Annotated in this window: 54 protein-coding genes and 1 other RNA gene (1 of these 55 only partly in view); 37 read left to right on the plus strand and 18 right to left on the minus strand. The window is 66.3% G+C overall.

Going from position 1 to position 56307, the window contains the following annotated elements; translation table 11 throughout:
- Together ACPUER_RS02255 and ACPUER_RS02260 are read left to right on the plus strand one after the other, a co-directional pair.
- Window positions 1-970, plus strand: a 970-nt coding sequence (locus ACPUER_RS02255) for a gamma-glutamyl-gamma-aminobutyrate hydrolase family protein (protein ID WP_425130263.1), incomplete at its 5' end; no start/stop codon positions are given.
- Between the two features lie 115 nt (window positions 971-1085).
- Window positions 1086-1775 carry a DUF2968 domain-containing protein gene (locus tag ACPUER_RS02260; protein ID WP_425130264.1) on the plus strand — a complete coding sequence of 230 codons (690 nt, stop codon included), beginning with the start codon at window positions 1086-1088 and terminating at the stop codon, window positions 1773-1775.
- A gap of 75 nt (window positions 1776-1850) precedes the next feature.
- Here ACPUER_RS02260 and ACPUER_RS02265 read toward each other — a convergent pair whose 3' ends face one another.
- Window positions 1851-1976 (minus strand): hypothetical protein, encoded by a 126-nt coding sequence (locus tag ACPUER_RS02265; protein ID WP_425130265.1) that lies wholly within the window; start codon window positions 1974-1976, stop codon window positions 1851-1853.
- 1183 nt (window positions 1977-3159) lie between these two features.
- Between ACPUER_RS02265 and ACPUER_RS02270 the strand changes: the two genes are divergently transcribed.
- Window positions 3160-4455 (plus strand): MFS transporter, encoded by a 1296-nt coding sequence (locus tag ACPUER_RS02270; protein ID WP_310137090.1) that lies wholly within the window; start codon window positions 3160-3162, stop codon window positions 4453-4455.
- 92 nt (window positions 4456-4547) lie between these two features.
- On the opposite strand, the gene ACPUER_RS02275 is transcribed toward ACPUER_RS02270, so the two are convergent.
- A complete protein-coding gene (locus ACPUER_RS02275) occupies window positions 4548-6386 on the minus strand; it encodes a tetratricopeptide repeat protein (RefSeq protein ID WP_425130266.1) in 1839 nt (612 codons plus the stop codon).
- 130 nt (window positions 6387-6516) lie between these two features.
- Here ACPUER_RS02275 and ACPUER_RS02280 point away from each other — a divergent pair, with 130 nt between their 5' ends.
- Window positions 6517-8163: an FAD-dependent monooxygenase gene (locus tag ACPUER_RS02280; protein WP_310137088.1), complete on the plus strand. Its 1647-nt coding sequence runs from the start codon at window positions 6517-6519 to the stop codon at window positions 8161-8163.
- A gap of 8 nt (window positions 8164-8171) precedes the next feature.
- On the opposite strand, the gene ACPUER_RS02285 is transcribed toward ACPUER_RS02280, so the two are convergent.
- From ACPUER_RS02285 to ACPUER_RS02300, 4 genes are read right to left on the minus strand one after another with little or no spacing between them, the layout of a single operon-like run.
- Window positions 8172-8423 (minus strand): formate dehydrogenase subunit delta, encoded by a 252-nt coding sequence (locus tag ACPUER_RS02285; protein WP_034183014.1) that lies wholly within the window; start codon window positions 8421-8423, stop codon window positions 8172-8174.
- Between the two features lie 7 nt (window positions 8424-8430).
- On the minus strand, window positions 8431-11382 hold the full coding sequence (gene fdhF, locus ACPUER_RS02290) for a formate dehydrogenase subunit alpha (protein ID WP_310137085.1): 2952 nt from the start codon (window positions 11380-11382) through the stop codon (window positions 8431-8433).
- A gap of 17 nt (window positions 11383-11399) precedes the next feature.
- Complete coding sequence (locus tag ACPUER_RS02295; RefSeq protein ID WP_425130267.1) at window positions 11400-12977, minus strand: formate dehydrogenase beta subunit; 1578 nt, start codon at window positions 12975-12977, stop codon at window positions 11400-11402.
- Window positions 12974-13474, minus strand: a complete 501-nt coding sequence (locus ACPUER_RS02300) for an NAD(P)H-dependent oxidoreductase subunit E (RefSeq protein ID WP_425130268.1) — start codon at window positions 13472-13474, stop codon at window positions 12974-12976. Before ACPUER_RS02300 ends, ACPUER_RS02295 begins: the two co-directional genes overlap by 4 nt.
- Window positions 13475-13605: 131 nt before the next feature.
- Between ACPUER_RS02300 and ACPUER_RS02305 the strand changes: the two genes are divergently transcribed.
- From ACPUER_RS02305 to ACPUER_RS02315, 3 genes are all read left to right on the plus strand, one after another.
- A complete protein-coding gene (locus ACPUER_RS02305; RefSeq protein WP_425130269.1) occupies window positions 13606-14712 on the plus strand; it encodes a substrate-binding domain-containing protein in 1107 nt (368 codons plus the stop codon).
- A 101-nt stretch (window positions 14713-14813) separates the two neighbouring features.
- The gene (locus ACPUER_RS02310; protein WP_072436064.1) at window positions 14814-15083 is read left to right on the plus strand and encodes a hypothetical protein; all 270 of its coding nucleotides are present in this window, start codon (window positions 14814-14816) and stop codon (window positions 15081-15083) included.
- Between the two features lie 375 nt (window positions 15084-15458).
- Window positions 15459-15812: a DUF4148 domain-containing protein gene (locus ACPUER_RS02315; protein ID WP_096472740.1), complete on the plus strand. Its 354-nt coding sequence runs from the start codon at window positions 15459-15461 to the stop codon at window positions 15810-15812.
- A gap of 255 nt (window positions 15813-16067) precedes the next feature.
- Here ACPUER_RS02315 and ssrA read toward each other — a convergent pair.
- The 4 genes from ssrA to ompA all read right to left on the minus strand — a co-directional run bounded on the left by ssrA (window position 16068) and on the right by ompA (window position 18700).
- Window positions 16068-16437, minus strand: a transfer-messenger RNA (tmRNA) gene (gene ssrA, locus ACPUER_RS02320).
- A gap of 17 nt (window positions 16438-16454) precedes the next feature.
- Window positions 16455-17171, minus strand: coding sequence for a phosphoglycolate phosphatase (gene gph, locus ACPUER_RS02325; RefSeq protein WP_425130270.1), 717 nt, complete (start codon window positions 17169-17171; stop codon window positions 16455-16457).
- A gap of 13 nt (window positions 17172-17184) precedes the next feature.
- Window positions 17185-17883 carry a bifunctional 2-polyprenyl-6-hydroxyphenol methylase/3-demethylubiquinol 3-O-methyltransferase UbiG gene (gene ubiG, locus ACPUER_RS02330; RefSeq protein ID WP_425130271.1) on the minus strand — a complete coding sequence of 233 codons (699 nt, stop codon included), beginning with the start codon at window positions 17881-17883 and terminating at the stop codon, window positions 17185-17187.
- 148 nt (window positions 17884-18031) lie between these two features.
- Entirely contained in the window at window positions 18032-18700 is a 669-nt protein-coding gene (ompA, locus tag ACPUER_RS02335) for an outer membrane protein OmpA (RefSeq protein WP_006400736.1), read from the minus strand.
- Window positions 18701-19248: 548 nt separating this feature from the next.
- Between ompA and gyrA the strand changes: the two genes are divergently transcribed.
- The 16 genes from gyrA (at window position 19249) to cysM (ending at window position 37025) form a co-directional block, all read left to right on the plus strand.
- A complete protein-coding gene (gyrA, locus tag ACPUER_RS02340) occupies window positions 19249-21852 on the plus strand; it encodes a DNA gyrase subunit A (RefSeq protein ID WP_310137068.1) in 2604 nt (867 codons plus the stop codon).
- A gap of 83 nt (window positions 21853-21935) precedes the next feature.
- The gene (locus ACPUER_RS02345) at window positions 21936-22535 is read left to right on the plus strand and encodes a DUF2059 domain-containing protein (protein ID WP_021157463.1); all 600 of its coding nucleotides are present in this window, start codon (window positions 21936-21938) and stop codon (window positions 22533-22535) included.
- A 173-nt stretch (window positions 22536-22708) separates the two neighbouring features.
- The gene (gene serC / locus ACPUER_RS02350; protein WP_425130272.1) at window positions 22709-23791 is read left to right on the plus strand and encodes a 3-phosphoserine/phosphohydroxythreonine transaminase; all 1083 of its coding nucleotides are present in this window, start codon (window positions 22709-22711) and stop codon (window positions 23789-23791) included.
- Window positions 23792-23824: 33 nt separating this feature from the next.
- The gene (gene pheA, locus ACPUER_RS02355) at window positions 23825-24907 is read left to right on the plus strand and encodes a prephenate dehydratase (protein WP_425130273.1); all 1083 of its coding nucleotides are present in this window, start codon (window positions 23825-23827) and stop codon (window positions 24905-24907) included.
- Window positions 24908-25092: 185 nt separating this feature from the next.
- The gene (locus ACPUER_RS02360) at window positions 25093-26019 is read left to right on the plus strand and encodes a prephenate dehydrogenase (RefSeq protein ID WP_072436059.1); all 927 of its coding nucleotides are present in this window, start codon (window positions 25093-25095) and stop codon (window positions 26017-26019) included.
- Window positions 26020-26032: 13 nt separating this feature from the next.
- The gene (gene aroA, locus ACPUER_RS02365; RefSeq protein WP_034183036.1) at window positions 26033-27337 is read left to right on the plus strand and encodes a 3-phosphoshikimate 1-carboxyvinyltransferase; all 1305 of its coding nucleotides are present in this window, start codon (window positions 26033-26035) and stop codon (window positions 27335-27337) included.
- Window positions 27338-27350: 13 nt separating this feature from the next.
- Complete coding sequence (gene cmk / locus ACPUER_RS02370) at window positions 27351-28037, plus strand: (d)CMP kinase (RefSeq protein ID WP_069745888.1); 687 nt, start codon at window positions 27351-27353, stop codon at window positions 28035-28037.
- Window positions 28038-28179: 142 nt separating this feature from the next.
- Window positions 28180-29892, plus strand: a complete 1713-nt coding sequence (gene rpsA, locus ACPUER_RS02375; protein ID WP_034183438.1) for a 30S ribosomal protein S1 — start codon at window positions 28180-28182, stop codon at window positions 29890-29892.
- Between the two features lie 22 nt (window positions 29893-29914).
- A complete protein-coding gene (locus ACPUER_RS02380; RefSeq protein ID WP_072436057.1) occupies window positions 29915-30238 on the plus strand; it encodes an integration host factor subunit beta in 324 nt (107 codons plus the stop codon).
- Window positions 30239-30447: 209 nt separating this feature from the next.
- Window positions 30448-30741, plus strand: a complete 294-nt coding sequence (locus ACPUER_RS02385; protein ID WP_034183038.1) for a lipopolysaccharide assembly protein LapA domain-containing protein — start codon at window positions 30448-30450, stop codon at window positions 30739-30741.
- 53 nt (window positions 30742-30794) lie between these two features.
- A complete protein-coding gene (gene lapB, locus ACPUER_RS02390; RefSeq protein ID WP_034183039.1) occupies window positions 30795-31967 on the plus strand; it encodes a lipopolysaccharide assembly protein LapB in 1173 nt (390 codons plus the stop codon).
- 90 nt (window positions 31968-32057) lie between these two features.
- Window positions 32058-33458: a UDP-glucose dehydrogenase family protein gene (locus ACPUER_RS02395; RefSeq protein WP_072436056.1), complete on the plus strand. Its 1401-nt coding sequence runs from the start codon at window positions 32058-32060 to the stop codon at window positions 33456-33458.
- Window positions 33459-33465: 7 nt separating this feature from the next.
- Window positions 33466-34416, plus strand: coding sequence for a D-glycero-beta-D-manno-heptose-7-phosphate kinase (rfaE1, locus tag ACPUER_RS02400; protein WP_072436055.1), 951 nt, complete (start codon window positions 33466-33468; stop codon window positions 34414-34416).
- Between the two features lie 63 nt (window positions 34417-34479).
- The gene (gene rfaD / locus ACPUER_RS02405) at window positions 34480-35472 is read left to right on the plus strand and encodes an ADP-glyceromanno-heptose 6-epimerase (protein ID WP_034183439.1); all 993 of its coding nucleotides are present in this window, start codon (window positions 34480-34482) and stop codon (window positions 35470-35472) included.
- Window positions 35473-35545: 73 nt separating this feature from the next.
- Window positions 35546-35908, plus strand: coding sequence for a ComEA family DNA-binding protein (locus tag ACPUER_RS02410; protein ID WP_072436053.1), 363 nt, complete (start codon window positions 35546-35548; stop codon window positions 35906-35908).
- A gap of 214 nt (window positions 35909-36122) precedes the next feature.
- Complete coding sequence (cysM, locus tag ACPUER_RS02415) at window positions 36123-37025, plus strand: cysteine synthase CysM (RefSeq protein ID WP_310137054.1); 903 nt, start codon at window positions 36123-36125, stop codon at window positions 37023-37025.
- A 66-nt stretch (window positions 37026-37091) separates the two neighbouring features.
- Here the strand turns inward: cysM and mltB are convergent, their stop codons facing one another.
- A complete protein-coding gene (mltB, locus tag ACPUER_RS02420) occupies window positions 37092-38438 on the minus strand; it encodes a lytic murein transglycosylase B (RefSeq protein WP_425130274.1) in 1347 nt (448 codons plus the stop codon).
- 43 nt (window positions 38439-38481) lie between these two features.
- On the opposite strand from mltB, the gene ACPUER_RS02425 reads away from it, so the two are divergent.
- On the plus strand, window positions 38482-39405 hold the full coding sequence (locus tag ACPUER_RS02425) for a histone deacetylase family protein (protein ID WP_425130275.1): 924 nt from the start codon (window positions 38482-38484) through the stop codon (window positions 39403-39405).
- A 31-nt stretch (window positions 39406-39436) separates the two neighbouring features.
- Here the strand turns inward: ACPUER_RS02425 and ACPUER_RS02430 are convergent, their stop codons facing one another.
- Window positions 39437-40354: a lysophospholipase gene (locus tag ACPUER_RS02430; protein WP_425130276.1), complete on the minus strand. Its 918-nt coding sequence runs from the start codon at window positions 40352-40354 to the stop codon at window positions 39437-39439.
- Between the two features lie 218 nt (window positions 40355-40572).
- Between ACPUER_RS02430 and ACPUER_RS02435 the strand changes: the two genes are divergently transcribed.
- From ACPUER_RS02435 to ACPUER_RS02455, 5 genes are all read left to right on the plus strand, one after another.
- Window positions 40573-41607 (plus strand): methionine ABC transporter ATP-binding protein, encoded by a 1035-nt coding sequence (locus ACPUER_RS02435; protein ID WP_034183046.1) that lies wholly within the window; start codon window positions 40573-40575, stop codon window positions 41605-41607.
- Window positions 41597-42250 carry a methionine ABC transporter permease gene (locus ACPUER_RS02440; protein ID WP_006486982.1) on the plus strand — a complete coding sequence of 218 codons (654 nt, stop codon included), beginning with the start codon at window positions 41597-41599 and terminating at the stop codon, window positions 42248-42250. The genes ACPUER_RS02435 and ACPUER_RS02440 overlap by 11 nt, the downstream gene beginning before the upstream one ends.
- A 32-nt stretch (window positions 42251-42282) precedes the next feature.
- On the plus strand, window positions 42283-43077 hold the full coding sequence (locus tag ACPUER_RS02445) for a MetQ/NlpA family ABC transporter substrate-binding protein (RefSeq protein WP_175963715.1): 795 nt from the start codon (window positions 42283-42285) through the stop codon (window positions 43075-43077).
- Between the two features lie 228 nt (window positions 43078-43305).
- A complete protein-coding gene (locus ACPUER_RS02450) occupies window positions 43306-44055 on the plus strand; it encodes an electron transfer flavoprotein subunit beta/FixA family protein (protein ID WP_425130277.1) in 750 nt (249 codons plus the stop codon).
- 16 nt (window positions 44056-44071) lie between these two features.
- Window positions 44072-45019 (plus strand): electron transfer flavoprotein subunit alpha/FixB family protein, encoded by a 948-nt coding sequence (locus tag ACPUER_RS02455; protein WP_425130278.1) that lies wholly within the window; start codon window positions 44072-44074, stop codon window positions 45017-45019.
- Window positions 45020-45287: 268 nt separating this feature from the next.
- On the opposite strand, the gene ACPUER_RS02460 is transcribed toward ACPUER_RS02455, so the two are convergent.
- Window positions 45288-46574, minus strand: coding sequence for a D-amino acid dehydrogenase (locus ACPUER_RS02460; RefSeq protein WP_065500480.1), 1287 nt, complete (start codon window positions 46572-46574; stop codon window positions 45288-45290).
- Window positions 46575-46719: 145 nt separating this feature from the next.
- Between ACPUER_RS02460 and ACPUER_RS02465 the strand changes: the two genes are divergently transcribed.
- Both ACPUER_RS02465 and ACPUER_RS02470 read left to right on the plus strand, forming a co-directional pair.
- Complete coding sequence (locus tag ACPUER_RS02465) at window positions 46720-47208, plus strand: Lrp/AsnC ligand binding domain-containing protein (protein ID WP_012492860.1); 489 nt, start codon at window positions 46720-46722, stop codon at window positions 47206-47208.
- A gap of 90 nt (window positions 47209-47298) precedes the next feature.
- A complete protein-coding gene (locus tag ACPUER_RS02470; RefSeq protein WP_310137041.1) occupies window positions 47299-48477 on the plus strand; it encodes a PA0069 family radical SAM protein in 1179 nt (392 codons plus the stop codon).
- Between the two features lie 52 nt (window positions 48478-48529).
- Here ACPUER_RS02470 and ACPUER_RS02475 read toward each other — a convergent pair whose 3' ends face one another.
- Window positions 48530-48997: an NINE protein gene (locus tag ACPUER_RS02475; RefSeq protein WP_034183440.1), complete on the minus strand. Its 468-nt coding sequence runs from the start codon at window positions 48995-48997 to the stop codon at window positions 48530-48532.
- Between the two features lie 109 nt (window positions 48998-49106).
- A complete protein-coding gene (locus ACPUER_RS02480; RefSeq protein ID WP_425130279.1) occupies window positions 49107-50246 on the minus strand; it encodes a PQQ-dependent sugar dehydrogenase in 1140 nt (379 codons plus the stop codon).
- 152 nt (window positions 50247-50398) lie between these two features.
- On the opposite strand from ACPUER_RS02480, the gene rpsP reads away from it, so the two are divergent.
- From rpsP to ACPUER_RS02510, 6 genes are all read left to right on the plus strand, one after another.
- Complete coding sequence (rpsP, locus tag ACPUER_RS02485; RefSeq protein WP_006476550.1) at window positions 50399-50653, plus strand: 30S ribosomal protein S16; 255 nt, start codon at window positions 50399-50401, stop codon at window positions 50651-50653.
- Window positions 50654-50695: 42 nt separating this feature from the next.
- A complete protein-coding gene (rimM, locus tag ACPUER_RS02490) occupies window positions 50696-51373 on the plus strand; it encodes a ribosome maturation factor RimM (protein ID WP_175963721.1) in 678 nt (225 codons plus the stop codon).
- Window position 51374: 1 nt separating this feature from the next.
- On the plus strand, window positions 51375-52169 hold the full coding sequence (gene trmD, locus ACPUER_RS02495; protein ID WP_034183054.1) for a tRNA (guanosine(37)-N1)-methyltransferase TrmD: 795 nt from the start codon (window positions 51375-51377) through the stop codon (window positions 52167-52169).
- Between the two features lie 132 nt (window positions 52170-52301).
- Window positions 52302-52694, plus strand: coding sequence for a 50S ribosomal protein L19 (rplS, locus tag ACPUER_RS02500; protein WP_011883860.1), 393 nt, complete (start codon window positions 52302-52304; stop codon window positions 52692-52694).
- Between the two features lie 87 nt (window positions 52695-52781).
- A complete protein-coding gene (locus tag ACPUER_RS02505) occupies window positions 52782-53468 on the plus strand; it encodes a CoA pyrophosphatase (RefSeq protein WP_034183055.1) in 687 nt (228 codons plus the stop codon).
- 120 nt (window positions 53469-53588) lie between these two features.
- Window positions 53589-54527: a CobD/CbiB family protein gene (locus ACPUER_RS02510; protein ID WP_034183056.1), complete on the plus strand. Its 939-nt coding sequence runs from the start codon at window positions 53589-53591 to the stop codon at window positions 54525-54527.
- A 63-nt stretch (window positions 54528-54590) separates the two neighbouring features.
- On the opposite strand, the gene ACPUER_RS02515 is transcribed toward ACPUER_RS02510, so the two are convergent.
- From ACPUER_RS02515 to ACPUER_RS02525, 3 genes are all read right to left on the minus strand, one after another.
- Complete coding sequence (locus ACPUER_RS02515) at window positions 54591-54908, minus strand: putative signal transducing protein (protein WP_011351362.1); 318 nt, start codon at window positions 54906-54908, stop codon at window positions 54591-54593.
- A 62-nt stretch (window positions 54909-54970) separates the two neighbouring features.
- On the minus strand, window positions 54971-55912 hold the full coding sequence (gene rsgA, locus ACPUER_RS02520) for a ribosome small subunit-dependent GTPase A (RefSeq protein ID WP_175963722.1): 942 nt from the start codon (window positions 55910-55912) through the stop codon (window positions 54971-54973).
- A protein-coding gene (locus ACPUER_RS02525) for a M48 family metallopeptidase (protein WP_425130280.1) crosses the window boundary here: on the minus strand, window positions 55909-56307 show its end. 861 nt of this gene lie beyond the right edge of the window; the window shows 399 of its 1260 coding nt (coding positions 862-1260); the start codon falls outside the window, past its right edge; it ends in the stop codon at window positions 55909-55911. The genes rsgA and ACPUER_RS02525 overlap by 4 nt, the downstream gene beginning before the upstream one ends.

Below are 56307 nucleotides of genomic sequence, written 5' to 3' on the forward strand. Positions count from 1 at the left end.
GCCGAAGCCCGGCTCGCCGCCGCCCGGGTTCGGCGCGCCGCCCGATTTCGATACGCCGCGGCCGCCGCCCGCGAGCGCGCAGCATGCGCCGCCGGCCTACCTGAAGCAGAGCGACACGCCGTGGTCGGTGTTCGGCCGGATCATCGCGGCGCGCGCGCGCCGGCTGTTCGACCGCGCGGGCCAGCGCATCACGCAGCGCACGCTGCGCATCGGCGTGTCGGCGCGGATCTTCCATCCGGAACCGGGCGCGAAGGGGCTGCGTGGCAAGACGCTGCAGTATCTCGAGGAATCGATCGCACACTGGGTGATGTCGCGCGACGTGCTCGTGTTCATGATTCCGACCGTCGGCCACCAGGGCATGATTCATCCGAGCAATATCCGCCTGCGCGACTACGCGAAGCATCTCGACGGCCTGCTGCTGCAAGGCGGCGCCGACGTGTCGCCGCAAACCTACGCGGCGTCGGACGCCCGCCCCGAATGGCCGGGCGACCGCGTGCGCGACATGTACGAACTCGAGCTGCTGCACGAGTTCGTCGAATCCGGCAAACCCGTGCTCGGTGTCTGTCGCGGCTGCCAGTTGATCAACGTCGCGTTTGGCGGCTCGCTGTACCAGGACATCGCCACCGATGTGCCGACCGCGAATGCGCACGTGAGCGAGCATTACGACCAGCATCGCCACGCCATCCGCTTCCCCGACTCGTCGACGCTCGCGAGCATGTTCCCCGGGCGCAGCGAAGCGATCGTCAACTCGATCCACCACCAGGCGATCCGCGATCTCGGCCGCGATCTGAACATCGAGGCGGTGTCGGCCGGCGACGGAATCATCGAGGGCATCCGCCATCGGCGTTCGCCGTTCGTCGTCGGCGTGCAATGGCACCCCGAGTTCCATCGCGCGGGCGGCTCGGAGCTGCTCGACTGCACGCCGCTGCTCGATGCGTTCCTGCGCGCGGCGCGCGAAACCCGTCTGTAGCAAGCCGCATTCTTCGTGTCGCACGCAGGCCGGCCGCATCCCGATAAATTCGAGATGCGGCCGTTTTGTTTTGAACGATAATCGCGAGTCCCGATTCGTTCGCCGGAGTCTGACGTTGGCTTTCCGAAATTTTTCCCCAGCACGATGCGCAACGTGGATCGTTGCACTGGCTGCCTGCACGCAAGCGGGCGCGGCCTGGTCCGCCGACGCGACCGCGCCGGTCGCCGGTACGCGTCCGGCGGTCACGAGCCTGAGCGGCGATGCGGCGCCGGCGACATCCGCGTCGGACGCGAGCACGCAAGGTAACGTCGCCGAATTGACGCAGATGCTGCACGACGGCCGGATCGTCGAGATGCGCACGACGTACAACGGCAGCTACGGCGCGAGCCTGATGTTCGATCCGCGCGAGATGACGTACTACGTCGCGCTGTTCCAGGACAAGCATCTGTGGCGCGTGATCCGGTCGCAGGAGAAGAACCGCGCGGAGATGGTGTATGCGAACTTCGTTCAGCAGACCGTGCAGCTCGCGGATATCGAGATTCGCCGTACCGAGCTGCAGGCGCAGAAGGCGTTCCTCGAACGCGTGATCGCGCTGCAGGCGAATCGTGCGCAGCAGTTGCAGGCCGATCTGAGCGTCGCGCGCAGCCAGCAGGCCGAAGTCGTACAGCGGCAAAAGTCGGCCCAGGAGCAGACGCTGGCGCTGCAGGTCGAGAAGCGGGCCGCGCAGATGCAGTTGCGCGATCTGCAGGAGCAGGTGCGGCAACTCGAGAGGCAGACCGAGACGGGGCTGCCCTCGCACAAGTAACGAGTCGTCAAACGGACGGAGAGACGAGCAAAACCCGGCGAAGCGATCTTCGCCGGGTTTTTTATTGAGCGGCCGTCAGTGCGCGAACGCGTCCGGTGTGTCGGTGACGCGACGATGGGACAGTTGCGACGTCCAGTCGAAGCCGGCGGCCGGCGCATGCGCCGCACGGGCAGGCTGCGCGGCGCGCAGCGTATTTGCCATCGCGATCAGCGTGAGCGGATCGTAGAGTGTGTCGCGTGCATCGCGTGTGTCCGTCGAGCGCGGCGGCGGGGCGAGTCGATCGCGGGCGCGAGTGCTGGCTGCATTGCTCAGGACTGGCGGACGTGCAGCCAGTTGCGGCACGGTCGGTATCCGGGCCGGTGCTGCCGTCGTGCGCGTGCCGTTTGTTCGACGCGGCGATGCAGTGGCGGCGCGCTGCATGTCGGACGTTGCCTTTGTGCGAAGCGACGCAGGACGAGGCGCGGCATGGTGCGTGGCCGGTGGCGATTCTGCAGTCTTCGTGACGGGTGTCGCCACCGTGCGCCGTGGTGACGTGTTTGTCGACGTACCGGACTGAACTGCGGCAACTCGCACGGTACCGGTCGATGACGTGGTGTGGTCCGGCGCAATGCCGGCCATCTGGATCGTGGGCGCAGGCTCGAAGCCCGTGGACGGTTCGTGCGCGGCGATCAGCCAGCCGATGATGCCGAACGCGCCGATGCTCCAGCAGATTGCGTACATCGCACGTCGGTCGCGAGAGCCTTGGACGGTGCGTCGGGAGCGTCTGCCGGCAACTGCAGCCGGCGCGACCGGCGCCCCTGCCGGATTCGGTGCTGACGCCGCCACGGGCCATGGCTGCCAGCGGCACGCGCGGTGAGGCCGGTCGACGTCGATGCAGGACGTCGTCAGTGTGGCGAGGCAGTGCTTGCCGGGCCGTGCACCGGGCGCGCCGCGAAAGGTCCATTCGCGGCCGAACGGCGGTACGTGATCGAGCGGAGCGATGCGAGGGCGGGCGAGCGCGCCTTCGACGGGGACGAGGGGCGATGGAGTCATAAGGGCGGTGCGCCGTGCGACACAGGCAACCGTGCCGGCCGCGGCGCGGAAATCTCGTCGCAAATCGTGACATTGTGGTCGGCTGGCGAGAGCCGGTCGATCAGATCAATCTGATTTTCGCGCCCGTTTCGGGGCGACTCGTACGAGTCGAATGCCGCGACGGCAGCAGCAGGGGCGACACAAGGCAAATGTCGGCTTGGCGTGGCATCATTCGCGGACCATGCCGGTGCGCGCGTCGTCGTGCGGCGCGCCGCCGGCGGGCAGCGATGCCCGTGGGCGCCGGCCCGGCGCCGCGGGCGTCGTCTGATCCATGCGGCGCGGATTCGCGCCATCCGAGCCGAGCGAGAAAAACATGTCCACAGCGTCACACGCCATCGCGCAGGAATCGAAATTCCGCACCGTGTTCCGGGTCGTCAGCGGCAACTTCCTGGAAATGTACGACTTCATGGTCTACGGGTATTACGCGTCGGCCATCGCGAAAACCTACTTCCCGAGCGGCAACGCATTCGCGTCGCTGATGCTGTCGCTGTCGGTATTCGGCGCGGGCTTCCTGATGCGGCCGGTCGGTGCGATCGTGCTCGGCGCGTACATCGACCATCACGGCCGCCGCAAGGGGCTGATCCTGACGCTCGGGCTGATGGCGCTCGGTACGCTCACGGTGGCCTCGATACCTGGCTACGCGACGATCGGCGTGCTCGCGCCGGTGCTCGTGCTGCTCGGCCGGCTGCTGCAGGGTTTCTCGGCGGGCGTCGAACTCGGCGGCGTGTCGGTCTACCTGTCGGAGATCGCGACGAAGGGCCACAAGGGGTTCTATACGTCGTGGCAGTCGGGCAGCCAGCAGGTGGCCGTCGTGTTCGCCGCGTTCGTCGGCGTGCTGCTGAATCGCGCGCTGCCGGTCGACGAGATGACCGCGTGGGGCTGGCGCATTCCGTTCCTGATCGGCTGCCTGATCGTGCCGTTCCTGTTCCTGATCCGTCGTTCGCTGAAGGAAACGGACGAGTTTCTCGCGAAGCGCCACCGCCCGTCGATGGGCGAGATCATGCGCTCGATGCTCGACAACTGGGGCGTCGTGGTTGCCGGCATGGGGATGGTGATCATGACGACGGTGTCGTTCTACATGATCACCGCGTACACGCCGACCTTCGGCAAGGAAGTGCTGCACCTGTCGTCGCTCGACGCGCTCGTCGTGACTGTCTGCGTCGGCATCTCGAACCTCGTGTGGCTGCCGTTGTCCGGCGCGCTGTCCGACCGTATCGGCCGCCGCCCGGTGCTGATCGCGTTCACGGTGCTGACGCTGCTGTCGGCTTACCCGGCCGTGCTGTGGCTCGTCGGCGATCCGTCGTTCCTGCGGCTGCTTGCGGTCGAGCTGTGGCTGTCGTTCCTGTACGCGTCGTACAACGGCGCGATGGTCGTCGCGCTGACCGAAGTGATGCCGGCCGACGTGCGCACGGCCGGCTTCTCGCTCGCGTACAGCCTGGCGACGACGATCGGCGGCTTCACGCCGGCGATCTCGACGCTGCTGATCCACCAGACGGGCAACAAGGCGGCGCCGGGGCTGTGGCTGAGCGTGGCCGCGATTTGCGGGCTGATTGCGACGCTCGTGCTGTACCGCACGCCCGACGCGCGCAATCAGTACAAGGCGGCCTGACAGGCGCTCGTACATTGCACATCGCGCGGCGCCGGCCGCATGCATTGCATCGAAAAAAAGGGAGCGCAGCACGCTCCTTTTTTCGTCTTCGTTCAGGCGTCGCGCAGCTTGTCGGCGACCATGGCCGCCACGTCGAGCCACGCTCCCGGCGCGGGCTGGCGGGCGATCCTGGCCTGCGGATACCACGGGCAGTCGTCGCCGGTGAACCAGCGCCAGTCGGGTGCGAACGGCAGCATGACCCACAGCGGCTTGCCGAGCGCGCCCGCGAGGTGCGCGACAGCCGTATCGATCGTGACGACGCCGTCGAGCCGCTCGATCAGCGCGGCCGTATCGGCGAAGTCGTTCAGCCGGCCGTCGAGGCGATGCACGCGCGGATGCGCGTCGACGCGCGCACGTTCGCCGTCGTCGAGCGCGGGCTGCAGCACGATCCAGTCGATGTCCGGCAGCGCGAGCAGCGGCGCGAGCGCGTCGAACGGCATCGAACGGTTTTCCTGTGCCTGGCGGCGCCCCGACCACGCGAGGCCGAACTTGCGTTTCGACTGCCCGCCGAGCGAGCCGCGAAACCGCCGACGAGCGCTTTCGGGCGCGTCGAGGTAGCGCGAGCCGCCGACGATGTCCGCCGGCTGAAGCCCGAGCAGGAACGGCAGGCTCATCAGCGTGCAGGCGACGTCCGCAGCCGGCGGTTTCGCGGCGCCTTGCGCGACGAGCGTCACGCGCCAGCGCGATGCGGCAGGCGCCAGCAGCGGCACGAGTTCCGGCTGGACTTCGAGCACGATGCACGCGCAGCGTGCGCGGGCAAGCGGCACGAAGCGGACGAACTGCAGCGTGTCGCCGAACCCCTGTTCCGCGCGGATCAGCAGCGTGCGCGACGCAATCGGCTCGCCCTGCCAGCGCGGCAGCGTGCCGAGCGGGATCGCGCCCGGCGTCTCGTGGCGCGCTTCGTACGCGGGCAGGCCGCGCGTGAAGTCGCCGAGCGTCAGCAGCGTGACTGCGCGGTGCAGCCGCGCGAGCGTGAGATCGGGTTCTACGCGCAACGCCTGGTCGAATGCGCGCAGCGCCATCTCGTGCGCGCAGAGCGCGTGATGCGCGTTGCCGAGGTTCAGCCACGCCAGGCTGAACGACGGATCGAGACCGACGGCGCGCTCGTAGTAGGGCAGTGCGTCGCGGTGGCGTGCCTGCGCGCACAGTGCGTTCGCGAGCCCGAACAGCGCGAGCGGAAACGGCGGATGCAGCGCGAGCGCGGCTTCGAACGCGGCGGCCGCCTCGGCATGCCGGCCGACCGCATCGAACGTGTTGCCGAGGTTGAAATGCGCGGCGACGAAGCGCGGCTGCGCGGCGATCGCGGCCTGGAAGTGCGCGATCGCGTCGTCGGCGCGGCCCATCGCGTTCAGCGCCATCGCGAGGTTGTTGTGCGCGCCCGCATGCCCGGGCCGCAGCTCGAGCGCGCGCCGGAACGCTGCGAGCGCGTCGTCGTGGCGGCCGAGCGCGTTCAGCGCGTTGCCGAGATTGTTGTGGATCGATGCGTCGTCGGGCGTGAGCCGGAGCGCGCGGCCGAACGCGTCGATCGCATCCTCGTGGCGCTGCAGTGCCGCATACGCGTTGCCGAGGTTGTAGTGCGCGAGCGGAAATTCGGGCGCGAGCGTCAGCGCGTTGCGAAAGCGGTCGATCGCTTCGTCGAGCCGGCCGAGCGCTTTCAGCGCGTTGCCGAGATTGAGCTGCAGCGCGGCATCGTCCGGACGCAGCGCGACGGCGCGGCCGACGAGATCGGCCGCCTCGGCGTGCTGGCCCTGCTGGTGCCGCAGCACGCCGAACAGATGCAGCGCGTCTGCGTCGGCGGGGTTGGTGGCGAGCGCGGCGCGATAGCCGTGCTCAGCCTCGGCGAGGCGGCCCGCGCGGTGTGCTGCATACGCTCGGTCGAATGCGGAATCCATGACGCGAAAACTGACGGAAAGCGCGTATTTTCCCACACCGCGCATGGGTGCCGCGCGTCGACCGGTCGGCATATGGCCCCGTCACGCGGAGCGGCGTAGACTTGCAGGGTCGCGTGTCATCGAGGTTCTCATGGCTGACACACTGCCCGATATCCCCCCCGTGCTGATCGTCGGCGCGGGGCCGACCGGCCTTGCCGCGGCGATGAGCCTCGCGCGGGCCCGCGTGCCGGTGCGCATCATCGACCGCCTCGCCGCGCCCGCGCCGTATTCGCGCGCGATCGGCATCCAGGCACGCACGCTCGAACTGCTGGAGCAGCATCGCGCGGTCGAGCCGTTTCTCGCGCTCGGCCATCGCGCGCATGCGGCCGCGCTGCATGCCGGCGGCCGCGTGATCGCGCGGCTCGATTTCGATCCGCTGCAAACGCGCTACCCGTATCTGCTGTTTCTCGACCAGAGCATTACCGAGCGGCTGCTCGCCGAGCACCTGGCCGGGTTCGGCGTGACGGTCGAGCGTGGCGCGACGCTGACCGCGTGCGACGCAGGCGGCACGTCGCTCGACGTGACGATCCGTTGCGCCGACGGCCGCGACGAATCGTTCGCGCCGTCGTACCTGATCGCTGCCGACGGTGCGCACAGCACGGTCAGGCATCTGCTCGGCCTGGGCTTCACCGGGCAGGCGTTCGAACAGACTTTCCTGCTCGCCGATTTCGCGGCGATACCCGACTGGCCGGACGAAGAGATCCACCTGTTCACGACGCCCGAAGGCATGGCGGGCCTGTTTCCGATGGGCGGCGGCCGTTACCGGCTCGTTGCCGACCGGCCGCCCGGCAGCGATGCGTCGCCCGATGCGCCGACCCCGTCGCTCGCGGAATGCGAGGCGATCGTGCGCGCACGCGTTGGCGCGTCGATCTCGCCGAGCGATCTCGCGTGGTCGTCCTATTTCCACCTGCAGAGCCGCATGGTCGACCGACTGCGTCACGGCCGCGTATTCTTCGCGGGCGACGCAGCGCACGTCCACAGCCCGGCCGGCGCGCAGGGCATGAACACCGGCATCCAGGAAGCGTTCAATCTCGGCTGGAAGCTTGCGCGCGTGCTCGGTGCGGGCACGCCCGAACGGCTGCTCGACACGTATCACGCCGAGCGTCATCCGATCGAGCGCGACGTGTTGCGGCAGACCGGTTTCATTACGCAGATCGTCGAGGCGGATCGCGGCGCGATGAAGCTGCTGCGCGATCATGTCGTGCCGCTGCTGGTGTCGTTCGGACCGATGCGCGACGCGGTGCGGCGCACGGTCAGCGAGCTCGGCGTGCAGTACCGGAAGAGTCCGCTTACGCTGGAGCGTGTGCTCGACGGCGGTCCGCGTGCGGGCGAGCGGGCGCCCGACGCATTCGTGCACGTGCTCGACGGCCCGCTCGGTCAGGCGCCCGGAACGGCGCGGCTATACGATCTGCACGATCCGGCGAGCTTCACGCTGCTACTGCTCGAAGAGCCGGTGAATGCAGACACCGGCGCTGCGCCACCGATGGCGGCCGATGCGCAGGCGCTCGTGCAGGGGCTCGAACGGATCATGCCGGGCGCTGTGCGCGTGTGGCGGGTCACCGATATCGAAGGCGACGGTGCCGCCGGGCTGGCACAGGAGTACGGCCGCTCGCGGCCGTCGTTCTACCTGCTGCGGCCCGACGGGTATGTCGCCGCGCGCGGGCGCACGGCAACCGACGCGAACGGGCTGCTGCGCCACTGCGAAAACTGGTTCGCGGGCATGTCGGTGTCCGGGTAGCGGTGCGTTCAGGCGGTCGCGGGAGCAGGAACGAGCGACGCGCGGTGCGCGGCGATCGCATCGCGCACGATCGGTGCCGCGCGTTGCGCGCCTTCGCCCGACGGATCGTCGAGCGCGGCGAGCAACGCGCGGCGCATCCGCGGCTCCCAGAAGCGCCGGATATGCTCGGCGATACCGGTCAGCGCTTCGTCGCGATCGGGCATCGATTCGAAGAATGCGCCGATCTGGTTGGCCATGTCGATCAGGTGGTCGTTGTCCATCGAAGCCTCACTTGCCTGTCGTCACGGTGTCGGGCGTGCTCGCGCGGCGCTCGAGCAGGTCGATCTGCTCCGCGTTGAAGCGCGCGTATGCACGCTGCCATTCGGACGGCTGCGCAACCGGCAGCACCTGCACGGCCGTCACCTTGTATTCAGGGCAGTTCGTCGCCCAGTCGGAGCTTTCCGTCGTGATCACGTTCGCGCCCGATTCGGGGAAGTGGAACGTCGTGTACACGACGCCCGGCTGCATGCGTTCCGTCACGAGCGCGCGCAGCACCGTCTGCCCGGCACGCGATTCGATGCCGACCCAGTCGCCGGTCCGGATGCCGCGATCCTGCGCGTCGTGCGGGTGGATCTCGAGGCGATCCTCTTCATGCCACCGGACGTTTTCGGTCCGGCGCGTCTGCGCGCCGACGTTGTATTGCGACAGGATGCGGCCCGTCGTCAGGATCAGCGGATAGCGCTGCGTGACCTTTTCCGGCGTCGGAATGAACTTGGTGATCACGAACCGGCCCTTGCCGCGTACGAACTCGTCTATGTGCATCGTCGGCGTGCCTTCCGGCGCGTGCTCGTTGCACGGCCACTGGATGCTGCCGAGCGCGTCGAGCTTCTCGTACGATACGCCGGAGAAGGTCGGCGTGAGCCGCGCGATCTCGTCCATGATTTCCGACGGATGCGTGTAGTGCATGTCGTAACCGAGCGCCTGCGACAGCAGCAGCGTCACTTCCCAGTCAGCGTAGCCCGCGAGCGGCGGCATCACCTTGCGCACGCGCGAGATGCGGCGCTCCGCGTTCGTGAACGTGCCGTCCTTCTCGAGGAACGTCGAGCCCGGCAGCAGCACGTGCGCATATTTCGCGGTCTCGTTGAGGAAGATGTCCTGCACGACGATGCACTCCATCGCCGACAGCGCGGCCGACACGTGCTGCGTGTTCGGGTCCGACTGGACGATGTCCTCGCCCTGGCAGTAGAGCCCCTTGAAACTGCCGTCGAGCGCCGCGTCGAACATGTTCGGGATGCGCAGCCCCGGTTCCGGCTGCAGCTTGGCCGACCACGCCTGTTCGAACTGCGTGCGCACGATCTCGTCACTGATGTGCCGGTAGCCGGGCAGTTCGTGCGGGAACGAGCCCATGTCGCACGAACCCTGCACGTTGTTCTGGCCGCGCAGCGGATTGACGCCGACGCCTTCGCGGCCGATGTTGCCGGTCGCCATCGCGAGGTTCGCGATGCCCATCACCGTCGTCGAGCCCTGCGCGTGTTCGGTCACGCCCAGCCCGTAATAGATCGCGGCATTGCCGCCCGTTGCGTAGAGGCGCGCGGCGGCGCGTACCAGCTCGGCCGGCACGCCGGTCACGTCGGCGGTTGCCTCGGGCGAATTGTCGGGGCGCGACACGAAGTCGCGCCATTGCTCGAACGCGCGCGTCTCGCAGCGCTCGGCGACGAATGCGTCGGCAACAAGCCCTTCGGTGACGATCACGTGCGCGAGCGCGTTGACGATCGCGACGTTGGTGCCGGGGCGCAGTTGCAGGTGATGCGTGGCCTTCACGTGCGGGCCGTCGACGACATCGATGCGGCGCGGGTCGATCACGATCAGCTTCGCGCCGTCGCGAACGCGCCGCTTCAGCCGCGAGCCGAACACCGGGTGGCCGTCGGTCGGGTTCGCACCCATCACGACGATCACGTCGGCCTGGTCGACCGATGCGAACGTCTGCGTGCCGGCCGATTCGCCGAGCGTCGTCTTGAGGCCATAGCCGGTCGGCGAATGGCACACGCGCGCGCAGGTGTCGACGTTGTTGTTGCCGAACGCGGCACGCACGAGCTTCTGCACGAGGTAGGTTTCCTCGTTCGTGCAGCGCGACGACGTGATGCCGCCGATCGAATCGCGGCCGTATTTCTGCTGCAGCTTGCGGAATTGCGTCGCCGCGTAGGTGAGCGCTTCGTCCCAGCTTACTTCGCGCCACGGGTCGGTGATCTTCTCGCGGATCATCGGCTTCGTGATGCGGTCCTTGTGCGTCGCGTAGCCCCACGCGAAGCGTCCCTTCACGCACGCGTGGCCCTCGTTCGCGAGGCCGTTCTTGTTCGGCGTCATGCGCACGACCTGCGTGCCCTTCATCTCGGCCTTGAACGAGCAGCCGACGCCGCAGTACGCGCAGGTCGTGACGACCGAGTGTTCGGCTTGCCCGAGCTGCACGACGGATTTCTCCTGCAGCGTGGCCGTCGGGCATGCGGCGACGCAGGCGCCGCACGACACGCATTCCGACGCCATGAACGATTCGCTTTCGCCGGCGGCGACGCGCGATTCGAAGCCGCGCGCGGCGATCGTCAGCGCGAACGTGCCCTGGGTTTCCTCGCACGCGCGCACGCAGCGGTTGCAGACAATGCACTTCGACGGGTCGTACGTGAAGTAGGGGTTCGATTCGTCCTTGCGGTCGTTGAGGTGATTCGCGCCATCGAAGCCGTAGCGCACTTCGCGCAGCCCGACGACCCCCGCCATGTCCTGCAGCTCGCAGTCGCCGTTGGCGGGGCAGGTGAGGCAGTCGAGCGGATGGTCGGAGATGTACAGCTCCATCACGTTGCGGCGCAGCGACTGCAGCCGGTCCGACTGCGTGCGCACCTTCATGCCCGCTTCGGCCGGCGTCGTGCACGAGGCCGGATAACCGCGCCGGCCTTCGATCTCGACGAGGCACAGCCGGCACGAGCCGAACGGCTCGAGCGAATCGGTCGCGCAGAGCTTCGGGACGTTGACGCCGGCTTCGATCGCCGCGCGCATCACCGACGTGCCGGCCGGTACCGTCACCGGCTGGCCGTCGATTTCGAGCGTGACGTCGGTATCGGCATGGCGTTGCGGCGTGCCGTAGTCGGTATCGTCGAACGGGTCGCGGGCGCGCGCCTGTGCGGCGCTCTTGCACGCGCATTGGCCCGAGCCGCAGCCGCCTTGGCGGACGTTGTTCGTGTCGAGGGACATGCAGGGCTCCTTCTGGGTCAGGCCGCAGCCTTGACCGGGCTCGACGCGGCATCCTTGCCGCCAGCGAGCCCGAAATCTTCGGGGAAATGGTCGAGCGCGGACAGCACCGGGTAGGGCGTCATCCCGCCCATCGCGCACAGCGAACCGGCCAGCATCGTGTCGCACAGATCGCGCAGCAGCGTGACCTGCCGCTCCGACGTGTCGCCGTGGCGGATGCGCGCGATCGTCTCGACGCCGCGCGTCGAACCGATCCGGCACGGCGTGCACTTGCCGCACGATTCGATCGCACAGAACTTCATCGCATATTCGGCAAGCTCGGCGAGGTTCGACGTGTCGTCGTGCAGCACGATGCCGCCGTGGCCGACCACCGCGCCGATCGCCGTATACGCCTCGTAATCGAGCGGCACATCCCACTGATGGTCGGGCAGGTAGGTGCCGAGCGGGCCGCCGACCTGCGCGGCGCGTGCCGGCCGACCGCTTGCCGTGCCGCCGCCGAAGTCGAACAGCAGCTCGCGCAGCGTGACGCCGAACGCGAGTTCGACGAGGCCGCCGTGACGGAGGTTGCCGGCCAGCTGGAACGGCAGCGTGCCGCGCGAGCGGCCCATGCCGAAATCGCGATAGAACGCGGCGCCGCGCGCGAAGATCACGGGTGCCGTCGCGAGCGTGATCACGTTGTTGATCACGGTCGGCTGACCGAACAGGCCGGCGAGCGCTGGCAGCGGCGGCTTCGCGCGCACGACGCCGCGCTTGCCCTCGAGCGATTCGAGCAGCGCCGTTTCCTCGCCGCACACGTACGAGCCCGCGCCTTTCGCGACGTGCAGCTCGAATGCATGCGCGGAGCCGAGCACGCGTTCGCCGAGCCAGCCGGCCTCGCGCGCGCGGACGATCGCGGCTTCGAGCGTCGCGATCGCGTGCGGGTATTCGCTGCGCACGTAGATGTAGCCGACCGTCGCGCCCGTTGCGATGCCCGCGATGATCATCCCTTCGATCAGGCAGTACGGATCGCATTCCATCATCAGGCGGTCGGAGAACGTGCCCGAATCGCCTTCGTCCGCATTGCAGACGATGTACTTCTGCGTGGCGCTCGCGTGCCGGACCGTGCGCCACTTGATGCCGGCCGGGAACGCCGCGCCGCCGCGGCCGCGCAGCCCCGATTCGATCAGCGTTTCGCACGCGGCATCGCCGTCGAGCGCGAGTGCGTTCTTCAGGCCGGCGAGGCCTTCATGCTGCAGGTAGTCGTCGATCGACAGCGGATCGGTCAGGCCGATGCGCGCGAACGTGAGGCGCTGCTGGCGCGCGAGATAGGGGTGCGCGTCGACGATGCCGACGCCGCTCGGATGCGCACCGCCTTCGAGCCAGTTTGCATCGAACAGGGCCGGCACGTCGGCGGCCGACAGGTTCGCATAGCCGATGCGTCCGGCGGCCGTACCGACCTCGACGAGCGGCTCGAGCCACAGCAGCCCGCGCGAGCCGTTGCGGACCAGTTCGATCGCGACGCCGCGCCGTTCGGCTTCCGCGACGATCGCGGCGGCGAGCGCGTCGGCGCCGAGGGCCAGCGCGGACGAATCGCGCGGGACGTAGATGCGGGTCGTCATGCGGCCTCCGGCGTGTGGGCGAGAGCATCGGCCAGCAGCGCGTCGAATTTCTCCGGCGTGACCTTCGCATGCAGCACGCCGTTGACCGTCAGCGACGGCGACTGCGCGCACTGTCCGAGACAGTAGACCGATTCGAGCGCGACGGCGTCCGGCGCGTGCGCTTCCGCGGCATCGCCGTGCGCTGCGTCGAACCGGCAGCCCGTGCGGGCTTCGGCGTGCGCGGCGAGCGTTTCGCAGCCCATGCTGCGGCACGCTTCGGCGCGGCACATCTGGATCGTCACGCGCGCGGGCGGCGCGGTACGGAAGTGGTGATAGTAGGTCAGTACGCCGTGCACTTCCGCGCGCGACAGGTTCAGCGCCCTGGCGAGCGGCGCGACGCAGCCCGGCGGCACGTAGCCCGCGTCGTCCTGGATCGCATGCAGGATCGCGACCAGCGACCGGCCGGCGCGCGCATGGCGCTCGACGAGCGCGTCGGGCGCATGGGAATTCGGGGACATCGGTTATGCTCCTCCAAAGTCTCATATGCGCTCGAAATTCATATAGTGCGCATCGTGACTTCGTTCTGATTGATTTAGGCCAACGATAAGCGGAAGATTTCGTGGTCGCAATAGGAAATCGGAGTGCATAATTGATTCGAATCGAATGCGACGCGTATCTGACCGTACGCGACATCGAAGGCCGTACGGCCAGCCTGTCCGACGTCGCGCCACTGCTGGAACTCGTGGCCGACACGGGCAGCATCGCGCAGGCTGCCCAGGCAAAAGGGCTGTCGTACCGGCACGCGTGGGGCATGCTGCGCGCGCTGGAAGCGTGCATCGGCGGGGAGTTGATCGAAACCGCGCGGGGCAAGGGGTCGACGCTGTCGGAACTTGGGCGGGCGGTCGTCGACGCGCAGCGCCTCGCGCGCAGCCGGCTCGACGGGAACCTGCGCACGCTGGCGGCCGAGGTGGCCAGCGACCTGAACCGGCGGCTTGCGCAGCGCGACGGTGCCGTGCGTATCCACGCGTCGCACGGTTACGCGGTCGCGACGCTCGTGTCCGCGCTCGTCGATACGCAGGCGGCCGTCGACATCAAGTATCGCGAGAGCGTCGAGGCCGTGCAGGCGCTCGCACGCGGAGAATGCGACCTGGCCGGTTTCCATCTGCCGCGCGGCGCGTTTCGCGCGCAGTGCGCGCAGATCTACCGGCCGTGGCTCGACGACACGCGCCACGTGCTGATTCACCTGACGCGCCGCCAGCAGGGGCTGTTCGTGCCGCGCGGCAACCCGAAGCAGGTCCGCGGGCTCGCGGATCTCGCGCGCAACGATATCCGCTTCGTCAATCGGCAGCCGGGGTCGGGTACGCGCATGCTGCTGGATCTCGCGCTGCGTGCGATCGGCATCGATCCCGAGCGCATCGACGGTTATGCGTCGGCCGAGCTCACGCATTCGGCGATTGCGGCGTTCGTCGCGAGCGGGATGGCCGATCTCGGCTTCGGTGTCGAGCCGGCCGCCCGTCATTTCGGGCTCGATTTCATCCCGGTCGTCGACGAGGACTATTACTTCGCGTGCGAACGCGCACGGCTCGACGCGCGGCCGCTCGCCGGCGTGCTGGCGCTGCTGCGCGACGCGCGCTTCGTCGAGCGCGTCGCACATCTCGACGGCTACGATCCGGCCGCATGCGGGACGCTGACGAGCATCGCGACGGGGCTGGCCGGCAGCGACGGCACGAGCGCGCCGGACGGCCATTCCCGGTAACGGGGACGCGGTCGAACCGCGCTGCAGCAGCGGGGGATTTGCGCTACGCTTGACGCTTGATCAACGTTCCAACAAGCACGCCGTTCAGGCGTCATCCCGCCATGAAATTTTCCGTTTCCCTCGCCGCGGCAGCGTTGACCGCGGGGCTTCTGGTCGCGGCTTCGCCGTTTGCGCTTGCGCAGAATTCCCCGGGCGTGCCCGGCGGCATCCTGAGCGAACAGTTTCGCCTGAACGAGCATCCGCAGATGCCGTTCGCGGCGTCGGCGCCATCGCAGAAATACCAGGGCAGCAAGAAGTCGGCCTTGCGTCGCAAGGGCGACCTGGGTGACCCGAACGGCTGCAACCTGAAGTGCCCGATGGATAGCCAGTAACGCGTCGACAGGCGCGTTTGCGCGTTGGTCGTACGGTGTCGATTCGACAGGCGGGTGATGTGCACGCGCATATCGGCTTGACCGTCTGAGCGGCGCGACTGCACGAATCCCGTGCAACACCATTCGAGCCCCGCGAAGCGTTGTCGCTTCGCGGGGCTTGTGCTTTCAGGCGAGTCGTCAGGCGACGCGATGCCGGATGAAGCAGCGTTCGCGAATTGCCGGCCCCGCGGATGATCTAGGGTTAACCCGCGAATCAGGAAGGATGTCTTCCCGAAACCTGCCTTATTCTTAAGCATCCGCCTACATAAACTTCGGTTTGTCGGCGCTGAACAAGGTGTTCACCGCGAAAACAGACAAATCTGGAGGTAGGTCATCATGAAGTCACTCGTTCAAGCTGTTGTCGTTGCTGCCGCTCTCGTTGCCCCGGTCGTGTCGTTTGCCCAGTCGGGTTCGACGATCACCCGCGCGCAGGTCCGTGCCGAGCTGGTTCAGCTCCAGCAAGCCGGTTACAACTCCGCCCGCGGCGAAGATCCGCATTATCCGGAAGCGATCCAGGCCGCAACGGCGCGTGTTGCGGAGCAACAGCGCAGTGCGCTGGCGCAAGCGCAAGGTGTCGACGCCAGCGGGTACGGCGCGCAGGCACAGGGCGCATCGGCATCGGGTTCGCGTGCAATGGGCGTGCGTCCGGCCAGCGCGGAAGAAATGAAGTCGCTGTATCGCGGCAGCTAAGTCGTGTATTGCCCTGCGCATCGGCAACGCCCTGCGCACCGGCAACCGCGCTGGCCGCAGCCCATTGCGACCGACGCTTGCGCGGGCGCGGCGGAATATCCGTCACCTCCTGTCGCCGGAATACCGGCGGCATTCCGCCCGGTCCGTCCGTGGCTGGGCGCTTTTTCGGAAGGAGAGGGGGCGCATGCGTTTCGCTGGCAACAAAAAACCCCGCAGACTTGCGTCATGCGGGGTTCGTGCGGCGAGCGCGGAATTTGGTGGAGGCGGCGGGAATCGAACCCGCGTCCAGAAGCGCTCCACGACTAGTTCTACATGTTTAGTTCAGTCATTTGATTTAACCGCAGCGACGCGGACGAACACGCTGCACTACGGCGATTCGCTAGGTTTTCGACCCTGGCGTCGCGACGCCGACAGGGCTTAACTGACGTAAATGACCTCTGGCGGTATTGCTACCGGTCTTGCGACACTAGCCCGTCAGTGAACTAGGCAGAGGACGGCGGCCGTTAGGCTGCCAGTGCGAACGTATCGTCGTTTGCAGTTACGATTTTCCCATTGATTAACGAGGTGACGGGTCCTCGACATGCCCTAGCCGCTTCACAACCCCTGTCGAAACCAGGTCGCCCCCGCGGATCAGATCGATCATTATAGCCCAACATCGCGCAGCAGTTCGCGCAGTTCCTGCGTCGTGTCGACGAGATGCTGGGCCTGCCAGTCGGCCGGCGCGGCGCCGTCGCCGCAGTAACCGTACGCGGCCGCGACCGTCGCCATGCCGGCAGCGCTGCCGGCCTGAATGTCGCGCAGATCGTCGCCGACGTAGACGATGCGCGCCGGCGCGAGCGTCAGCTGGTCGGCCGCGTGCAGCAGCGGAGCAGGGTGCGGCTTCGAGTGCGGCGTTGTGTCGCCCCCGACGACGCAGGCCGCGCGCAGTGCAAGACCGAGCAGGTCGATGAGCGGCGCCGTGAGCCGCATCGCCTTGTTCGTGACGATGCCCCAGCGCACGCCGCGCGCATCGAGTTCGTCGAGCACGTCGCCGATGCCGGAGAACAGCGTCGTATGCACGCAGATATCCGTCGCGTAGTTGGCCAGGAACTCATCGCGCATCGCTTCGTAGCCGGGCGTGTGCGGGTCGATGCCGAACGCGCCGCCGAGCAGGCCGCGCGCGCCGGCCGAAGCCAGCGGCCGCAGCACGTCGAGCGGCGTTTCGGGCAGGCCGCGCGCGCGCTGCATCTTATTGACGGCGGCGGCGAGATCGGGCGCCGTGTCGGCAAGCGTGCCGTCCAGGTCGAATAGCACGGCAGCGCAGTGCAGCAGGCGCGGTTCGTCGAGTGCGGCCCGCGCGGTCGAAAGGGGAGTCGTCATGCCGGTCGGAGGGTCACGCGCCGCGGCGGCACGCGACGAGGTAGTTGATGTCGGTGTCGTTCGACAGCGCGAAGCGCTTGCCGATCGGATGATACGTGATGCCCTTGATCTCCACGATGTGCAGATCCGTCGCACGCACGAAGCCGGCCAGTTCCGACGGGCGGATGAAGCGCGCGTAGTCGTGCGTGCCCTTCGGCAGCATTTGCGCGATGTACTCAGCGCCGATCACCGCGAACAGGTAGGACTTCAGATTCCGGTTCAGCGTCGAGAAGAACACCCAGCCGCCCGGCTTCACGAGCGTCGCGCACGCGGCGACGATATCGCCGGGCGACGGCACGTGCTCGAGCATCTCCATACACGTGACGACGTCGTAGGAGCCTGGCTCGCGCGCGGCGATCGCTTCGGCGGCGATCGCCTCGTAGTCGACCGCGATGCCGCTTTCGAGGCTGTGCAGGTCGGCGACGCCAAGCGCTTCGGTCGACAGGTCGATGCCTTTCACCTGGGCGCCGAGCCCGGCCATCGATTCGGACAGGATGCCGCCGCCGCAGCCGATGTCGAGTGCGCGCTTGCCGGGCAGGTGCGCATGTGCGTCGATCCAGCCGAGCCGGACCGGGTTCAGGTCGTGCAGCGGCTTGAATTCGGCATTCGGATCCCACCACCGATGGGCGAGGTCGCTGAATTTCTGGAGTTCGTGCGGATCGGCGTTGGTCATGGCGGCAAACGGGCTACGGAAGGAGGGCGGTGCTGCGGTTCGTCAGCCCCGAGTATATAAGCGGACGGCGAGGCCAGCGAGCGCCCGGACGGGCATCAAAGAAAAAGCCCCGCCGGGGCGGGGCTTTGAAGCAGTCGAAAACCGCGGCTTACTGCGCCGGAACGGTCGTCTTCTGGACTTCTTGCGTACCAACCACTTCGACTTCCACGCGGCGGTCCGGTGCGAGGCAGGCGATCAGCTGCTTGCGGTTCTTCTGGTTGCAGCCAGTCGTAACCGGGTTGCGCTTGCCCTTGCCTTCCGTGTAGATCTTGTTGGCCGGCACACCCTTGCTGACCAGGTACGACTTCACGGCCTGCGCACGGCGCAGCGACAGACGGTCGTTGTACTTGTCCGAACCGATGCGGTCCGTGTAGCCCGTTGCGACGACCACTTCCGTGTTCATGCCCTGGATCTTCGAAGCCAGTTCGTCCAGCTTCTGCTTGCCCAGCGGCTTGAGCGTTGCCTTGTCGAAGTCGAACAGGGCGTCAGCTTGATACGTGATCTTCTGGCTCGTGATGGCCGGAGCGACCGGAGCGACCGGCGGCTGCGGTGCCTGGGCGACCAGTGCGCCATCGCACTTCGCGTTGGCGGTGGCCGGCGTCCAGAACGCATCGCGCCAGCAGAGCTCGTTCGTGCCGTTCATCCACACCCATTCGCCCGTGCCGTTCACCCAGTTGTCATTGACGGCTTGACGCGACGCCGGCACCGACTGTGCCGAAGCGGATGCAGCCATAACTGCGGTAGCTGCAATGAACGCGAGCTTTGAAAGTTTATTCATATTTCTCCTCTCGAAATTGAGATTACCGCAGGTTTACTGCGAGCCTGTTGACGGTGACAAGTCATACATTGCTCGAAGTATAACATTGGTGCGGCACAAAAAACGCGGCACCGCTCTGTGTAGACTTCGAGCAGCGTCTAACTTTCAGTGCGTTGGCATTTTGCCATATCGTTCCCTTCCTACGAAAAAAAATCCTCCCCACCCTAAGATCCCCTCAACTTTGTGGTGCATGCGCAACACCGGCCTGCCGCAACTTTTAGAGATTGTCAAGGGCGTGCCGGCGAAATTGCGCGGATGCGTGTATCTGTTTACTCGTGCGCGTGAAACAACCCGGGCGCGATCGCCGGTAAACCGGGCGCGATCAACGGTGACGTCGAGTCGCGTGCGATTCCGGTCGGTTCGCCGCCGCCGCGATTTTCGCTATTTATATATAGCGGGGGAGGCGAATTTGCGGCTGATGGGCGCATGTTAGAATCTCGCGTTGCGTTGCGCATGCAGCGCCCACGCGAAAGGCGTTCGCCGTCTTCGCTCCGAAACGATACGGATACATGGATCAATTCGCCAAAGAGACCCTGCCCACCTCCCTAGAGGAGGAAATGCGCCGTTCGTATCTCGATTACGCGATGAGCGTGATCGTCGGACGTGCCCTCCCGGATGTCCGCGATGGCCTGAAGCCCGTGCACCGGCGCGTGTTGTTCGCGATGCACGAACTGAACAACGACTGGAACCGCGCGTACAAGAAGTCGGCGCGTATCGTCGGTGACGTGATCGGTAAGTACCACCCTCACGGCGACACCGCGGTCTACGACACGATCGTGCGGATGGCGCAGGACTTCTCGCTGCGCTACATGCTGATCGACGGGCAGGGCAACTTCGGCTCGATCGACGGCGACAATGCCGCGGCGATGCGTTACACCGAAATTCGCATGGCGAAGATCGGTCACGAGCTGCTCGCCGACATCGACAAGGAAACGGTCGATTTCGAGCCGAACTACGACGGCAACGAAATGCAGCCGTCGGTCCTGCCGTCGCGCATCCCGAACCTGCTGATCAACGGCTCGTCGGGCATCGCGGTCGGCATGGCGACCAACATCCCGCCGCACAACCTGAACGAAGTCGTCGACGCGTGCCAGCACCTGCTGAACACCCCGGAAGCGACGATCGACGAGCTGATCGAGATCATCCCGGCGCCGGACTTCCCGACCGCCGGCATCATCTACGGCGTCGCCGGCGTGCGCGACGGCTACCGCACCGGGCGCGGCCGCGTCGTGATGCGCGCGGCCACGCACTTCGAGGAGATCGACCGCGGCCAGCGGATGGCGATCATCGTCGACGAGCTGCCGTACCAGGTGAACAAGCGCTCGCTGCTCGAGCGGATCGCCGAGCTCGTCAACGAGAAGAAGCTCGAAGGCATCTCCGACATCCGCGACGAGTCCGACAAGAGCGGCATGCGTGTCGTAATCGAGCTCAAGCGCGGTGAAGTGCCCGAAGTGGTGCTGAACAACCTGTACAAGGCGACGCAGCTCCAGGACACGTTCGGCATGAACATGGTCGCGCTCGTCGACGGCCAGCCGAAGCTGCTGAACCTGAAGGAAATCCTGCAGTGCTTCCTGTCGCATCGACGTGAAGTGCTGACGCGCCGGACGATCTACGAACTGCGCAAGGCCCGCGAACGCGGCCACGTGCTCGAAGGTCTCGCGGTCGCGCTCGCGAACATCGACGAGTTCATCGCGATCATCAAGGCCGCGCCGACGCCGCCGATCGCGAAGCAGGAACTGATGGCGAAGCCGTGGGATTCGTCGCTCGTGCGCGAGATGCTGACGCGCGCCGAGAGCGAGAACGCGACGGCCGGCGGGCGCTCCGCGTACCGCCCGGAAGGCCTGAACCCGGCTTTCGGCATGCAGGGCGACGGGCTGTACCGTCTGTCCGACACGCAGGCCCAGGAAATCCTGCAGATGCGCCTGCAGCGCCTGACCGGCCTCGAGCAGGACAAGATCATCGGCGAGTACCGCGAAGTGATGGCGCAGATCGCCGACCTGCTGGACATCCTCGCGCGCCCCGAGCGGATCACGACGATGATCGGCGAGGAACTCACGTCGGTGAAGGCCGAATTCGGCGACGCGCGCCGCTCGAAGATCGAGCTGAACGCGACCGAGCTGAACACCGAGGATCTGATCACGCCGCAGGACATGGTCGTCACGATGTCGCACGCGGGCTACGTGAAGTCGCAGCCGCTGTCCGAGTACCGCGCGCAGAAGCGCGGTGGTCGCGGCAAGCAGGCGACGCAGATGAAGGAAGACGACTGGATCGAGACGCTGTTCATCGCGAACACGCACGATTACATCCTGTGCTTCTCGAACCGCGGCCGCGTGTACTGGGTCAAGGTCTATGAAGTGCCGCAGGGCTCGCGCAACTCGCGCGGCCGCCCGATCGTCAACATGTTCCCGCTGCAGGATGGCGAGAAGATCAACGTCGTGCTGCCGGTGAAGGAATTCTCGGCCGACAAGTTCATCTTCATGGCGACGTCGCTCGGCACCGTGAAGAAGACGCCGCTCGAAGCGTTCAGCCGTCCGATGAAGAAGGGCATCATCGCGGTCGGCCTCGACGACGGCGACTTCCTGATCGGTGCGTCGATTACCGACGGCGCGCACGACGTGATGCTGTTCTCCGACGCCGGCAAGGCCGTGCGCTTCGACGAGAACGACGTGCGTCCGATGGGGCGCGAGGCGCGCGGCGTGCGCGGCATGCAGCTCGAGGACGGGCAGCAGGTCATCGCGATGCTGGTCGCGGGCAGCGAGGAGCAGACCGTGCTCACCGCGACCGAGAACGGCTACGGCAAGCGCACGCCGATCACCGAATACACGCGCCACGGCCGCGGTACGAAGGGTATGATCGCGATCCAGACGTCCGAGCGCAACGGCAAGGTCGTGGCCGCGACGCTCGTCGACGCCGAGGATCAGATCATGCTGATCACGACGGCCGGCGTGTTGATTCGCACCCGTGTTTCCGAGATTCGCGAGATGGGGCGCGCGACGCAAGGTGTTACACTCATCAGTCTCGATGAGGGTACCAAGCTCTCTGGCCTGCAGCAGATTGCGGAGGCCGAGGAGGGCGATGGCGAGGCCGACGAGGCGTCGGACGGCGAAGCCTGAAGAACGGATGAGACTCTGGCCGCCGCGGGCGTGAAGCGCCGCGGCCGGCGAGCAACCATTCATATTTCCAAAAGGGAGTGATGATGCAAAAGCAATTCAAGCAACTGGTCCTGCTGGCTGCACTGGTGCCGACGTTCGCGATGGCGCAAGCGCTGTCGAATTCCGCACCGGCGCCCGCCGCGGCAGCTGCGCCGATCGACGCCGACAAGAAGGCCGCGATCAAGGATCTGCTCGACGCGATCGACGCGCCGAAGCTCGTGTCGGCAATCGGCAACAGCGCCGAAATGCAGGCCAAGCAGCTCGTGCCGGCGATCCTGTCGGACGCGCTGTCGGAAAACAAGACGCTGAACGACAAGCAGAAGCAGGCTGCCGTTCCGACGCTGCAGAAGAACGCGGTGCCGAAGCTGGTCGACGGCGCGGGCAAGGTGTTCGGCACGCAGCAGTTCCAGAACGACGCAATGTCGGCTCAGTACGACGCATACGCGAAGTACTACAGCACGTCGGAGATCAAGGATCTGACGACGTTCTACAAGAGCCCGACGGGCCGCAAGTTCATCCAGGTTCAGGATCAGGTCGGTCGCGACGTGGTCAACGGCCTGATGCAGAAGTACATGCCGCAAGCGATCCAGGCAACGCGCACGCAGGCTGACAAGGAAGTCGCAGCAGTCAAGCCGGGCAAGTAAGCCGTCCGGGCACGCCCCCCGGCCGTTCGGCCGGGTTTGGCGGGAGCCTTCCGACAGTGCGATAATGGCCGTTTGCGCGCGAGCGCAAGCGGCCATTCCTTTTCTGGCGCGGCTCATTTGCAACTGACATGCGGCGGCAAGCCGCCGGTCGCGTCCCTCCCGAGGTTTTCACGATGCGCGTCTTTAATTTCTCCGCCGGTCCTGCGGCGATGCCCGAGGAAGTGCTGCAGCAGGCCGCCGACGAAATGCTCGACTGGCACGGCAGCGGCATGAGCGTGATGGAGATGAGCCATCGCGGCAAGGAATTCATGTCGATTCACGAGGCCGCGCTGACCGACCTGCGCGACTTGCTGGGCGTGCCGGCAAGCCACCGGATCCTGTTCCTGCAGGGCGGCGGCATCGCGGAAAACGCGATCGTGCCGATGAACCTGCTCGGGTCGCGCAACACCGCCGACTTCGTCGTGACGGGCTCGTGGTCGCAGAAATCGTTCGGCGAGGCGAAGAAGTTCTGCACGCCGCATTTCGCCGCAACCGGCAAGACGGAAGACGGCTACACGCGCGCGCCGGCGCGCGCCGAATGGCAACTGTCGGACGATCCGGCCTACGTGCATCTGTGCACCAACGAGACGATCGACGGCGTCGAGACGTTCGAGATTCCCGATCTCGGCGACGTGCCGCTGGTCGCGGATGTCTCGTCGCACATCCTGTCGCGCCCGATGGACGTCGCGAAATACGGCGTGCTGTACGGCGGCGCGCAGAAGAATATCGGGATGGCCGGCGTGACGGTCGTGATCGTGCGCGAGGATCTGCTCGATCGCGCGCTGTCGATCTGCCCGTCCGCGTTCGAATGGAAGACCGTCGCCGCGAACAACTCGCTGTACAACACGCCGCCCACCTACGCGATCTACATCGCGGGCCTCGTGTTCCAGTGGCTGAAGCGGCAGGGGGGGCTCGAAGCGATCGAGGCCCGCAATATCGAAAAATCGAAGCTGCTCTACGACACGATCGATGCGAGCGGCTTCTATCTGAACAAGGTCGAGCCGGCAGCGCGTTCGCGGATGAACGTGCCGTTTTTCCTGGCCGACGAAACGCGCAACGAAGACTTCCTTGCCGGCGCAAAGGCGCGCGGGCTGCTGCAGCTGAAGGGCCACAAGTCCGTCGGCGGCATGCGGGCGTCGATCTACAACGCGGTGCCGCTCGACGGCGTGAAGGCGCTCGTCGAGTACATGAAGGACTTCGAGCAGCGCGGCGCCTGACGGCGACGCTGTTCAAACAGCACGGCAAAACGCATGGACGACGAACTGAATTCCCGCCTGAAACCGCTGCGCGATCGCATCGACGCGATCGACGCGCAGCTGATCGCGCTCCTGAACCAGCGCGCCGCGGTGGCGCTGGAGGTGGGCGAGGTCAAGAAGCATTTCAACGCGCCGGTGTTCCGGCCGGAGCGCGAGCTGCAGGTGATCGCGCGGCTGCAGGACATGAGCGCGGGGCCGCTCGAGAGCGAGCACATCGGCGCAATCTGGCGCGAGATCATGGCGGCGAGCCGCGCGCTCGAGCAGACGATCCACGTCGCGTTCCTCGGGCCGGTCGGCACGTATAGCGAACAGGCGATGTTCGAGTATTTCGGCCAGTCGATCGAAGGGCTGCCGTGCCCGTCGATCGACGAGGTGTTCCGTTCGGTCGAGGCCGGTGCGTCCGCATTCGGCATCGCGCCGGTCGAGAATTCGACCGAAGGGGCCGTGTCGCGCACGCTCGACCTGCTGCTGCAGACGCAACTGCTGATCAGCGGTGAGCTCGCGCTGCCCATCCATCACAACCTGCTCACGCAGAGCGGCACGCTCGACGGCGTGAAGCGCGTTTGCGCGCATGCGCAGGCGCTGGCGCAATGCCAGCAGTGGCTCGCCGCGAATGCGCCGCAGCTCGAGCGGCAGGCCGTGGCGAGCAACGCGGAGGCCGCGCGTCTCGCGGCGGCCGATCCGACCGTCGCGGCGATCGCGGGCGACCGCGCGGCCGCGCACTACGGCTTGCAGATCGCGTTCGCGCTGATCCAGGACGATCCTCACAACCGCACGCGTTTCGTGATCGTCGGCAAGCAGCCGGCCGGGCAAAGCGGTCATGACCAGACGTCGCTGATCGTGTCGGTGAAGAACGAGCCGGGCGCCGTGTTCAAGCTGCTCGAACCGCTCGCGCGGCACGGTGTGTCGATGACGCGCTTCGAGTCGCGTCCGGCGCGCGTCGGCACGTGGGAGTACTACTTCTACATCGACATCGAAGGGCACCGCGATGATGCGTCGGTCGCGGCCGCGCTTGCGGAACTCGGCCAGAAGGCTGCGTTCCTGAAGATACTCGGTTCGTATCCGAGCGCACGCTGACGCGCGGCGGCCCGACGCCTGCTCGCGCAGGCGTGGCGGCCAGGCGGGCAGGGCAGGCCGATCGGCGCTGCCGAAGGCGGGTTCGGGCGGCACCGGTGCAGGTCGCGCCGGGTGCGGGCCCGTTGCCCGGAATCTGGAATTCCGTGTGCGGGGCGTCGTTCCGCGCGCGTAACTTGGCTCTTGTCGTGTCAGGCTTTGCATTCAACAAACTGGTCATTTTCGGTGTCGGCCTGATCGGCGGATCGCTGGCCCGCGCGCTGCGTGAGCGCGCGCCGGGCGACGCGGGCGAGATCGTCGGCGTGGGCCGTTCGCGCGCATCGGTCGAGCGTGCGCTGTCGCTCGGCGTGATCGACCGCGCGGCGGCGCTCGACGACGACGCGCAGTTGCGCGATGCGCTGGCGGGCGCCGATCTCGTGCTGCTGGCCGCACCCGTCGCGCAGACGGGCCCGCTGCTCGCGCGCATCGCGCCGTGGCTCGCCGATGCGACGATCGTCACCGATGCGGGCAGCACCAAATCCGACGTCGCCGCCGCCGCGCGCGAAGCGCTCGGCGCGCGGATCGCACAGTTCGTGCCGGGGCATCCGATCGCCGGCCGCGAGTCGAGCGGCGTCGAGGCCGCGTTGCCGGACCTGTACGTCGGCCGCAACGTCGTGCTGTGCCCGCTGCCGGAGAACGCGCCCGAATCGGTCGCGCGGATCGACGCGATGTGGCGCGCGACCGGCGCCGACGTGCGCACGATGAGCACCGGGCAGCACGACCGCGTGTTTGCGTCGATCAGCCATCTGCCGCACGTGCTGTCGTTTGCGCTCGTCGAACAGATCCTCGGCGAGACGGACGCGGAACTCAAATTCTCGTACGCGGCGGGCGGCTTCCGCGATTTCACGCGCATCGCGGCGTCGAGCCCGGAGATGTGGCGCGACGTGTGCGTCGCGAACCGCGCGGCGCTGCTCGACGAACTCGACGGCTACACGCGCGTGCTCGCGCGGCTGCGCGAGGCGATCGACGCCGGCGACGGCGCGGCGCTCGAAGCCGTGTTCACGCGCTCGCGCGCCGCACGCAAGGCATGGCAGGAGCGTGGCGGCACGCCCGCTGCCGAACCGGTCAAGAAATAACAGGACGATTCCCATGGACTATCTCGATCTCGGCCCGTACTCCAGCGCATCGGGCACCGTGCGCCTGCCCGGCTCGAAGAGCATCTCGAACCGCGTGCTGCTGCTCGCGGCGCTTGCCGAAGGCGAAACGACGATCACCAATCTGCTCGACTCCGACGACACGCGCGTGATGCTCGATGCACTCGGCAAGCTCGGCGTGAAGCTCGCGCGCGACGGCGACACCTGCGTCGTCACGGGCACGCGCGGCGCGTTCACCGCGAAGACGGCCGACCTGTTCCTCGGCAACGCGGGCACGGCCGTGCGGCCGCTGACCGCGGCGCTCGCGGTGAACGGCGGCGACTACCGCGTGCACGGCGTGCCGCGCATGCACGAGCGGCCGATCGGCGATCTCGTCGACGGCCTGCGGCAGATCGGCGCGCGGATCGACTACGAACTGAACGAAGGCTACCCGCCGCTGCGGATCAGGCCCGCGACGATTTCGGTCGATGCGCCGATCCGCGTGCGCGGCGACGTGTCGAGCCAGTTCCTCACGGCGCTGCTGATGACGCTGCCGCTCGTGAAGGCGAAGGACGGCAAGATCGTCGTCGAGGTCGACGGCGAACTGATCTCGAAGCCGTACATCGACATCACGATCCGGCTGATGGAGCGTTTCGGCGTGGTCGTCGAGCGCGACGGCTGGCAGCGCTTCGTCGTGCCGGCCGGCGTCCGCTACCGCTCGCCGGGGCGGATCATGGTCGAGGGCGATGCGTCGTCCGCATCGTACTTCCTCGCGGCCGGCGCGCTTGGCGGCGGCCCGCTGCGTGTCGAGGGCGTGGGGCGTGCGAGCATCCAGGGCGACGTCGGCTTCGCGAACGCGCTGATGCAGATGGGCGCGAACGTGACGATGGGCGACGACTGGATCGACGTGCGAGGCATCGGCCACGACCACGGCAAGCTCGAGCCGATCGACATGGACTTCAACCTGATCCCCGATGCGGCGATGACCATCGCGGTTGCGGCGCTGTTCGCGAGCGGCACGAGCACGCTGCGCAACATCGCGAGCTGGCGCGTGAAGGAGACCGACCGCATCGCCGCGATGGCGACCGAACTGCGCAAGGTCGGCGCGATCGTCGAGGAAGGTCCCGACTATCTCGTCGTCACGCCGCCGGAAAAGCTCACGCCGAACGCGGCGATCGACACGTACGACGATCACCGGATGGCGATGTGCTTCTCGCTCGTCAGCCTGGGCGGCGTGCCCGTGCGGATCAACGATCCGAAGTGCGTCGGCAAGACGTTCCCCGACTATTTCGACCGCTTCGCCGCGCTCGCCAAAGCCTGACCCGACTGTTCCGATGAAATCGACCCGACCCTTTCACCCGACTCCCGTCATCACGATCGACGGCCCGACCGCTTCCGGCAAGGGCACCGTCGCGGCGCTCGTCGCCGCGCACCTTGGCTTCCACCTGCTCGACAGCGGTGCGCTGTACCGTCTCGCGGCGCTCGCAAGCGTGCGCTACGGCATCGCGGCGGAGGACATCGACGCACTGGTGAAACTGATCGACGATCTCCACATCACGTTCCGCGAAGGCTGCGCGCAGCTCGACGGCGTCGACGTGTCGAACGACATCCGCGCCGAAGCGGTCGGCAACCGCGCGTCGGCCATTGCCGTGCACGGGCCCGTGCGCACCGCGCTGGTCGCGCGCCAGCGCGCGTTCCGCAAGACGCCGGGCCTCGTTGCCGACGGCCGCGACATGGGTACGGTGATCTTTCCGGACGCCGTGCTGAAGGTGTTCCTGACGGCCAGCGCCGAGGCGCGCGCGGCCAGACGGCATAAGCAATTGATGCAAAAAGGTTTTTCTGCTAATATAGATGACTTGCTCCGGGATCTTCGTGAACGTGACGCGCGCGACAGCAATCGCGCGGCCGCACCGCTGAAGCCCGCGGCAGATGCCGAGCTGCTGGATACGTCGGCACTTTCGGTCGATGAAGCAGTCGACCAGGTGCTGCAGTGGTACCGGGCGCTCGGTCAGCCCGCCTGAGAAGGCGGGCAGCGGTAGGTGCCCCGCGTCGCAAGCGCGGAGCGTGTTTCGAACCCTTAACCCCGTGTGGTCTTCGATCTGGCCCTTTCAGCCTGCCATTCCGGCCGGCGTGGCACAGCGAGCCATGCACAATCAGATTTTTATGTCCGACCTGCAAACCTCCACCCCGAATACCGAATCCTTTGCGGCTCTGTTCGAAGAGTCGCTGACCCGCCAAGACATGCGCGCCGGCGAAGTGATTTCCGCCGAAGTCGTGCGCGTCGACCACAACTTCGTGGTCGTCAATGCAGGCCTGAAGTCCGAGGCTTACATTCCGATCGAGGAATTCCTGAACGATCAGGGCGAGGTTGAGGTGCAGTCGGGCGATTTCGTGTCCGTCGCGATCGACGCACTCGAAAACGGCTACGGCGACACGATCCTGTCGCGCGACAAGGCGAAGCGCCTTGCATCGTGGCTGTCGCTGGAAAAGGCCCTCGACAACAACGAACTCGTCACCGGCACGATCACCGGCAAGGTGAAGGGCGGCATGACCGTGATGGTCAACGGCATCCGCGCGTTCCTGCCGGGTTCGCTGGTCGACACGCGTCCGGTCAAGGACACGACCCCGTACGAAGGCAAGACGCTCGAGTTCCGCGTGATCAAGCTCGATCGCAAGCGTAACAACGTCGTGCTGTCGCGTCGTGCAGTGATCGAAGCGACCCAAGGCGAAGAGCGCGCGAAGCTGCTCGAGACGCTGAAGGAAGGCGCGATCGTCAACGGCGTGGTCAAGAACATCACCGACTACGGTGCGTTCGTCGACCTCGGCGGCATCGACGGCCTGCTGCACATCACCGACATCGCATGGCGTCGTGTGCGTCACCCGAGCGAAGTCCTGTCGGTTGGCCAGGAAGTCACCGCGAAGATCCTCAAGTTCGACCAAGAGAAGAACCGCGTCTCGCTGGGCATCAAGCAACTGGGCGACGATCCGTGGGAAGGCATCTCGCGCCGTTACCCGTCGGGCACGCGCCTGTTCGGCAAGGTCACGAACATCACCGACTACGGCGCATTCGTCGAAGTGGAATCGGGCATCGAAGGCCTCGTCCACGTGTCGGAAATGGACTGGACCAACAAGAACGTTGCTCCGTCGAAGGTTGTCCAGCTTGGCGACGAAGTCGAAGTCATGGTCCTCGAGATCGACGAAGACCGTCGTCGTATCAGCCTCGGCATGAAGCAGTGCAAGCCGAATCCGTGGGATGACTTCAGCCGCAACTTCAAGAAGGGCGACAAGATCACGGGCGCAATCAAGTCGATCACCGACTTCGGCGTGTTCATCGGTCTGCCGGGCGGCATCGACGGCCTGGTCCACCTGTCGGACCTGTCGTGGAGCGAAGCCGGCGAAGAAGCGGTTCGCAAGTACAAGAAGGGCGACGAAGTCGAAGCAATCGTGCTCGGTATCGACGTCGAGAAGGAGCGTATTTCGCTCGGCATCAAGCAACTCGAAGGCGACCCGTTCAGCAACTACGTTGCAATGAACGACAAGGGCTCGATCGTCGACGGCGTTGTGAAGACGGTCGATGCGAAGGGTGCGGTCATCACGCTGACGGGCGACATCGAAGGCTACCTGCGCGCATCGGAAATCTCGCAGGATCGCGTCGAAGACGCACGCAACGTGCTGAAGGAAGGCGACAAGGTCAACGCGATGGTGATCAACATCGATCGCAAGTCGCGCGGCATCAACCTGTCGATCAAGGCGAAGGATTCGGCCGAACAACAGGAAGCGATCCGCGGCCTGCAATCGGACTCCAGCGCTGCTGCGACCGGTACGACCAACCTCGGCGCGCTGCTGAAGGCGAAGCTCGACGGCCAGAACCAGTAAGCCTCACGAGGTCTGCTGAAGTATGACCAAATCCGAGTTGGTCGCGCAGCTGGCATCGCGATTTCCGCAACTTGTCCTCAAGGATGCGGATTTCGCGGTGAAAACGATGCTCGATGCAATGTCTGAAGCCCTGGCGAAAGGGCATCGCATCGAAATTCGGGGTTTCGGCAGCTTCGGCCTCAACCGTCGCCCGGCGCGTGTCGGACGCAACCCGAAGTCGGGGGAGAAAGTGCAGGTGCCCGAGAAGTTCGTGCCGCACTTCAAGCCTGGCAAGGAATTGCGTGAACGCGTCGACGGCCGCGCCGGTGAGCCGCTGAAGGCTGACGATCCGGACGACGAGCGTTGAGCGTCGTTCGGTTTGCCCGGAACCTGACCGGCGAAGGCTGAAGAAAAAAGCGCCCCTAGCGGGCGCTTTTTTCATTTCCGGCGATCGTGGCGCAATGGGGCGCGCAGGATCTGCGCAGCCGCGGAAACGCTTCCTTTACAATACGGGTCGATTCGGTGCGACGAAGGGGAGTCGCGCGCCGCGGCAAACCTCAACAAAGAGAGGGCTTCATGAAGTTTATCGTCTGGCTGATCCGGGTATTGGTGTTCGTGCTGCTGCTGGTGCTCGCGCTGGCCAATACGCAAACCGCGACGCTGAATTTTGTTGCCGGCTATGCATGGCAAGCGCCGCTGATCCTGATCGGCCTCGCGTTCTTCGTCGTGGGGCTGCTGGCCGGCCTGCTGTCCGCGCTGCCTTCGATCTTCCGTCTGCGTCTCGAGAACGGGCGCCTGAAGCGCGATCTGCGCGCGGCGCGCGAAACGCCTGCCGTCATCGACCAGCCGCCGATGCCGCCCGTCATTTAACACGGACGCCGCGCGACAATCGCGCGGTTTTCGTCTCTGCTTCGATATTTCGCATGGATCTGGATTTTTGGTGGTTGCTCGCGATTCCGGTTGCGTTCGCGCTCGGTTGGGCGGCGTCACGCTATGACCTGAAGAATCTCCTGTCGGAGAGTGCCAACCTGCCGCGATCGTATTTTCGCGGCCTGAATTTTCTGTTGAACGAACAACCCGACAAGGCGATCGACGCGTTCATCGAGGTCGCCAAGCTCGACCCCGAGACGGTTGAGCTGCACTTCGCGCTCGGCAACCTGTTCCGCCGTCGCGGCGAAACCGACCGTGCAATCCGCGTGCACCAGAACCTGCTGAGCCGTACGGACCTGCCGGTCAACGAGCGCGACCATGCGCTGTACGAGCTCGGCCAGGATTTCCTCAAGGCCGGCCTGCTCGATCGCGCCGAGGAGGCGTTCCACAAGCTCGCCGACGGCGACTACGCGCTTGGCGCACAGCGGGCGCTGCTGACGATCTACGAGATCGAGAAGGACTGGAACAAGTCGATCGATACCGCGAAGCGCATCGAGTCGATGAGCGACAAACCGCTCGGCACCGAAATCGCGCAGTTCCACTGCGAACTCGCGCAGGACGCGCTGCAGCGCAAGAACGCGGCCGCGGCAGCAGAGCAACTGCGGCTCGCGCTGACCGTGAACCCGCAGAACGTTCGCGCGACGATCCTGTCCGGCGATGCCGCGGAGGCGGAGGGCAATCACGCGGCTGCGATCGAGCACTGGAAGCGAGTCGAAGCGCAGAACCCGGCGTATCTGCCGCTCGTCGCCGACAAGCTGATGAAGGCCTATGTCGCGCTCGGCAAGAACGTCGACGGCGCGGAGCTGCTGATGGGGTATGTCGACCGCTATCCGTCGAACGACCTGCTCGACATTGCCTATCAGCACATCGCGGGGTTGCGCGGCCAGGACGCGGCGCACACGCTCGCGCGCGCGCAGATGGAGAAGTCGCCGAACCTGTCGGGGATGCTGCACCTGCTCGATGCGCAGATCGCGGCGGCCGACGAACCGCGTCGTAAGGAACTTGAAATGATGCGTGCGCTGATCAAGCAGCGCACGAAAAATCTGCCACGGTATACGTGCCAGAATTGCGGTTTCCGGGCGCGGCTCTTCTACTGGCAGTGCCCCGGATGCAGCGGCTGGGAAACCTATGCGCCGCGCCGCGTCGAACCTGCGATGTCGAGCTGATCCCGGCACGCGGAGCCAACGCGCAGCGGTTGTCGCCGGGTTCGGCCCGGCGGCCAAGTTAGTCCATTACCGGGAAGTACCGGAACATCTATGAAAATCACCATCATCGGCACCGGCTATGTCGGCCTCGTCACGGGCGCATGCCTCGCGGAGATCGGTCACGACGTCTTCTGTCTCGACGTCGATTCGCGCAAGATCGACATCCTGAATAACGGCGGGATGCCGATTCACGAACCGGGGCTGCTGGACATCATCGCGCGCAACCGCGCGGCGGGGCGCCTGCGCTTTTCGACCGACCTCGAGGCGAGCGTCGCGCACGGCGAGATCCAGTTCATTGCGGTCGGTACGCCGCCCGACGAGGACGGCTCGGCCGACCTGCAATACGTGCTCGAGGCCGCGCGCAACATCGGCCGCCACATGACGGGCTTCAAGGTGATCGTCGACAAGTCGACGGTGCCGGTCGGCACCGCGCAGCGCGTGCGCGGCGTGGTCGACGAGGCGCTTGCCGCGCGCGGGCTCGGGGGCAGCGTCGCGCATCGCTTCTCGGTCGTGTCGAACCCGGAATTCCTGAAGGAAGGCGCCGCGGTCGAGGACTTCATGCGCCCTGACCGGATCATCATCGGTGTCGACGGCGACGAGACGGGCACGATCGCGCGCGAGAAGATGAAGAAGCTTTACGCACCGTTCAACCGCAACCACGAGCGGACGATCTACATGGACGTTCGTTCGGCCGAATTCGCGAAATATGCGGCGAATGCGATGCTCGCGACGCGTATCTCGTTCATGAACGAAATGTCGAATCTTGCCGACAAGGTCGGTGCCGACATCGAGGCCGTGCGCCGCGGGATCGGCTCCGATCCGCGTATCGGCTATCACTTCCTGTACGCGGGCGTCGGCTACGGCGGCTCGTGCTTCCCGAAGGACGTCCAGGCGCTGATTCGCACCGCGGGCGAGAACGGCCAGCCGCTGCGCATCCTGGAAGCCGTCGAGGCGGCCAACCATGCGCAGAAGGACGTGCTGATCGGCAAGATCGAGCAGCGCTTCGGCGCCGACCTGACCGGCCGCGAGTTCGCGGTCTGGGGCTTGGCGTTCAAGCCGAACACCGACGACATGCGCGAGGCGCCGAGCCGCCGCCTGATCGCCGCGCTGCTCGAGCGCGGCGCGATCGTACGCGCGTACGATCCGGTCGCGGTCGACGAGGCGCGGCGCGTGTTCGCGCTGGATTTCGGCGACGATGCGGACGCGCTTGCGCGGCTGCAGCTCGTCGATACGCAGGACGTCGCGGTGACGGGTGCGGACGCGCTCGTGATCGTGACCGAATGGAAGGAATTCCGGAGCCCCGATTTCACGCGCCTGAAGGCCGAACTGAAGGCGCCGGTGATTTTCGACGGGCGCAACCTGTACGAGCCGGACGCGATGGCCGAGCTGGGCATCGACTACTACGCGATCGGCCGGCCGTATGTCGATCCCCAGTCGTTTTCCCGTGGCTGATCACACGATGAATACTCTCCGCGAAGTCGTTCCGGTGCCGCGCGCGCAGCTCGCGCGCTCGCGTGTGCTTGTCGTCGGCGACGTGATGCTCGACCGTTACTGGTTCGGCAACGTCGATCGCATTTCGCCGGAAGCGCCCGTGCCGGTCGTACACGTGCAGCGTCAGGAAGAGCGGCTCGGCGGTGCGGCCAACGTCGCGCGCAATGCCGTGACGCTCGGCGGCCAGGCCGGATTGCTGTGCGTCGTCGGTTGCGACGAACCCGGCGAGCGGATCGTCGAACTGCTCGGCAGCAGCGGCGTGACGCCGTATCTCGAGCGCGACCCGACGCTGCCGACCACGATCAAGCTGCGCGTGCTCGCACGCCAGCAGCAACTGCTGCGCGTCGACTTCGAGGCGATGCCGACGCACGAGGTGCTGCTCGCGGGGCTCGCGCGCTTCGACGCGCTGCTGCCGCAGCACGACGTCGTGCTGATGTCGGATTACGCGAAGGGCGGCCTGACACACGTCACGACGATGATCGAGAAAGCGCGTGCGGCCGGCAAGGCCGTTCTCGTCGACCCGAAGGGCGACGACTGGGCGCGCTACCGCGGCGCGTCGCTGATCACGCCGAATCGCGCGGAGTTGCGCGAAGTGGTCGGGCAGTGGAAATCGGAAGACGATCTGCGCGCGCGTGTCGCGAATCTGCGTGCGGAACTCGGCATCGACGCGCTGCTGCTCACGCGTTCGGAAGAGGGCATGACGCTCTTTTCCGCCACCGGCGAACTGCACGCACCGGCGCTCGCGCGCGAGGTGTTCGACGTGTCGGGCGCGGGCGATACCGTGATCGCGACGGTCGCGACGATGCTCGGCGCAGGCGTGCCGCTCGTCGACGCGGTCGTGCTCGCGAATCGCGCGGCAGGCATCGTGGTCGGCAAGCTCGGCACGGCCACGGTGGACTACGACGAACTGTTTCACTGAGCGCATTCGGCGGCGCGACGAGCGCGCCGCACGAGTGGCTCGCACTTTTCAGGCAGGACGATCATGACCCTCATCGTCACCGGCGCAGCCGGTTTTATCGGCGCGAATATCGTCAAGGCGCTCAACGAGCGCGGCGAGACGCGCATCATCGCGGTCGACAACCTGACGCGCGCGGACAAGTTCCGCAATCTCGTCGATTGCGAGATCGACGACTATCTCGACAAGACGGAATTCGTCGAACGCTTTGCGCGCGGCGATTTCGGCAAGGTGCGCGCGGTGTTCCACGAAGGCGCCTGTTCGGACACGATGGAAACCGACGGCCGCTACATGATGGACAACAACTTCCGCTACAGCCGCGCGGTGCTCGACGCGTGCCTCGCACAGGGCGCGCAGTTCCTGTACGCGTCGTCGGCCGCGATCTACGGCGGCTCGACGCGTTTCGTCGAGGAGCGCGATGTCGAGGCGCCGCTGAACGTGTACGGCTATTCGAAGTTCCTGTTCGACCAGGTGATCCGTCGCGTGCTGCCGACCGCGAAGAGCCAGATCGCCGGCTTCCGCTATTTCAACGTGTACGGCGCGCGCGAAACGCACAAGGGCCGCATGGCGTCGGTTGCGTTCCACAACTTCAACCAGTTCCGCGCGGAAGGCAAGGTGAAGCTGTTCGGCGAGTACAACGGCTATGCACCGGGCGAGCAGACGCGCGATTTCGTGTCGGTCGAGGACGTCGCGAAGGTGAACCTGTTCTTCTTCGATCATCCGGAGAAGTCGGGCATCTTCAACCTCGGCACAGGCCGTGCGCAGCCGTTCAACGATATCGCGTCGACGGTCGTGAACACGCTGCGTGCGCTCGACAACCTGCCGCCGCTGACGCTCGCGCAGCAGGTCGAGCAGGGGCTGATCGAATACGTGCCGTTCCCCGATGCGTTGCGCGGCAAGTACCAGTGCTTCACGCAGGCCGACCAGACGAAACTGCGCGCGGCCGGCTACGACGCGCCGTTCCTGACCGTGCAGGAAGGCGTCGACCGCTACGTTCGTTGGCTGTCCGGCCAGGTTTAAACGGAAGCGTTGCACCGATAGACTGGGTCTCACGGTCGGCAGCCGCCGGCCGTTTTCATCGGAGATCCAGCACATGATCAGAAAATGGTTTGCCGCAGCGGTCATGCTCGGCGCAGTCGCGTCGGCCTGGGCGGCCGTCGACGTCAACACCGCGAACGAGGATGCGCTCGTCGGCATCAAGGGCATCGGCCCGGCGCGGGCGAAGGCGATTCTGGACGAACGCGGCGCGCGCGGTCCGTTCAGGAGTGCGGACGATCTCGCGTCACGCGTGAAAGGCATGGGCGGCCATACCGTCGAGCGACTTCAGCAGGAAGGGCTGACGATAGGTGCGGCCGGCGCAGGCGCGGCCGGCTCGGGCACTGCAGCCGCGCCGGTCGCGGGCAAGGCGGCAGCAGCAAAGCCCGCCGCGGCACCTGCCCGCACCGCGCAGAAGTAACGCGTCGCGCGCGACCGACAAAGAGCTCCTTCAGTCGCCGTCATTGCGACGGCTTCCCGCGGCATGCCGCGGGTTTTTTGCGTGCGCGCTGCGTGCGCGGCGATCGCGAATCGCGCGGCATGCGTATTCCATCGTCGCAAAGGGGTTGCCGGCGCGAGCGGCGGTGCTGGTTTACAATCGATCGATTGATCGGCCTCGTACTCACGGTATACCCATGGCTTACAAAACTATCGAAGACACGATCGGCAATACGCCGCTCGTGCAACTGGTCCGCTTGCCGGACGACGAGATTCGCGCGCGCAACAACGTGGTGCTCGCGAAGCTCGAGGGCAACAATCCGGCCGGTTCCGTGAAGGATCGCCCGGCGCTGTCGATGATCAGCAAGGCCGAGGCGCGCGGGCGCATCAAGCCGGGCGATACGCTGATCGAGGCGACGAGCGGCAACACGGGCATCGCGCTCGCGATGGCAGCGGCGATTCGCGGCTACAAGATGGTGCTGATCATGCCGGAGGACCTGTCAGTCGAGCGCCGCCAGAGCATGGCGGCCTATGGCGCCGAGATCATCCTCACGCCGGTGAAGGGCGGGATGGAGCTGGCGCGTGACCTGGCGGACCAGATGCAACGCGAGGGCAAGGGCGTGATCCTCGATCAGTTCGCCAACCCCGACAACCCGGTCGCGCACTACGAAGCGACCGGTCCGGAGATCTGGCGCGACACCGACGGGCGCGTGACGCACTTCGTGTCGGCGATGGGCACGACCGGCACGATCATGGGCGTGTCGCAGTATCTGAAGGAGCAGAATCCTGCGATCGAGATCGTCGGTGCGCAGCCGGAAGAAGGTTCGCGCATTCCGGGCATCCGCAAGTGGCCGGAAGCCTATCTGCCGACGATCTTCGATCGCAGCCGCGTCGACCGCGTCGAGAACGTGAGCCAGGCCGCCTCCGAAACGATGGCGCGCCGGCTGGCGGCTGTCGAAGGCATCTTCGCGGGCATTTCGTCGGGCGGCGCGTGCGAAGTCGCGATGCGCATCGCGCGTCAGGTCGAGAACGCGACGATCGTGTTCATCGTTTGCGATCGCGGCGACCGTTATCTGTCCACGGGCGTGTTCCCGGCCTGAGCCCGTCCCGCACGCGATAAAAAAACGCCGCAGTTGCGGCGTTTTTTGTTTGGGCGGGTGCGTTGCCTACTGCGCTTGCTCGTCTGCGTTGGCCGGCTTCAGCGCGCCGCTCGCTTCCATCTGCGCCTTCACGGCCTCGCCGAGCTGGTACACGGTAAGTGCGTAGAAGAAGCTGCGGTTGTAGCGCGTCAGCACGTAGAAATTCTTGAGCCCGAGCATGTATTCGGTTGCGCGCCCCGGCGACGGCAGGTCGATCACGGTCACCGGCGTAGCGGCTTCGGTGGTGATGTTGACCGCCGGTTCGTTCAGCGTCATGCCCGCGCGCATCAGTTGCGACAGCGCCCAGTGCGGTTCGGGCTGGCCGTCGGCGGCGGCCTGTGCGATCCCCAGGCTGCCGGTATCGGGCGTGATCTGCCAGACCACCGGGCGGTCGGTTTCCCAGCCGTGCTGCTTCAGGTAGTTCGCGACGCTGCCGATCGCGTCGACAGGACTGCTGCGCAGATCGACGTGGCCCGTGCCGTCGAAGTTGACGGCATATTCGCGGATGCTGCTCGGCAGAAACTGCGGGATCCCGATTGCCCCTGTATACGAGCCGAGCACGGTGGTCGGGTCGAGCTGGTTGTCGCGGGTCCAGACCAGGAAATCCTCGAGGTTCTTGCGGAACGTTGCCTGGCGGCTGTCGCGATTCGGCGTGTCCGGATAGTCGAACGTGAGCGTCGTCAGCGCGTCGAGCACGCGGAAATTGCCCATGTAGCGGCCGTAGATCGTCTCGACGCCGATGATGCCGACGATCACCTCGGGCGGCACGCCGAATTCTTCGGATGCGCGCTGCAGCGTCGCCTGGTTGGCTTTCCAGAACTTCACGCCCGCATTGATGCGGATCGGCTCGATGAAGCGCGAGCGATAGACGTTCCAGTTCTTGACCGTCGGCGACGCGGCGGGCTTCACGAGCTTGACCGCCGTCGCCGAATAGCTGATGCGCGAGAACAGCGCATGCAGGCTCGCGGAGTCGAAGCCGTTGCGGCTCACCATCTCGTCGATGAACGCGTCGACCTTCGCGTTGCTCGCGTAACGCTGCGGAACGATTTCCTCTTCGAAGGTCTGGCCTTGCGGCGTCGGCTGCTGGGCCTGTGCGACGCGCGTACCGGCAGGCTTCGCAGGCTGCGTCTGCGCGCCGGCAGGCGCGGCGCCGAGGGCTGCGGCGACGGCGGCGACGGCGGCGACGACGAGCGGAGCGCGAACACGGAGCAGCGCGGGGAGAAGGGCGGCAGGCTTGCTGGAATTCATGTCGAAGCGGGCGGACGGGGCGATTGGGTTCGGCGCAGTATACCCGACGCATCCGGCGCGCCGGGGCGAAACGGGGCCCCGTTGTGGTAAGTTAGCGGCGAATTCGCGGCAGACGATGGACATCATTGATGGAGACCTGCGGCGCACCGCGCGCTGCGGAAGACAGCTTATGGCAACCGCTTTCTATACGCACCCCGACTGCATGCTGCACGAGATGGGGGAATGGCATCCGGAATGCCCGGCCCGATTGTCGGCGATCCAGGATCAACTGATCGCGAGCCGCATCGACGACCTGATCGTGCACGAAACCGCGCCGTTCGCGAGCGAGGTGGCGCTGGGTCGTGTGCATACGCAGGCGCACATCGACTACATCCGGAGCATGACGCCGGTCGACGGCTACGTCGAGATCGATCCCGATACGCTGATGAACCGCGACACGTGGCGCGCGGCGCTGCGTGCAGCCGGTGCCGCGGTCGCGGCGACCGACGCGGTGATCGAAGGCCGCTATGCGAATGCGTTCTGCGGCGTCCGGCCGCCCGGCCACCATGCGGAGCCCGCGCGCGCGATGGGTTTTTGCTTCTTCAACAACGTCGCAATCGCCGCGCGGCATGCGCTCGACGTGCACGGTCTCGAGCGTGTGGCGATCATCGATTTCGACGTGCACCACGGCAACGGCACCGAGGCTGCGTTTGCCAACGACGAGCGCGTACTGATGTGCAGTTTCTTCCAGCATCCGCTGTACCCGTTCTCGGGCGTCGATCACCAGGCGCCGAACATGGTCAACCTGCCGATGCCCGCGCGCAGCAACGGGATGGCGATTCGCGAAGCCGTCGACATGTTCTGGCTGCCGCGTCTCGACGCGTTCAAGCCGCAGATGCTGTTCGTGTCGGCGGGCTTCGATGCGCATCGCGAGGACGACATCGGCAATCTCGGCCTCGTCGAGGCCGACTTCGAATGGCTGACTGCGCAGATCGTCGACGTTGCACGTCGTCATGCGCAGGGCCGCATCGTGAGCTGTCTCGAGGGCGGCTACAACCTGTCCGCGCTCGGGCGCAGTGTCGTCGCGCACCTGCGCGTGCTGGCCGGCATCTGACCGGCGGGCCGCCGCCGGCATGTGCGCTTGATCAGCGCGCCGGCACGCGCGCGTGAATCCACGCGATCAGCGCGTCGATCACGCGATCGCGTTCGAGATCGTTCATCGTTTCGTGGAAACCACCTTCGTATAGCGTCAGCGTGCGATCGGGCGAGCCGACTCGCGCGCCGAACGCACGGCTGCCGTCGGGTTCGGTCAGCTTGTCCTCGGTGCCGTGATAGACGAGCACCGGGACGCGCAGGGCGCCGCGACCGCGTTCGATACGCGCCATCGCGTCGAGAATCTCCGCGCCGGTGCGCGCGGGCACCGCGCCGTGATGCACGAGCGGGTCGGCGCGATTGGCCGCGACGATGGCCGGATCGCGCGACAGCAGCGCCGCGTCGATCCGGATCGCGGGAAAGGTCGGCCACGCGCGGCTGATGACGCGACTTACTGCGAGCATCCAGCGCGGTACATCGCGCCCCGGTGCGAGCGCCGGGCTCGACAGTACGAGGCCCGTCAGCGCGTGGCCGCTGGCCGGCGCGCGTTCTATCGCGTACAGCGCGGCGACCGCGCCGCCCATGCTGTGTCCCATCAGGAATAGCGGCGCATTGCCGCGTGCGGCCTCCGCGACCAGCGCATCCGCGTCGTTCAGGTAACCGTCGAAACGCTCGACCCAGGCTCGCTTGCCGGGCGACTGGCCGTGCCCGCGCAGATCGATCGCGAGCACGTCGATGCCGGCCGCGTTCAGCCGGCCGGCGAGCGCGGCATAACGGCCCGCGTGTTCGGCGAGGCCGTGCACGAGCGCGATCGTCGCGCGCGGCGGCGCGGTGCCGCTGCCGGCCGGCCAGCGGTACGACGCCAGTTCGAGCCCGTCCGCGGTGAGCCGGCCCATTTTCGGCGCCGGCGGCGACGCAGGCGCCGATCCGGCGATGGCAGGTGTGGCGGCCGGCGTGGTGGTGGCGGTCATCTGGCGGGTCCCCTGTTCGTTGGCATGCGTGTTCCGGATCATAGTCGCGACACTCCCGCGGCGGGCCAGCGGTGCCCCTCTAATTTCGTGAGGTTATGAAAAGATCGAAATCGATTATTAAGGGGAATGAGGGGTTTGCGGTAAAATCGCCGGCTATTCCAGATGCATCGGTGGCCGACTGGCGGGCCTGCTCGCCGGCCGGCCGCCGTTTTGTTTACATGATCGAATTACGCAATCTTTCGCAGCGTTTCCCCGGGCCGAGCGGCTGGGTCGAGGCGCTGCACAACGTCAACCTGACGATTCCGCAGGGCGAGGTGTTCGGCATCATCGGCCGAAGCGGCGCCGGCAAGAGCACGCTCGTGCGCACCATCAACCTGCTCACGCGGCCGACCGAAGGCAATGTCGTCGTCGGCGGGCGCGATCTCACGCTGCTGCCGGCCGGCGCGCTGCGCGAGGCGCGCCGCGAGATCGGCATGATCTTCCAGCACTTCAACCTGCTGTCGTCGCGCACGGTGTTCGACAACGTCGCGCTGCCGCTGGAGCTGGCCGGCGCAAGCCGTGCCGACATCGAGGCCGCCGTGCTGCCGCTGCTCGACCTCGTCGGGCTGTCCGCACAGAAGGATCGTTACCCGGCGCAGATCAGCGGCGGACAGAAGCAGCGCGTCGGCATCGCACGCGCGCTCGCGAGCCAGCCGAAGGTGCTGTTGTCGGACGAGGCGACGTCCGCGCTCGATCCCGAGACCACACGTTCGATCCTCGACCTGCTCAAGCGTATCAACCGCGAACTCGGCCTGACGATCGTGCTGATCACGCACCAGATGGAAGTGATCAAGCAGGTATGCGATCGCGTCGCGGTGCTCGATGCGGGGCGGGTGGTCGAGGAAGGCCGCGTGATCGACGTGTTCCTGCAGCCGCATCACGAAGTGACGCGCGCGCTGATCGGCGACGTGATCGCGCAGGAACTGCCGCCCGCGCTGAAGGTGCGCGTGGCCGAGCGGCTGAAGACGGGCAGCGGGCATCTGCTGCGGCTTGCGTTCACGGGCTCGGGTGTCGACCAGCCGATCCTGTCGGAGACGATCCGCCGTTACGAACTCGATTTCAACATCCTGCACGGCCAGATCGACGAGATCCAGGGGCAGGCATTCGGTTCGCTCGCGGTGCTCGCGGGCGGCGAGCCGGGCAAGGTCGGGCAGGCGCTCGCGTTCCTGCGCGAGCAAGGCGTGGTGGTAGAGGAGCTTTCGTATGTTGAGTGAGATGTTCGATATGTTCGTGCAGTCGTTCTGGGAGACGCTGATCATGGTCGGCATCTCCGGGGCGGTCGGCGCGCTCGTCGGCCTGCCGCTCGGCGTGCTGCTCTACCTGACCGATCGCCAGGGCGTGCTGCAGAACCTCGCGGTGAATCGCGTGCTCGGCGGCATCGTGAACGCGGTCCGCTCGACGCCGTTCATCATCCTGCTGGTCGCAGTGATTCCGTTTACGCGGCTCGTCACGGGCTCGTCGATCGGCACGGCCGCGGCGGTCGTGCCGCTGACGCTGGCGGCCGCGCCGTTCATCGCGCGTCTCGTCGAGACGGCGCTGCGCGAAGTCGACCGCGGGCTGATCGAAGCCGCGCAATCGATGGGCGCGACCACGTCGCAGATCGTATTCAAGGTGCTGTTGCCCGAATCGCTGCCGGGCGTCGTGGCGGGCCTGACGATCACGTTCGTGTCGCTGGTCGGCTATTCGGCGATGGCGGGCGCGATCGGCGGCGGCGGGCTCGGCGATCTCGGGATTCGCTACGGCTACCAGCGCTATCTGCCGGAAGTGATGTGGACGGTCGTCGCGATCCTGATCGTGTTCGTGCAGATCGTGCAGTCGTTCGGCGACTGGCTAGTCCGCCGGTTGAGCCACAAATAAGACGAAATTGATCATCCATTAGGGGAGAGACGATGCAACGACGCTTCATGCTGAAATTCGCGGCGGCACTCGGCGCAGCCGCGCTGTTCGCGGGTGCGCACGCACAGGCCGAAACCATCAAGGTGGGCGTGACGGGCGGGCCGCACGCGCAGATCATGGAAGCGGTGAAGAAGGTCGCGGCGAAGAGCGGCCTCGAGATCCGCATCGTCGAATTCTCCGATTACGTGCAGCCGAACGCGGCGCTCGCGTCGGGCGACCTCGACGCGAACAGCTACCAGCACGATCCGTATCTGCAGGCGCAGGTGAAGGATCGCGGCTACAAGCTGATCAAGGTCGCGGATACTGTCACGTTCCCGATGGGCATTTATTCGAAGCGCGTGAAGTCGCTGACCGAACTGAAGCCCGGCGCGCGCATCGCGGTCCCGAACGATCCGACCAACGGCGGCCGTGCGCTGCTGTTGCTGCAAAAGCAGGGCCTCCTGAAACTGCGCGCGGATGCGGGGCTGAAGGCGACGCCGCTCGATATCGTCGACAATCCGCGCAAGCTGAAGATCGTCGAACTCGATGCGGCGCAGATTCCGCGCTCGCTCGGCGACGTCGACGCGGCCGCGATCAATACCAACTACGCGATGGAAGCAGGGTTGAAACCGAAACAGGACGCGATCGCGATCGAGGGGCCGAACGGCCCGTACGCGAACATCCTCGCGATTCGCGACGCAGACCGGAACAAGCCGTGGGTCGCGAAACTGATTGCGGCCTATCATTCGGCCGACGTGAAGCAGTTCATCGAAGGCAAGTTCGGCGGCGCGGTCATTGCCGCCTGGTAACGGGCAGAGTGCGGGGTGCCCGGCGGGATTAGAGTTGATGATCGAAAACCCGGGCTTTGCGTCCGGGTTTTTTCTCTTTTAAAATAGAACGACCGTTCGCTATCATTGGCGCGTCGCCAAGAAGCGGTATCCTCGACAGCCACGATGGATGGGTCCGCTTGGCCGCGCAGTCATGAGGCCTCGCTATAGAATGGCCTCTGGTCGTATTCGTAACTTTGGAGCGTGTGCATGAAAATCCTGGTGCCAGTGAAAAGAGTGGTCGATTACAACGTGAAGGTCCGCGTGAAGTCGGACAACACGGGCGTCGACATCGCGAACGTGAAGATGTCGATGAACCCGTTCGACGAAATCGCCGTTGAAGAAGCGGTGCGCCTGAAGGAAGCGGGCGTCGCGACCGAAGTGATCGCGGTGTCGGTGGGCGTCACGCAGGCGCAGGAAACGCTGCGCACGGCGCTGGCGATCGGCGCGGACCGCGCGATCCTCGTCGAGTCGAACGACAGCGTCGAGCCGCTGGCCGTCGCGAAGATCCTGAAGGCGCTGGTCGACAAGGAACAGCCGCAGCTGGTGATCCTCGGCAAGCAGGCAATCGACGACGATTCGAACCAGACGGGCCAGATGCTGGCTGCGCTGGCCGGCCTGCCGCAAGCGACGTTCGCGTCGAAGGTGACGGTCGCGGACGGCAAGGCCACGGTTGCGCGCGAAGTCGACGGCGGCGCGGAAACGCTGTCGCTGACGCTGCCGGCGGTGATCACGACCGACCTGCGCCTGAACGAGCCGCGCTACGTGACGCTGCCGAACATCATGAAGGCGAAGAAGAAGCCGCTGGAAATCGTGAAGCCGGAAGACCTGGGCGTGGAGGTCGCGCCGCGTCTGAAGACGCTGAAGGTGGTCGAGCCGCCGAAGCGCGCGGCCGGCGTGAAGGTGCCGGACGTGAAGACGCTGGTCGAGAAGCTGAAGACCGAAGCCAAGGTGCTGTAAGAGGGAGCGCAAAGAAATGACGATTCTGGTGATTGCAGAACACGACAACGCGTCGATCAAGGCCGCGACGCTGAACACGGTGGCAGCGGCGGCCGAGGTTGGCAAATTCGTCGGCGGTGACATTCACGTGCTGGTCGCGGGCCACAATGCGCAAGCGGCTGCAGACGCAGCAGCGAAGATCGCAGGTGTTTTGAAGGTGCTGCTGGCCGACGCGCCGCAGCTCGAAGCGGGCCTCGCGGAAAACGTCGAAGCGACCGCGCTGAACATCGCGAAGGACTACTCGCACATCCTCGCGCCGGCGACCGCCTACGGCAAGAACATCGCGCCGCGCATCGCCGCGAAGCTGGACGTCGCGCAGATTTCGGACATCACGGCGGTCGATTCGGCCGATACGTTCGAGCGCCCGATCTACGCAGGCAACGCAATCGCGACGGTGCAGTCGAGCGACCCGATCAAGGTCATCACGGTGCGTGCGACGGGTTTCGATCCGGTGGCGGCCGAAGGCGGCAGCGCTTCGGTCGAGAAGATCGAAGCGGCAGCCGACGCAGGCAAGTCGCAGTTCGTGAGCCGTGAAGTGACGAAGCTGGACCGTCCGGAACTGACGTCGGCAAGCATCATCGTGTCGGGCGGCCGCGGTCTGGGCAGCGGTGAAAACTACACGAAGGTGCTGGAGCCGCTGGCCGACAAGCTGAGCGCGGCCCTGGGTGCATCGCGCGCGGCAGTCGATGCAGGCTATGTGCCGAACGACTATCAAGTTGGCCAGACCGGCAAGATCGTCGCACCGCAGCTGTACATCGCGGTCGGCATTTCCGGAGCGATCCAGCATCTGGCCGGCATGAAGGATTCGAAGGTGATCGTCGCGATCAACAAGGATCCGGAGGCACCGATCTTCAGCGTGGCCGACTACGGCCTCGTCGGCGATCTGTTCACGCTCGTGCCGGAGCTCGTGGCCGAGCTCGGCTGACGCGGCGTGACGCTTCAGCGTCAAGCATGAAGACGAGGGGCGCGATGAGCGCCCCTTTTTTCGCACTGAGCAAAAGCGGTGCGAGCGCCGCGAGCGGTTGCGATGCCGTCACGGACAGACAGGCTTTTCGTGCTGAAGGAACGCGCGGTCATCGACACCGTTGCGCAGTTCCCATCGGCAACGTAATCGCTGAAACGAAGAAAGGCGCCGTCGAGGCGCCTGTCTCGTTCGATGCCGACCGGCCCGCGCTACGGCGAGCCATCCCGGCTTATGCGTATGCCGGGCGCGTCTGGCCGGCCACTTCCTTCAGGTAACGGTGCACCGACAGGTCGTCGGCCTGGATCGCCGGCTTCTTGCCCGAGATCAGGTCTGCGAGCAGCTGGCCCGAACCGCACGACATCGTCCAGCCGAGCGTGCCGTGGCCGGTGTTCAGGAACAGGTTCGACACCGGCGTGCGGCCGACGATCGGCGTGCCGTCCGGCGTCATCGGGCGCAGGCCCGTCCAGAACGTCGCCTTCGACGTATCGCCGCCGCCCGGGAACAGGTCGTTCACGCACATCTCGAGCGTTTCGCGGCGCGCGGCGCGCAGGTTCTTGTCGAAGCCGACGATTTCCGCCATGCCGCCGACGCGGATGCGCTGGTCGAAGCGCGTGATCGCGATCTTGTAGGTCTCGTCGAGCACGGTCGACACGGGCGCGGCCGCTTCGTTGACGATCGGCGCGGTGATCGAATAGCCCTTCAGCGGATAGACCGGGATCTTCATCAGGTTCGAGATGAAGCTGGTCGAGTACGAGCCGAGCGCGACGACGTACGCGTCCGCGCGCACCGTCTCGCTGCCGCATTGCACGCCGGCGATCTTGCCGCCGGCAATCGCGAGCGCGTCGATCGGCGTGTTGTAGCGGAACTTGACGCCGAGCGATTCGGCGAGCGCCGCGAGGCGCGTCGTGAACAGCTGGCAATCGCCCGTTTCGTCGCCCGGCAGGCGCAGGCCGCCCGTCAGCTTGTGCGACACCGCGGCGAGTGCCGGTTCGGCATTCTTCAGGTCGGCCGGCGACAGCAGTTCGAACGGCACGTTCGCTTCCTGCAGCACGGCGATGTCCTTCGCCGCGCCGTCGAGTTGCTGCTGCGTGCGGAACAGCTGCAGCGTGCCGCCCGTGCGCCCTTCGTACTGGATGCCGGTGTCGGCGCGCAGCGCCTGCAGGCAGTCGCGGCTGTATTCGGCGAGGCGGACCATGCGGCCCTTGTTGACTGCATAGCGCTCGGTCGTGCAGTTGCGCAGCATCTGCCACATCCACTGGAGCTGGAAGCGCGTGCCGTCGAGACGGATCGCGAGCGGCGCATGCTTTTCGAACATCCATTTGACGGCCTTCAGCGGCACGCCGGGCGCGGCCCAAGGCGCGGCATAGCCGGGGGAGATCTGGCCCGCGTTCGCGAAGCTCGTCTCGAGCGCAGGGCCGGCTTCCCGGTCGATCACAGTGACTTCATGACCGGCGCGCGCGAGGTAATACGCGCTTGCCACGCCCACCACACCGCTGCCCAGAATGACGACTCGCATAGCTGCTCCAGATGGAAGGGACCAGATCGAGGCCGGACGCACCCGCGGTTCCGTGTAACCTCTAGCTGATCTAGTTTTTTGAGCTATGGTATTGTCGAATGTGCAGGTTTTGTTATCGTATTTTTTAGGTTTTCAGCATAAACAAATGAGAACGCAACGTCAGCCCGTACGCTCGCTCGACAAGCTCGACCGGCGCATCCTCAAACTGCTCCAGGACGACGGCCGGATGGCGATGAAAGACCTCGCGGAACAGGTCGGCCTGACTGTCACGCCGTGCATCGAGCGCGTGCGGCGCATGGAGCGGGACGGCGTGATCACCGGCTATCACGCGCGGGTCGACCCGGGCCAGCTGGGTGCCGCGCTGCTGGTGTTCGTCGAGATCACGCTCGGCCACAAGGGCGGCAACATGTTCGAGCAATTCCGTCGGGAAGTGATGAAGATCGACGAGGTGCTCGAATGCCACCTCGTATCCGGCGATTTCGACTATCTGATCAAGGCGCGGATCGGCGAGATGGCCGACTACCGGAAGCTGCTCGGCGACATCCTGCTGCAGTTGCCCGGCGCCGTACAGTCGAAGAGCTATGTCGTGATGGAGGAAATCAAGGAAACGCTGACGATCGCGGTCGGCGAGTGACGCGCCGGCGGCCCGTTACCGGGCCCCTTATCCCGCCCTTGGCATGCTGCGCCCAATACTGTATAAATGTACAGTATTGGGCGCAGGCGAATGGGTGGGCAAATGGACGATCGATCCGACAACGAATTTCCGGTAGCGCCGCCCGTGCCCCTCAAGGGGCGCGGTGCGGTCGACAACCTGCAGGGGCGGTACGAGCTCGCGCAGCGCGAAGCGGTCGACGACGGCTGGACGCACGAGTCGGACGATGCCGACTTCCCCGCGCCGCTGCGCACGCAGGTGTTCGAGGAGCGTGCGAAGAGCATCCTGACGCACAACCAGTCGCCCGATATTCCGTTCAGCGTATCGCTCAATCCGTATCGCGGTTGCGAGCACGGCTGCATCTACTGCTTCGCGCGGCCGACGCACAGCTATCTCGGCCTGTCGCCGGGGCTCGATTTCGAAAGCCGGATCTACGCGAAGGTCAATGCGGCCGAACTGCTCGAGCGCGAGATTTCGCGCAAGCGCTACGTGCCTGAGCCGATCGCGCTCGGCGTCAATACCGACGCCTATCAGCCGGTCGAGCGCGACCTGCGCATCACGCGCAGCGTGATCCAGGTGATGCACGATCGCGGGTTGCCGTTCGCCGCGATCACGAAGTCGTCGCTGATCGAGCGCGATCTCGACCTGCTTGCACCGATGGCGGAGCGCGGGCAGGTGATGGCGGCAGTCACGATCACGACGCTCGATGCCGATCTCTCGCGCACGCTCGAGCCGCGGGCGGCGACGCCGGCGCGCCGGTTGCGCACGATCCGCGCGCTGCGCGATGCAGGCGTGCCGGTCGGCGTGAGCATTGCGCCGGTGATCCCGTTCGTCACCGAGCCCGACATGGAGCGCGTGCTCGAAGCGTGCGCGGAAGCGGGCGCGACGCATGCGAGCTACATCATCCTGCGGTTGCCGTGGGAGGTCGCGCCGCTGTTCAAGAGCTGGCTCGCCGCGCATTTTCCCGATCGTGCGGAGCGCGTGATGAACCGCGTGCGCGACATGCGCGGCGGGAAAGACTACGACTCGGATTTCTCGAAACGGATGAAGGGCGAGGGGATCTGGGCCGACCTGTTGCGGCAGCGTTTCCGCCAGGCCGTCAAGCGGCTCGGGCTGAACGAGCGCACGAACGGCATCCTCGATCTGTCGCAGTTTCGCGGCGCGCCGGCCGCCGCAGTGCCTGCGCCGCGCATGGCAGTGCGCGCGGCCGGCGCGAAGTCGCGCGACGACATGCAGTTGAACCTGTTCTGACTGGCGCGCAATATCGGTGCTCGTCGGCGCCGGTGTGTCGCGCTCGTTGCGCTTACTGCGAAATCTGCTTCGCTGCTTCGACCTGCGATTCGAAATACGTCTGGAACGACAGCGCGAGCGCGGTCATCAGCAGGAATGCACCGATCAGCAGCGAGAAGATCACGACAAAGATCACGGTCCAGCCCGACCGGCTGTGCTTGCCGGTCTCCGCGTTGAATTGCGCGTCCCACTTTTCGTCGGGGCGCAGCCCGTAGACGAGTGCGGCGAGGAACGCCGCCAGCAGCGAGATCGCGCCAGGTACCGCGAGCCACCAGCCGAGGCCGGCGCTGCGCTGGGTCGCCGCGAGCAGGAGGAAGCCCGGGATGCCGACGATCGTCGCGAGCAGGTGTGCCCAGCCGTACACGTCGCGAAAGCCGTACAGATAGAAGCGGTGCGCGCCGAGCGATCCGAACAGGAATGCGAGGGCGGCGGTGAGCGTCTTGGAACGGAAGCGGCGGGACGGTGCGGTGCTGCTGGACATGGATGGCGGCGTATTGTCGTTGGCATGGGCGGCCGGCGGGCCGGCGCGGGCGCGCGGCCCGGCACGCATTCTACGATGCCCGGTCGGGCCCGGTCACCCCCGGCCTGCGTCAAGGTGCCGCATAGGTCACGCGGTAGATTGCACCTGCGTAGTCGTCGCTGACGAGCAGCGAACCGTCCGGCAGCGGCAGCACGTCGGCCGGGCGTCCCCACACCGTGCCGTCGGGCCGCAGCCAGCCCGTGACGAATGGGGTCTGGCGCGCCTGGCTGCCGTCCGCCGATACGACGACGCGCATCACGCGGTAGCCGACCTTCGTGCTGCGGTTCCACGAACCGTGTTCGGCGATGAACACGCTATTGCGATACGACGCCGGAAACATCGGCCCGGTATAGAAGCGCATGCCCAGCGCCGCGACGTGTGCGCCGAGTTTCAATACGGGCGGCACATAACGGCGGCATACGTCGGCGCTGCCGAATTCGGGGTCGGGCGTATCGCCGCCATGGCAGTACGGAAAGCCGAAGTCGAGGCCGGCGCGCGGCGCGCGGTTCAGCTTGTCGTCGGGCACGTCGTCGCCCATCATGTCGCGCCCGTTGTCGGTAAACCAGAGCTCTCCCGAATCGGGGTGCCATGCGAAGCCGACCGTATTGCGCACGCCGCGGGCGACGACCTCGCGTCCGCTGCCGTCGGCCTTCATGCGCGCAATGATCGCGTAGCGGCTGCGATCGGCGAGACAGACGTTGCACGGTGCACCGGTCGGCACGTAAAGCTTGCCGTCGGGGCCGAACGCGATGAATTTCCAGCCGTGATGGTGGTCGGTCGGCAGCGCGTCGGTCACGACGGCAGGGGGCGGTGGCTTGGCGAGCCGGTCGTCGATGCGATCGAGGCGCAGGATGCGCGACACGGCTGATATATAGAGCGCACCATCGCGGTAGGCTACGCCGACAGGCATGTCGAGTCCGGACGCGATCACGTGGCGCGCGCTGATCCGGCCCTCGTGCATCTCGAACGCATGCACGCGGCCTTCCCGCGTGCCGACATACAGGATGCCGCGCGGCGACCACGCCATTTCGCGTGCGGTCGGTACCGCGTCGGTCAGCACTTCCACGTGGAAGCCGGGCGGCACGACCAGTTCATCGGCCGGCAACGGCGCGGCGAACGCGGTTGCGGACGCGAGGCAGGCAAGGCCGGCAAGCAGCGCGATGAAACGGTGCTGCGCGCGGCGCGTCGGGGCGGCGCGAAGGAGCGGCATGACGGTCGGGAGCGTCCTGGACACGACGATTGTATGCCCGGCGGACGGGCCGTCCGTGGATTTTTTGCGCGTAAGTGTTTGTTGTGCCTCTGGTTTCCGGCTATAATCGCGTGTTTCAGTAGTTTCGAACCCGGTTTTCCGAAGGACATCATATGGTTATCATCCGTCTGGCTCGTGGCGGCTCGAAGAAGCGCCCGTTCTACAACATCGTTGCTACCGATTCGCGCAACCGTCGTGACGGCCGCTTCATCGAGCGCGTCGGTTTCTACAACCCGGTTGCTACGAAGGGCGAATCGCTGCGTATCGCTCAGGACCGCCTGACGTACTGGCAAGGTGTTGGCGCGCAACTGTCGCCGACCGTCCAGCGTCTCGTGAAGGAAGCGCAAAAGGCGCAACCGGCTGCCTAACATGGCACGGTGTGCCGGTCGTGCCGGCTGTGAGGTGCATTGATGGCGGGTCACGATTCCGGTAATGCAAGGCGCGGGCGTGCGTCATTCGGCGCATTCGTCCGCAAGCCGGTCGAGCGCGACGTTGTCGCGAACGCCGGTCAGGCTGCCGAACAGGGTAGCCTCGAAGCGACGCAAGCCTGGCCCGACGATGCTGTCGAGGTCGGGGCGGTGGTCGACGCCTACGGCCTTAAGGGCTGGATCAAGGTGGCGACGCATGCCGACGCCGGTCGCGGCGGCGACGCGCTGCTCAACGCGCGCCGCTGGTGGCTGGAACGCGGTGCGGAGCGGCTTTCCGTCCGCATCATGCAGTCGAAGACGCACAGCGACACCGTCGTTGCGCAACCCGCGGGCGTCAGCGACCGCGATGCCGCGCTGGCCATGCGCGGCTTTCGCGTGTTCGTGCGCCGGGAAGATTTCCCGGCATTGGCCGCGGACGAATTCTATTGGGTCGACCTGATCGGTCTCGATGTCGTCAACGAGCAATCGGTGGCGCTCGGGAAGGTGAGCGGGATGATCGACAACGGCGTGCATTCGATCATGCGTGTCGAGTATCCGGCGACCGGCAAAGACGGTCAGCCGACCACCGACGAACGGTTGATTCCGTTTGTCGGCGTATACGTCAAAACGGTGGATCAGGCGGCGCGTCGCATCGTCGTCGACTGGGAAGCCGATTACTGAAATGAACCAGGTTACCGAGAGCGCGGTGCAGTTCGACGTCGTCACGCTCTTTCCCGAGATGTTCCGCGCACTGACCGACTGGGGAATCACCAGCCGGGCCGTCAAGCAAGGGCGCTTCGGGCTGCGCACCTGGAACCCGCGTGATTTCACGACGGACAACTACCGCACGGTCGACGATCGTCCGTACGGCGGCGGTCCGGGCATGGTGATGCTGGCCAGGCCGCTCGAAGCCGCGATCGGCGCCGCGAAAGCGGCGCAGGCGGAGCAGGGCATCGCGAGCACGCGCGTCGTGATGATGTCGCCGCAGGGCGCGCCGCTCACGCACGAGCGAGCGGTGCGGATGGCGCAGGAGCCGGGTGTCGTCGTGTTGTGCGGCCGCTATGAAGCGATCGACCAGCGCCTGCTCGACCGTTGCGTCGACGAGGAAATCAGCCTCGGGGATTTCGTGCTGTCGGGCGGGGAACTGCCGGCGATGGCGATGATGGATGCGGTCGTGCGGTTGCTGCCCGGTGTGCTGAACGATTCGCAGTCGGCCGTGCAGGACAGTTTCGTCGACGGCCTGCTCGATTGTCCGCATTACACGCGCCCCGAGGAATATGACGGCGTGCGCGTGCCGGACGTGCTGCTCGGCGGGCATCATGCCGAGATCGAGCGGTGGCGGCGTCAGGAAGCATTGCGGAATACGTTGCGGAAGCGGCCGGACCTGATCGTTCGGGCGCGTCGCGAAAAGTTGTTGAGCCGTGCCGACGAGGCATGGCTTGCGAACCTCGCACGCGAAGCGAAGGACGCCTCCTGAGGCGGCGTCGCGGGCGGGAATTGGCGGTGCCGTGCATGCGTGCGCGGTGCCTGATGTGAATCCATCCTCTATCGGGGCCGGCCTGGGAGCAGGCAGGTGCAAACGCCGACACGATGGCAATAGGAGTCAGTGATGAACCTCATCGCAAAACTTGAGCAGGAAGAAATCGAGCGCGCGCTCGCCGGCAAGACGATCCCCGAATTCGCCCCGGGCGACACGGTGATCGTGAACGTGAACGTGGTTGAAGGTAACCGCAAGCGCGTTCAGGCTTACGAAGGCGTCGTGATCGCGATTCGCAACCGTGGCCTGAACTCGAACTTCATCGTCCGCAAGATCTCGTCGGGCGAAGGCGTCGAGCGTACGTTCCAGACGTACTCGCCGCTGCTGGCAAGCATCGTCGTGAAGCGCCGCGGTGATGTGCGTCGCGCGAAGCTGTACTACCTGCGCGAGCGTTCGGGCAAGTCGGCTCGTATCAAGGAAAAGCTGGTGTCGAAGGATCGCACCGCAGCAGCTTCCCAAGAGTAAGAGCTGTAAGGAAAAAGCACCCACCCGGGTGCTTTTTTCATTCTGGCGCGACAATATGCTCGATACGACACGAACCCGAGAGCCCCATTGAACCGCCGCCCCATCATCGATCCCGAAGTATTGCCGGTCGAAGGCACCGGCGCCGGCCTGCCCGCCATCGATCCCCGCCTGATGACGCCGTCCGGCTTGCGCGACCGTTTCGCGCGCACGCTCGACTGGAACGTCGAGCCCGGAGAGGCGAGGCTGCAGGAAGGCGTCGATCCGCGCAGCGCGGCCGTCCTCGTGCCGCTCGTCACCCGCGAGTCGGGCCTCACCGTGCTGCTGACCCAGCGCGCCGACCACCTGAACGACCACGCCGGGCAGATCAGCTTTCCCGGCGGCCGTCGCGAACCGTTCGATCGCGATGCGACCGCCACCGCGTTGCGCGAAGCGAAGGAAGAGATCGGGCTGGCTGCCGAACGCGTCGAGATCCTCGGCGCGTTGCCCGACTACCTGACCGGCACCGGCTTCTGCGTGGCGCCGGTGGTCGGCCTCGTGCATCCGCCGTTCACCGTGCAGGCCGACACGTTCGAAGTCGCCGAAATCTTTGAGGTGCCGCTCGCGTTCCTGATGAATCCCGCGAACCATCAGGTCCGCGTGTTCCGTTGGGAAGGCGGCGAGCGTCGTTTTTTTGCGATGCCCTATCCGAACGGCGAACCGGGCGGGCATTACTTCATCTGGGGCGCAACTGCCGCCATGTTTCGCAATCTGTACCGCTTCTTGGCCGCTGCATAGGCGCGCACACCGGCTCACGCGCGCGGCCGGCCGCCGGGCGGCTGCGCCGGCAGCCATGCTCGGCTTACGCTGTGCTATCGTTATGCAAAAAATGACATAACTCCGAAGACGGCGCCACGCATGACTTTCTTTTCGGTTCTCCTTGCCCTCATCATCGAACAGGTCCGCGCGTTGTCGCCGAACAATCCGGTGTTCGCGCTGTTCCAGTTTCATGCGGAAACCGTCGCGCATGGCCTCGACGCCGGCAAGCAGAAGCACGGTATCCTCGCGTGGCTCGCGGTCGTGCTGCCGTGGGTGCTGGTCGTCGCACTGATCTATTTCCTGCTGTACAAGGTGAGCTTCGTGCTCGCGTTCCTGTGGAACGTGGTCGTCGTGTATTTCACGCTTGGCTTCCGACAGTTCAGCCATTACTTCACCGACATCCATCTCGCGCTCAACAACGACGACGTGCCGCGTGCGCGCGAAATCCTGCGCGAGTGGACGGGCATCGACACGGTCGACATGCCGGTCGGCGAAATCGTCCGCCATACGCTGATTCACGCGGTTGTCGCATCGCATCGCCACGTGTTCGGCGTGTTCTTCTGGTATGTGCTGCCGATCGGGCCGGCCGGCGCCGTGCTGTACCGGATTTCCGAATACCTCGCGCGCAGCTGGTCGACGCCGGGCGACGAGCGCACGGCCGCCTTCTCGACGTTCGCGCAACGCGCGTTCTTCGTGATCGACTGGATCCCCGCGCGACTGACCGCACTCGGCTTCGCGATCGTCGGCAATTTTGAGGATGCGATCTACGCGTGGCGCAACCACACGCGCCAGTGGCCCGACCCGAACGACGGCGTGCTGCTGGCAGCCGGCAGCGGGGCGCTCGGCGCGCGTCTCGCGGGGCCGCTCGCGGAACCGTCGAGCCTCGATGCGCTGGCGGTCGGCGACAGCGGTCCGCTGACGGTCGGTGATGATTGCACGCCGCGTACGCTGCAGTCGGCGGTCGGCCTCGTCTGGCGTGCGGTGATCCTGTGGATGATCCTGCTGCTGATGCTGACGCTCGCCGTGTGGGTGTCGTGACGGGGCCGCGCAGCGCCCGATGAAAGGCAAAGGCCGGCTTGATGCCGGCCTTTTTGCTGTGGGTCAGTCGTCGAGCGGATCGCGCACGGCGCCGCATTGCCAGCACGCCGTGAACTGGGCCTCGAGCGCTTCGCCGCACTGCCGGCAGCGCCACGGCGCGGCGCCGGCCGACGGGCCGTGCGACGCGGCATCGAGCAGCCGGCGAGCGAGCGCGTCGTCGCGTTCGTCGTCGAGCCACAGCTCGGGCGTGCACGCGTCGGCGGGCAGGCCGCCGAGTGCGCCGGTCGCGTAGCAGTTATGCAGCTCGCAACCGATGCCGGCCACCTGAAGCACGTTGGCCCAATGCTGCGCCGTCGCAAGATCGGGTGCCTTGAAACGCATGGCGGCTCCTGTCGATGAAGGCCGGCCCGAACGGCATCGGCCGCCGCGCGCCTGTCGCGCGATCAGCGGACGATCTGGCTCGCCTCGTGCACCAGCTGCGCATACAGCGCGTGCCGCGACGGCGCGATGCGGCCGTCGGCGACCGCTTCGAGAATCGCGCAGCCGGGCTCGTGCAGATGATGACAATTATAGAAACGGCAGTCCGCGAGCAACGGCCGGAACTCCGGAAACGCGCGCTCGAGACGGCCTTCCGTCAGATGGTAGAGGCCGAATTCCTGGAAGCCCGGCGAATCGATCAGCGCGCCGCCGCCCTCCAGCGGGTAGAGGCGCGTGAACGTCGTCGTGTGGCGGCCGCTGTTGAGCGCGGCCGAGATTTCGCGCGTCGCGGCTTCGGCATCGGGAACGAGCAGGTTCACGAGCGTCGACTTGCCCATCCCGGACTGGCCGAGCAGGATCGTCGAATGGCCGGCGAGGTGCGGCATCAGTTGCGCGCGCGCGTCGTCGGGCGAGCCCTTCACCGACAGCTCGAGCACGTCGTAGCCGAGCGCGCGGTACGGCGCGAGGCGCTCGCGCGCGACCGGCAGCGCAGCCTCGACGTCGATCTTGTTCAGCACGACGAGCGGCTTCAGCTCGTTCGCGTCGGCGGCGATCAGCGCGCGGCCGAGCAGGTCTTCGCTGAAATAGGGCTCGGTCGCGAGCACGATCAGCAACTGGTCGAGGTTGGCCGCGAAGAGCTTCGACTTGAACTGGTCGGAACGGTACAGCAGGTTGCGCCGTTCGCCGATCTCGACGATCACGCCCTGGTCGGCCGACGCGTGTTCGTACACGACGCGGTCGCCGACCGCGATGTCGCTCTTCTTGCCGCGCGGGAAGCACTGCAGCATCGGGCCGCCGTCGTCGGGCGCGACGATGTAGTGGCGGCCGTGCGCCGCGATCACGCGGCCTTCGACACGTTGCGCGCCCGACGCGCGCGGGGCCGGCTTGCGGGAAGGCGGCCGGCTCATGCGAGCTGCAGCAGGCGGTCGATCCGCTGCGATGCGGGCGGATGCGAGTAATAGAAGGCCGTGTAGACGGGGTCGGGCGTCAGCGTCGACGCGTTGTCCTCGTAGAGCTTCACGAGCGCGCTGACGAGATCCTGCGCGTCGGTCTGGCTGGCCGCGAACGCGTCGGCCTCGAATTCGTGCTTGCGCGACGTGAGACTGCTCAACGGCGTAGCGAAGAACAGGAACACCGGAATCGCGAGGAAGAACAGCACGAGCGCGGCCCCCGCGTTGCTCGTGTCGAGCGATGGCGTGACGCCGAGCCCCGTGTAGAACCACGTGCGTTGCGCCAGCCAGCCGAGCAGCGCGAGCAGCACGAGGCTCAGCAGGAACGACACGAGCATTCCCTTCATCACGTG

The sequence above is a fragment of the Burkholderia sp. DN3021 genome (assembly GCF_049805555.1).
Classification (GTDB): domain Bacteria; phylum Pseudomonadota; class Gammaproteobacteria; order Burkholderiales; family Burkholderiaceae; genus Burkholderia; species Burkholderia pyrrocinia_C.

Coding starts and splice junctions, on each gene's coding strand:
- trmD (WP_034183054.1), top strand. CDS start 51,375: ATGAACCAGGTTACCGAGAGCGCGGTGCAGTTCGACGTCGTCACGCTC.
- ACPUER_RS02315 (WP_096472740.1), top strand. CDS start 15,459: ATGAAGTCACTCGTTCAAGCTGTTGTCGTTGCTGCCGCTCTCGTTGCC.
- ACPUER_RS02480 (WP_425130279.1), bottom strand. CDS start 50,246: ATGCCGCTCCTTCGCGCCGCCCCGACGCGCCGCGCGCAGCACCGTTTC.
- ubiG (WP_425130271.1), bottom strand. CDS start 17,883: ATGACCAACGCCGATCCGCACGAACTCCAGAAATTCAGCGACCTCGCC.
- ACPUER_RS02285 (WP_034183014.1), bottom strand. CDS start 8,423: ATGGACAACGACCACCTGATCGACATGGCCAACCAGATCGGCGCATTC.
- ACPUER_RS02310 (WP_072436064.1), top strand. CDS start 14,814: ATGAAATTTTCCGTTTCCCTCGCCGCGGCAGCGTTGACCGCGGGGCTT.
- mltB (WP_425130274.1), bottom strand. CDS start 38,438: ATGATGTCCATCGTCTGCCGCGAATTCGCCGCTAACTTACCACAACGG.
- ompA (WP_006400736.1), bottom strand. CDS start 18,700: ATGAATAAACTTTCAAAGCTCGCGTTCATTGCAGCTACCGCAGTTATG.
- rpsA (WP_034183438.1), top strand. CDS start 28,180: ATGTCCGACCTGCAAACCTCCACCCCGAATACCGAATCCTTTGCGGCT.
- cmk (WP_069745888.1), top strand. CDS start 27,351: ATGAAATCGACCCGACCCTTTCACCCGACTCCCGTCATCACGATCGAC.
- ACPUER_RS02380 (WP_072436057.1), top strand. CDS start 29,915: ATGACCAAATCCGAGTTGGTCGCGCAGCTGGCATCGCGATTTCCGCAA.
- cysM (WP_310137054.1), top strand. CDS start 36,123: ATGGCTTACAAAACTATCGAAGACACGATCGGCAATACGCCGCTCGTG.
- ACPUER_RS02455 (WP_425130278.1), top strand. CDS start 44,072: ATGACGATTCTGGTGATTGCAGAACACGACAACGCGTCGATCAAGGCC.
- gph (WP_425130270.1), bottom strand. CDS start 17,171: ATGACGACTCCCCTTTCGACCGCGCGGGCCGCACTCGACGAACCGCGC.
- ACPUER_RS02410 (WP_072436053.1), top strand. CDS start 35,546: ATGATCAGAAAATGGTTTGCCGCAGCGGTCATGCTCGGCGCAGTCGCG.
- rimM (WP_175963721.1), top strand. CDS start 50,696: ATGGCGGGTCACGATTCCGGTAATGCAAGGCGCGGGCGTGCGTCATTC.
- ACPUER_RS02345 (WP_021157463.1), top strand. CDS start 21,936: ATGCAAAAGCAATTCAAGCAACTGGTCCTGCTGGCTGCACTGGTGCCG.
- rfaD (WP_034183439.1), top strand. CDS start 34,480: ATGACCCTCATCGTCACCGGCGCAGCCGGTTTTATCGGCGCGAATATC.
- ACPUER_RS02435 (WP_034183046.1), top strand. CDS start 40,573: ATGATCGAATTACGCAATCTTTCGCAGCGTTTCCCCGGGCCGAGCGGC.
- rpsP (WP_006476550.1), top strand. CDS start 50,399: ATGGTTATCATCCGTCTGGCTCGTGGCGGCTCGAAGAAGCGCCCGTTC.
- ACPUER_RS02460 (WP_065500480.1), bottom strand. CDS start 46,574: ATGCGAGTCGTCATTCTGGGCAGCGGTGTGGTGGGCGTGGCAAGCGCG.
- rfaE1 (WP_072436055.1), top strand. CDS start 33,466: ATGAATACTCTCCGCGAAGTCGTTCCGGTGCCGCGCGCGCAGCTCGCG.
- ACPUER_RS02300 (WP_425130268.1), bottom strand. CDS start 13,474: ATGTCCCCGAATTCCCATGCGCCCGACGCGCTCGTCGAGCGCCATGCG.
- fdhF (WP_310137085.1), bottom strand. CDS start 11,382: ATGTCCCTCGACACGAACAACGTCCGCCAAGGCGGCTGCGGCTCGGGC.
- ACPUER_RS02275 (WP_425130266.1), bottom strand. CDS start 6,386: ATGGATTCCGCATTCGACCGAGCGTATGCAGCACACCGCGCGGGCCGC.
- rsgA (WP_175963722.1), bottom strand. CDS start 55,912: ATGAGCCGGCCGCCTTCCCGCAAGCCGGCCCCGCGCGCGTCGGGCGCG.
- ACPUER_RS02445 (WP_175963715.1), top strand. CDS start 42,283: ATGCAACGACGCTTCATGCTGAAATTCGCGGCGGCACTCGGCGCAGCC.
- ACPUER_RS02450 (WP_425130277.1), top strand. CDS start 43,306: ATGAAAATCCTGGTGCCAGTGAAAAGAGTGGTCGATTACAACGTGAAG.
- ACPUER_RS02395 (WP_072436056.1), top strand. CDS start 32,058: ATGAAAATCACCATCATCGGCACCGGCTATGTCGGCCTCGTCACGGGC.
- ACPUER_RS02510 (WP_034183056.1), top strand. CDS start 53,589: ATGACTTTCTTTTCGGTTCTCCTTGCCCTCATCATCGAACAGGTCCGC.
- rplS (WP_011883860.1), top strand. CDS start 52,302: ATGAACCTCATCGCAAAACTTGAGCAGGAAGAAATCGAGCGCGCGCTC.
- ACPUER_RS02465 (WP_012492860.1), top strand. CDS start 46,720: ATGAGAACGCAACGTCAGCCCGTACGCTCGCTCGACAAGCTCGACCGG.
- ACPUER_RS02280 (WP_310137088.1), top strand. CDS start 6,517: ATGGCTGACACACTGCCCGATATCCCCCCCGTGCTGATCGTCGGCGCG.
- ACPUER_RS02265 (WP_425130265.1), bottom strand. CDS start 1,976: ATGGCAAATACGCTGCGCGCCGCGCAGCCTGCCCGTGCGGCGCATGCG.
- ACPUER_RS02295 (WP_425130267.1), bottom strand. CDS start 12,977: ATGACGACCCGCATCTACGTCCCGCGCGATTCGTCCGCGCTGGCCCTC.
- lapB (WP_034183039.1), top strand. CDS start 30,795: ATGGATCTGGATTTTTGGTGGTTGCTCGCGATTCCGGTTGCGTTCGCG.
- gyrA (WP_310137068.1), top strand. CDS start 19,249: ATGGATCAATTCGCCAAAGAGACCCTGCCCACCTCCCTAGAGGAGGAA.
- ACPUER_RS02440 (WP_006486982.1), top strand. CDS start 41,597: ATGTTGAGTGAGATGTTCGATATGTTCGTGCAGTCGTTCTGGGAGACG.
- ACPUER_RS02515 (WP_011351362.1), bottom strand. CDS start 54,908: ATGCGTTTCAAGGCACCCGATCTTGCGACGGCGCAGCATTGGGCCAAC.
- ACPUER_RS02425 (WP_425130275.1), top strand. CDS start 38,482: ATGGCAACCGCTTTCTATACGCACCCCGACTGCATGCTGCACGAGATG.
- ACPUER_RS02385 (WP_034183038.1), top strand. CDS start 30,448: ATGAAGTTTATCGTCTGGCTGATCCGGGTATTGGTGTTCGTGCTGCTG.
- ACPUER_RS02430 (WP_425130276.1), bottom strand. CDS start 40,354: ATGACCGCCACCACCACGCCGGCCGCCACACCTGCCATCGCCGGATCG.
- serC (WP_425130272.1), top strand. CDS start 22,709: ATGCGCGTCTTTAATTTCTCCGCCGGTCCTGCGGCGATGCCCGAGGAA.
- ACPUER_RS02270 (WP_310137090.1), top strand. CDS start 3,160: ATGTCCACAGCGTCACACGCCATCGCGCAGGAATCGAAATTCCGCACC.
- aroA (WP_034183036.1), top strand. CDS start 26,033: ATGGACTATCTCGATCTCGGCCCGTACTCCAGCGCATCGGGCACCGTG.
- pheA (WP_425130273.1), top strand. CDS start 23,825: ATGGACGACGAACTGAATTCCCGCCTGAAACCGCTGCGCGATCGCATC.
- ACPUER_RS02470 (WP_310137041.1), top strand. CDS start 47,299: ATGGGTGGGCAAATGGACGATCGATCCGACAACGAATTTCCGGTAGCG.
- ACPUER_RS02475 (WP_034183440.1), bottom strand. CDS start 48,997: ATGTCCAGCAGCACCGCACCGTCCCGCCGCTTCCGTTCCAAGACGCTC.